Annotated in this window: 50 protein-coding genes (2 of these 50 cut by a window edge); 30 read left to right on the top strand and 20 right to left on the bottom strand. The window is 75.5% G+C overall.

All coding sequences use genetic code 11. The annotated features are described in order from the left end of the window. The 5 genes from OG335_RS02980 to OG335_RS02960 form a co-directional block, all read left to right on the top strand. Positions 1–998 carry the 3' portion of a hypothetical protein gene (locus OG335_RS02980; RefSeq protein WP_405009386.1) on the top strand. 70 nt of this gene lie to the left of the window's left edge, so 998 of the gene's 1,068 nt are visible here — the last part of the coding sequence; its start codon lies off the left edge, out of view; its stop codon occupies positions 996–998. Between the two features lie 294 nt (positions 999–1,292). Beyond that, positions 1,293–2,321: an L-threonine 3-dehydrogenase gene (gene tdh / locus OG335_RS02975; protein WP_405009385.1), complete on the top strand. Its 1,029-nt coding sequence runs from the start codon at positions 1,293–1,295 to the stop codon at positions 2,319–2,321. A gap of 21 nt (positions 2,322–2,342) precedes the next feature. Continuing rightward, entirely contained in the window at positions 2,343–3,536 is a 1,194-nt protein-coding gene (locus OG335_RS02970) for a glycine C-acetyltransferase (RefSeq protein WP_405009384.1), read from the top strand. 322 nt (positions 3,537–3,858) lie between these two features. Continuing rightward, positions 3,859–5,808, top strand: coding sequence for a phosphatase PAP2 family protein (locus OG335_RS02965; protein WP_405009383.1), 1,950 nt, complete (start codon positions 3,859–3,861; stop codon positions 5,806–5,808). A gap of 72 nt (positions 5,809–5,880) precedes the next feature. Continuing rightward, positions 5,881–6,798, top strand: coding sequence for a LysR family transcriptional regulator (locus OG335_RS02960; RefSeq protein WP_405009382.1), 918 nt, complete (start codon positions 5,881–5,883; stop codon positions 6,796–6,798). Between the two features lie 7 nt (positions 6,799–6,805). Here the strand turns inward: OG335_RS02960 and OG335_RS02955 are convergent, their stop codons facing one another. Further along, positions 6,806–7,090 carry a DUF427 domain-containing protein gene (locus OG335_RS02955; RefSeq protein ID WP_405009381.1) on the bottom strand — a complete coding sequence of 95 codons (285 nt, stop codon included), beginning with the start codon at positions 7,088–7,090 and terminating at the stop codon, positions 6,806–6,808. A 172-nt stretch (positions 7,091–7,262) separates the two neighbouring features. Beyond that, entirely contained in the window at positions 7,263–7,901 is a 639-nt protein-coding gene (locus OG335_RS02950) for a DedA family protein (protein WP_405009380.1), read from the bottom strand. 333 nt (positions 7,902–8,234) lie between these two features. On the opposite strand from OG335_RS02950, the gene OG335_RS02945 reads away from it, so the two are divergent. Continuing rightward, complete coding sequence (locus tag OG335_RS02945; protein WP_405009379.1) at positions 8,235–9,164, top strand: Gfo/Idh/MocA family protein; 930 nt, start codon at positions 8,235–8,237, stop codon at positions 9,162–9,164. 74 nt (positions 9,165–9,238) lie between these two features. On the opposite strand, the gene OG335_RS02940 is transcribed toward OG335_RS02945, so the two are convergent. Continuing rightward, positions 9,239–9,490, bottom strand: a complete 252-nt coding sequence (locus OG335_RS02940; RefSeq protein ID WP_405009378.1) for a chaplin — start codon at positions 9,488–9,490, stop codon at positions 9,239–9,241. A gap of 332 nt (positions 9,491–9,822) precedes the next feature. Further along, positions 9,823–10,854 carry a saccharopine dehydrogenase NADP-binding domain-containing protein gene (locus OG335_RS02935; protein ID WP_405009377.1) on the bottom strand — a complete coding sequence of 344 codons (1,032 nt, stop codon included), beginning with the start codon at positions 10,852–10,854 and terminating at the stop codon, positions 9,823–9,825. 102 nt (positions 10,855–10,956) lie between these two features. On the opposite strand from OG335_RS02935, the gene OG335_RS02930 reads away from it, so the two are divergent. After that, the gene (locus tag OG335_RS02930; protein WP_405009376.1) at positions 10,957–11,916 is read left to right on the top strand and encodes a helix-turn-helix domain-containing protein; all 960 of its coding nucleotides are present in this window, start codon (positions 10,957–10,959) and stop codon (positions 11,914–11,916) included. Between the two features lie 360 nt (positions 11,917–12,276). Beyond that, the gene (locus OG335_RS02925) at positions 12,277–12,711 is read left to right on the top strand and encodes a hypothetical protein (RefSeq protein ID WP_405009375.1); all 435 of its coding nucleotides are present in this window, start codon (positions 12,277–12,279) and stop codon (positions 12,709–12,711) included. A gap of 8 nt (positions 12,712–12,719) precedes the next feature. Here OG335_RS02925 and OG335_RS02920 read toward each other — a convergent pair whose 3' ends face one another. After that, positions 12,720–14,060, bottom strand: coding sequence for an MFS transporter (locus OG335_RS02920; protein ID WP_405009374.1), 1,341 nt, complete (start codon positions 14,058–14,060; stop codon positions 12,720–12,722). Positions 14,061–14,131: 71 nt separating this feature from the next. Here OG335_RS02920 and OG335_RS02915 point away from each other — a divergent pair, with 71 nt between their 5' ends. Then, entirely contained in the window at positions 14,132–15,133 is a 1,002-nt protein-coding gene (locus OG335_RS02915; protein WP_405009373.1) for a GlxA family transcriptional regulator, read from the top strand. A gap of 84 nt (positions 15,134–15,217) precedes the next feature. Here OG335_RS02915 and OG335_RS02910 read toward each other — a convergent pair whose 3' ends face one another. After that, positions 15,218–17,023: a family 2A encapsulin nanocompartment cargo protein cysteine desulfurase gene (locus OG335_RS02910; RefSeq protein ID WP_405009372.1), complete on the bottom strand. Its 1,806-nt coding sequence runs from the start codon at positions 17,021–17,023 to the stop codon at positions 15,218–15,220. After that, on the bottom strand, positions 16,998–17,936 hold the full coding sequence (locus tag OG335_RS02905) for a family 2A encapsulin nanocompartment shell protein (RefSeq protein WP_405009371.1): 939 nt from the start codon (positions 17,934–17,936) through the stop codon (positions 16,998–17,000). Before OG335_RS02905 ends, OG335_RS02910 begins: the two co-directional genes overlap by 26 nt. A gap of 178 nt (positions 17,937–18,114) precedes the next feature. On the opposite strand from OG335_RS02905, the gene OG335_RS02900 reads away from it, so the two are divergent. After that, positions 18,115–19,017: a LysR family transcriptional regulator gene (locus OG335_RS02900; protein WP_405009370.1), complete on the top strand. Its 903-nt coding sequence runs from the start codon at positions 18,115–18,117 to the stop codon at positions 19,015–19,017. 145 nt (positions 19,018–19,162) lie between these two features. On the opposite strand, the gene OG335_RS02895 is transcribed toward OG335_RS02900, so the two are convergent. Then, on the bottom strand, positions 19,163–19,894 hold the full coding sequence (locus OG335_RS02895; protein ID WP_405009369.1) for an SDR family NAD(P)-dependent oxidoreductase: 732 nt from the start codon (positions 19,892–19,894) through the stop codon (positions 19,163–19,165). Positions 19,895–19,987: 93 nt separating this feature from the next. Between OG335_RS02895 and OG335_RS02890 the strand changes: the two genes are divergently transcribed. The 8 genes from OG335_RS02890 (at position 19,988) to OG335_RS02855 (ending at position 32,748) form a co-directional block, all read left to right on the top strand. Beyond that, positions 19,988–20,839, top strand: coding sequence for a LysR family transcriptional regulator (locus tag OG335_RS02890; protein ID WP_405009368.1), 852 nt, complete (start codon positions 19,988–19,990; stop codon positions 20,837–20,839). Between the two features lie 169 nt (positions 20,840–21,008). Next, positions 21,009–22,769, top strand: coding sequence for an acyclic terpene utilization AtuA family protein (locus tag OG335_RS02885; RefSeq protein ID WP_405009367.1), 1,761 nt, complete (start codon positions 21,009–21,011; stop codon positions 22,767–22,769). Continuing rightward, on the top strand, positions 22,766–24,364 hold the full coding sequence (locus OG335_RS02880) for an acyl-CoA carboxylase subunit beta (RefSeq protein WP_405009366.1): 1,599 nt from the start codon (positions 22,766–22,768) through the stop codon (positions 24,362–24,364). The genes OG335_RS02885 and OG335_RS02880 overlap by 4 nt, the downstream gene beginning before the upstream one ends. A gap of 11 nt (positions 24,365–24,375) precedes the next feature. Further along, positions 24,376–26,316 (top strand): biotin carboxylase N-terminal domain-containing protein, encoded by a 1,941-nt coding sequence (locus tag OG335_RS02875; RefSeq protein WP_405009365.1) that lies wholly within the window; start codon positions 24,376–24,378, stop codon positions 26,314–26,316. A gap of 57 nt (positions 26,317–26,373) precedes the next feature. Beyond that, positions 26,374–27,555: an acyl-CoA dehydrogenase family protein gene (locus tag OG335_RS02870; RefSeq protein WP_405009364.1), complete on the top strand. Its 1,182-nt coding sequence runs from the start codon at positions 26,374–26,376 to the stop codon at positions 27,553–27,555. 292 nt (positions 27,556–27,847) lie between these two features. Next, complete coding sequence (locus OG335_RS02865; RefSeq protein ID WP_405015292.1) at positions 27,848–29,446, top strand: AMP-binding protein; 1,599 nt, start codon at positions 27,848–27,850, stop codon at positions 29,444–29,446. Positions 29,447–29,489: 43 nt separating this feature from the next. Next, on the top strand, positions 29,490–30,143 hold the full coding sequence (locus tag OG335_RS02860; RefSeq protein WP_405009363.1) for a TetR/AcrR family transcriptional regulator: 654 nt from the start codon (positions 29,490–29,492) through the stop codon (positions 30,141–30,143). A gap of 130 nt (positions 30,144–30,273) precedes the next feature. Further along, positions 30,274–32,748, top strand: coding sequence for a SpoIIE family protein phosphatase (locus tag OG335_RS02855; protein WP_405009362.1), 2,475 nt, complete (start codon positions 30,274–30,276; stop codon positions 32,746–32,748). A gap of 12 nt (positions 32,749–32,760) precedes the next feature. Here OG335_RS02855 and OG335_RS02850 read toward each other — a convergent pair whose 3' ends face one another. Then, a complete protein-coding gene (locus OG335_RS02850) occupies positions 32,761–33,261 on the bottom strand; it encodes a hypothetical protein (protein WP_405009361.1) in 501 nt (166 codons plus the stop codon). Positions 33,262–33,377: 116 nt separating this feature from the next. Here OG335_RS02850 and OG335_RS02845 point away from each other — a divergent pair, with 116 nt between their 5' ends. After that, the gene (locus OG335_RS02845; RefSeq protein ID WP_405009360.1) at positions 33,378–33,578 is read left to right on the top strand and encodes a hypothetical protein; all 201 of its coding nucleotides are present in this window, start codon (positions 33,378–33,380) and stop codon (positions 33,576–33,578) included. A gap of 113 nt (positions 33,579–33,691) precedes the next feature. Next, entirely contained in the window at positions 33,692–34,303 is a 612-nt protein-coding gene (locus tag OG335_RS02840; protein ID WP_405009359.1) for a DUF5994 family protein, read from the top strand. A 72-nt stretch (positions 34,304–34,375) separates the two neighbouring features. Here the strand turns inward: OG335_RS02840 and OG335_RS02835 are convergent, their stop codons facing one another. The 3 genes from OG335_RS02835 to OG335_RS02825 all read right to left on the bottom strand — a co-directional run bounded on the left by OG335_RS02835 (position 34,376) and on the right by OG335_RS02825 (position 37,281). Then, on the bottom strand, positions 34,376–34,627 hold the full coding sequence (locus OG335_RS02835; protein WP_405009358.1) for a hypothetical protein: 252 nt from the start codon (positions 34,625–34,627) through the stop codon (positions 34,376–34,378). A gap of 99 nt (positions 34,628–34,726) precedes the next feature. After that, positions 34,727–35,653, bottom strand: a complete 927-nt coding sequence (locus tag OG335_RS02830; RefSeq protein ID WP_405009357.1) for a diacylglycerol kinase — start codon at positions 35,651–35,653, stop codon at positions 34,727–34,729. After that, positions 35,650–37,281 (bottom strand): FAD-binding oxidoreductase, encoded by a 1,632-nt coding sequence (locus tag OG335_RS02825; protein WP_405009356.1) that lies wholly within the window; start codon positions 37,279–37,281, stop codon positions 35,650–35,652. Before OG335_RS02825 ends, OG335_RS02830 begins: the two co-directional genes overlap by 4 nt. A gap of 20 nt (positions 37,282–37,301) precedes the next feature. Here OG335_RS02825 and OG335_RS02820 point away from each other — a divergent pair, with 20 nt between their 5' ends. The 5 genes from OG335_RS02820 (at position 37,302) to OG335_RS02800 (ending at position 46,355) form a co-directional block, all read left to right on the top strand. Then, positions 37,302–37,886 carry a TetR/AcrR family transcriptional regulator gene (locus tag OG335_RS02820; RefSeq protein WP_405009355.1) on the top strand — a complete coding sequence of 195 codons (585 nt, stop codon included), beginning with the start codon at positions 37,302–37,304 and terminating at the stop codon, positions 37,884–37,886. Beyond that, positions 37,883–39,433 (top strand): glycerol-3-phosphate dehydrogenase/oxidase, encoded by a 1,551-nt coding sequence (locus tag OG335_RS02815; protein WP_405009354.1) that lies wholly within the window; start codon positions 37,883–37,885, stop codon positions 39,431–39,433. Before OG335_RS02820 ends, OG335_RS02815 begins: the two co-directional genes overlap by 4 nt. Before the next feature lie 115 nt (positions 39,434–39,548). Further along, a complete protein-coding gene (locus OG335_RS02810; RefSeq protein ID WP_405009353.1) occupies positions 39,549–39,890 on the top strand; it encodes a trypco2 family protein in 342 nt (113 codons plus the stop codon). Between the two features lie 71 nt (positions 39,891–39,961). Then, the gene (locus tag OG335_RS02805; RefSeq protein ID WP_405009352.1) at positions 39,962–44,749 is read left to right on the top strand and encodes a trypsin-like peptidase domain-containing protein; all 4,788 of its coding nucleotides are present in this window, start codon (positions 39,962–39,964) and stop codon (positions 44,747–44,749) included. Positions 44,750–44,897: 148 nt separating this feature from the next. Then, positions 44,898–46,355, top strand: a complete 1,458-nt coding sequence (locus tag OG335_RS02800; protein ID WP_405009351.1) for an oxidoreductase — start codon at positions 44,898–44,900, stop codon at positions 46,353–46,355. Positions 46,356–46,455: 100 nt separating this feature from the next. Here OG335_RS02800 and OG335_RS02795 read toward each other — a convergent pair whose 3' ends face one another. Next, the gene (locus OG335_RS02795) at positions 46,456–46,851 is read right to left on the bottom strand and encodes a hypothetical protein (protein ID WP_405009350.1); all 396 of its coding nucleotides are present in this window, start codon (positions 46,849–46,851) and stop codon (positions 46,456–46,458) included. A 270-nt stretch (positions 46,852–47,121) separates the two neighbouring features. Here OG335_RS02795 and OG335_RS02790 point away from each other — a divergent pair, with 270 nt between their 5' ends. Continuing rightward, a complete protein-coding gene (locus tag OG335_RS02790; protein WP_405009349.1) occupies positions 47,122–47,517 on the top strand; it encodes a hypothetical protein in 396 nt (131 codons plus the stop codon). Positions 47,518–47,534: 17 nt separating this feature from the next. Further along, the gene (locus OG335_RS02785; protein ID WP_405009348.1) at positions 47,535–48,128 is read left to right on the top strand and encodes a helix-turn-helix transcriptional regulator; all 594 of its coding nucleotides are present in this window, start codon (positions 47,535–47,537) and stop codon (positions 48,126–48,128) included. Between the two features lie 111 nt (positions 48,129–48,239). On the opposite strand, the gene OG335_RS02780 is transcribed toward OG335_RS02785, so the two are convergent. From OG335_RS02780 to OG335_RS02765, 4 genes are all read right to left on the bottom strand, one after another. After that, positions 48,240–49,835, bottom strand: coding sequence for an MFS transporter (locus tag OG335_RS02780; protein WP_405009347.1), 1,596 nt, complete (start codon positions 49,833–49,835; stop codon positions 48,240–48,242). Then, on the bottom strand, positions 49,832–50,386 hold the full coding sequence (locus tag OG335_RS02775; protein WP_405009346.1) for a TetR/AcrR family transcriptional regulator: 555 nt from the start codon (positions 50,384–50,386) through the stop codon (positions 49,832–49,834). Before OG335_RS02775 ends, OG335_RS02780 begins: the two co-directional genes overlap by 4 nt. A 400-nt stretch (positions 50,387–50,786) precedes the next feature. Beyond that, positions 50,787–51,182, bottom strand: a complete 396-nt coding sequence (locus OG335_RS02770; protein ID WP_405009345.1) for a cell division protein SepF — start codon at positions 51,180–51,182, stop codon at positions 50,787–50,789. A gap of 268 nt (positions 51,183–51,450) precedes the next feature. Next, a complete protein-coding gene (locus tag OG335_RS02765) occupies positions 51,451–51,963 on the bottom strand; it encodes a DinB family protein (RefSeq protein ID WP_405009344.1) in 513 nt (170 codons plus the stop codon). Positions 51,964–52,083: 120 nt separating this feature from the next. Between OG335_RS02765 and OG335_RS02760 the strand changes: the two genes are divergently transcribed. Continuing rightward, complete coding sequence (locus OG335_RS02760) at positions 52,084–52,428, top strand: DUF2568 domain-containing protein (protein ID WP_405009343.1); 345 nt, start codon at positions 52,084–52,086, stop codon at positions 52,426–52,428. Here the strand turns inward: OG335_RS02760 and OG335_RS02755 are convergent. The 3 genes from OG335_RS02755 to OG335_RS02745 form a co-directional block, all read right to left on the bottom strand. Then, positions 52,418–53,137 (bottom strand): TVP38/TMEM64 family protein, encoded by a 720-nt coding sequence (locus OG335_RS02755; RefSeq protein WP_405009342.1) that lies wholly within the window; start codon positions 53,135–53,137, stop codon positions 52,418–52,420. The genes OG335_RS02760 and OG335_RS02755 overlap by 11 nt on opposite strands. Continuing rightward, positions 53,134–54,102, bottom strand: coding sequence for a deoxyribonuclease IV (locus OG335_RS02750; protein ID WP_405009341.1), 969 nt, complete (start codon positions 54,100–54,102; stop codon positions 53,134–53,136). Before OG335_RS02750 ends, OG335_RS02755 begins: the two co-directional genes overlap by 4 nt. Before the next feature lie 148 nt (positions 54,103–54,250). Continuing rightward, positions 54,251–55,468 carry an MFS transporter gene (locus tag OG335_RS02745; protein ID WP_405009340.1) on the bottom strand — a complete coding sequence of 406 codons (1,218 nt, stop codon included), beginning with the start codon at positions 55,466–55,468 and terminating at the stop codon, positions 54,251–54,253. Positions 55,469–55,557: 89 nt separating this feature from the next. On the opposite strand from OG335_RS02745, the gene OG335_RS02740 reads away from it, so the two are divergent. Then, on the top strand, positions 55,558–56,769 hold the full coding sequence (locus tag OG335_RS02740; RefSeq protein ID WP_405009339.1) for an ROK family transcriptional regulator: 1,212 nt from the start codon (positions 55,558–55,560) through the stop codon (positions 56,767–56,769). A 181-nt stretch (positions 56,770–56,950) separates the two neighbouring features. Beyond that, positions 56,951–57,191, top strand: the 5' portion of a protein-coding gene (locus tag OG335_RS02735) for a molybdopterin-binding protein (protein ID WP_405009338.1). It continues 176 nt past the right edge of the window; 241 of the gene's 417 nt are visible here — the first part of the coding sequence; the start codon lies at positions 56,951–56,953; its stop codon lies off the right edge, out of view.

The raw sequence follows: 57,191 nt of genomic DNA, 5'->3' as shown, positions 1-57,191 counted from the left end.
CGCTGCTCGCCGGCCGGCTTCTGATCGCCGCCCCCCGTCACCGGCAACTGCTGGCGCGCGTCCGCAGCTGCCGGGCGCGGATCGCCGTGCTGGCCGCCGGATCAGGCGGTGATCCGCTCCGGGAAGCCGAACTGGCCGTCGTGACCGACCTGTTGAACGGTGCGGAGAGCCCGGTGGGCCGCGGAACGGCAGGCCGGGCGGTGCCGGGTGCCCCGGCGGTGACGATGTCGCTGGCGAAGCTCGCCGCGGCGTGGCGCTCGCTGCACGGTGCCGAGCGCCGGCTCCTGCTGCTGGAGGCGGGCGAGGAGACCGAGGCGCGGGTCCGCACCGTCCGGCTCCGGCTGGTGGCCACCGGTCTCCCCGCGGACGCGTCGCTGGCCGCCGAGCTGGCGGCCGCCTCGACCTCGCCGGGCGGCGCCGCCCGTCCGCTGCTGGTGGCCGCGACCGAGCTGCTCGACGACCGCGAGGACGGTGCGGCCGAGCGGGAGTACGAGCAGCAGCGGGCCGCTCTCTGGCTCGCCACGACCGGGCTCGGCGTCGTGCTCGTGGTCGGCCTGGTGTTCGGGAACGGGCCGGCACTGCTGGTCGGCGCCCTGGGCGGGTTCCTGTCGCCGCTCGTCGGTGCGGTGCGGTCGCAGCGGCCCTCGCCGCGGGGCGTGCCGGTGCTGGCCCCGGTGGGCGGCGCGCTCGCGGCGGTCGGCGGCCTGCTGCTCGTCCGGACGCTCGCGGATCCTCGGCTGGGCCTGCTGGGCGAGGTGTTCCTGGAGAACTCCTGGGGCGCCCCGGAGCGGCCGATCGCCCTGGCGATCGCCCTGCTCGCCGGGCTCTCCGGCGGCGCCTTCGCGCGGCTGGCCCTGGCCGCGGCCGGGCGGCCGGATGCCGCACGGGGTCGGGGCACGACGCCCGGCCCGGGTGCGGTGCCGGGCCGGGCCGCGGTGGTCGGCCGGGACGGCACGGCCGTGCGGAGCGGCGGACCGGGCGCCGGCCCGGTGCGGTAGCGGGGCAGGGGGTGCCCCGGGCGCGGATGGGCGCCGGGGCGGCGGCCGGGCAGGGGGCCGTACGGGCCCGTACGGGCCCGGGGCGGCGGTCGCTCACCCGTCCGGGTGTGCCTCGGCACGCCGTGGGCCTGTCTAGGGCGGGGCTCGGGGACGATCGTTCAGCCCAGCTGTGACCGCCCTTAAGAATTCCTCGATGGACCGGACGGGCTCCGACCGGGCAGATTGCACAGTGTCCGGTGGGGCGGTTCCTGCCTCGCCGGGCTTCCGTTCCATCGTGCGTCAGGAGCGCTCGCCGTGAAGGCACTCGTCAAGCAGAAGGCCGAGCCCGGGCTCTGGCTGGTGGACGTCCCGATGCCGGAGATCGGCCCCTCCGACGTGCTCATCAAGGTGCTCCGCACGGGCATCTGCGGAACGGACCTGCACATCCGCAACTGGGACGGCTGGGCGCAGCAGACCATCACGACGCCCCTGACGCTGGGCCACGAGTTCGTCGGCGAGGTCGCCGCGACCGGTGCGGCGGTGGCCGACATCGAGGTCGGCGACCTGGTGAGCGGCGAGGGCCACCTCGTCTGCGGCAAGTGCCGCAACTGTCTGGCCGGGCGCCGGCACCTGTGCCGCAACACGGTCGGCCTGGGCGTGGGCCGCGACGGCGCGTTCGCCGAGTTCGTGGCGCTGCCCGCCGCCAACGTCTGGGTGCACCGGGTGCCGGTGGAGCTCGACGTCGCGGCGATCTTCGACCCGTTCGGCAACGCCGTGCACACCGCGCTGTCGTTCCCGCTGGTCGGCGAGGACGTCCTGATCACCGGTGCCGGTCCGATCGGCATCATGGCGGCGGCGGTCGCCAAGCACGCCGGCGCCCGCAACGTCATGATCACGGACGTCTCCCCGTACCGGCTGGACCTCGCCCGCAAGGTCGGTGTGACGCTGGCCCTCGACGTCTCGCAGCAGACCATCGAGGAGGGCCAGCGGCAGCTCGGCCTGCGCGAGGGCTTCGACGTCGGCCTGGAGATGTCCGGCCGGCCGGAGGCCATGCAGTCGATGATCGCCAACATGACCCACGGCGGCCGCATCGCCATGCTGGGCCTGCCCGCGAACGACTTCCCCGTCGACTGGGCCCGCATCGTCACCTCGATGATCACCATCAAGGGCATCTACGGCCGCGAGATGTTCGAGACCTGGTACGCCATGTCCGTGCTGCTGGAGGGCGGCCTGGACCTCAGCCCCGTCATCACCGGCCGCTACGCCGCCGCCGACTTCCAGGCCGCCTTCGACGAGGCGTCCGGCGGCAACTGCGGCAAGGTCATCCTCGACTGGACCGTCTGACACCCTCAGGAGCAGCCGCACATGTTCGACAACGTCCGTGACGACCTCGCCGCGACCCTCGACGAGATCCGCGAGGCCGGCCTCTTCAAGCCCGAGCGGGTCATCGGCTCGCCGCAGAGCGCCGCCGTCACTGTGACCGGCGGCGGGCGCCCCGGCGAGGTGCTGAACTTCTGCGCCAACAACTACCTCGGCCTCGCCGACCACCCCGCCGTGGTCGCCGCCGCCAAGGAGGCGCTGGACCGCTGGGGCTACGGCATGGCCTCCGTCCGCTTCATCTGCGGCACCCAGGACGTGCACAAGCAGCTGGAGGAGCGCCTCTCGCAGTTCCTCGGCCAGGAGGACACGGTCCTCTACTCCTCCTGCTTCGACGCCAACGGCGGCGTCTTCGAGACCCTCCTCGACGACCGCGACGCCGTCATCTCCGACGCCCTCAACCACGCCTCCATCATCGACGGCATCCGCCTCTGCAAGGCCCGCCGGCACCGCTACGCCAACCGCGACATGGCCGACCTGGAGGCGCAGCTCAAGGCCAGCCAGGACGCCCGCCGCCGCCTGATCGTCACCGACGGCGTGTTCTCCATGGACGGCTACATCGCGCCGCTCCGCGAGATCTGCGACCTCGCCGACCGCTACGACGCCATGGTGATGGTCGACGACTCGCACGCCGTCGGCTTCGTCGGCCCGACCGGCCGCGGCACCCCCGAGCTGCACGGGGTCATGGACCGGGTCGACATCATCACCGGCACCCTCGGCAAGGCCCTCGGCGGGGCGTCCGGCGGCTACGTCGCCGCCCGCCGCGAGGTCGTCGCCCTGCTGCGCCAGCGCTCCCGCCCGTACCTCTTCTCCAACTCGCTGGCCCCGGTGATCGCGGCGGCCTCGCTGACCGTGCTCGACCTGCTGGAGCGCTCCGCGGACCTGCGGGAGCGGCTCGCCGCGAACACGAAGCTGTTCCGCAGCCGGATGACCGACGAGGGCTTCGACGTGCTGCCCGGCGAGCACGCCATCGCCCCGGTGATGATCGGCGACGCGGCGAAGGCGGGCCGCCTCGCCGAGCTGCTGCTGGAGCGCGGCGTGTACGTGATCGGCTTCTCGTACCCGGTCGTGCCGCACGGCCAGGCCCGGATCCGCGTCCAGCTCTCCGCCGCGCACTCCACCGCGGACGTGGAGCGGGCCGTCGCCGCCTTCGTCGACGCCCGCGCCGCCCTGGGGGAGTGACCGACCAGGCGCGGACCCACCCTCACCGCGCCCTCCCGCGGGGTACCCCCCGGCCCCGCACCCGCCGCCGGCCCGGCTTCCACCGGGCCGGCGGCGGCGGTCCTCCCCGCGTCGTCACCGAAGCCCCCGCGCCGCGCACCGTGCCGCACACGGCCCCGGCCCCCGTGCCGCACACGGCCCCGGCCCCCGTGCCGCACACGGCCCCCAGCCCCGGCGTCGCGCGGCGCCGTCCACCCGCCCGGCAGCCCACCGGATGCGACCGGGCCGCCGCCGTCCGAGAGTCGGCAGGGACGGCACGGACGGCAGCGGCGGGAGGAGCGAGGTGCGCCCCATCCTTCCGGCATCCGCGTCCCGGAACGGCGCCGCGCTCCCTGCCGCCCTGGTCGGGCTCGGCCTGGCGGCCGTCCTCGCGGTGGCCGCGGCGTTCACGTGGTCGGCGCTGACGCGTGGCGGCGGCACGACGGGCGGGCCCTGGTCCGGCCCGGTGGCCGGTCTCGCGGCGGGCGCGCTGGGCGGGGCCTCCGGCACCGCCGCACGGGCGGTGCTCACCGCGGCCGGCGTCGCCGCCGTGGCGGCGGTCGGGGCCCTGCTCGCGCGGGATCCGCCGCAGGGACTGCCGCTGCCGCGCGTGACGGGGACGCTCGCGGCCGGTGCCGTCCTGGTCGCCACCGGCCTGCGGGAACGTCCCGGCGCCGCGGTGGTCGGCCTGTGCTGCGTGGCGCTGGTGATGGCGGAGTTCCTCGCCCCCGCCCGCCGCCGGCCGCTGCCGGGCGGCGTGGCGCTCGGCCTGGCCGTCGCCCTGCAGCCGGCGCTGGTGCTGTTCGCGGTGCTGCTCGCCGTCGGGCGCGCCCGGCGCCGGGCCCTGCGGGCGGTGGCGCTGGCGCTCGCGCTGGACGCGGCGGCCTGGGCGGCCCGTCCCGCGGAGTCCGCCCGCGGCTGGCGGAGGGCCGCCGACTCCGTGGCCGCCGCAGGTCCGGACAACCGGTCCGTCCCGGGCCTGCTCGCCCAGCTGCACCTGCACGGCGTCCCGCTGCTGCTCCTCTGGGCGATGGCCGGCACGGCCGTCTGCGTCCTGGCGCTGCGGCGGGCGAGCCTCCTCGCCGCGGACCTCCAGCGGCCGCTCGCCCTGGGGGTGGCGGGCTGCGCGGTGGCGTTCGCGGCGCCGCGCGCCGGTGCGGACGGCTCGGCGTGGCTGCTGCTCGCCGCCGTCGGACGGGTCGGGCGGCGGCCGGAGGACCGTGCGCTGTGGCCGGTCGTCGCGGCGACCGTCGCGCTGCTGCCGCCGTCGCTCCTCGACCCGACCGTCGAACCCGTCTCCGGCCTGCTGCTGCGCAACGCCCCGGCGCTGACGGCCGCCGCCGCGGCGGCGGTGCTCCCGTTCCGGCGGACCGGCGACCCGCTCTGGTCGGTGCGGCGGCGGCCGGGGCCGACGCCGGCGCGCCCGTTCGGCCGGTCGTACCTGCCGCTGCTGCCCGGCGGGCTGCGCCCGGTGTCACGGCCGAACCCGCTGCTGGAGCTGCTGTTCGTCCAGGTCGGCTACGGCGTGTACTCGTGGATCCGCAACGCGGCCCCGGACCGCGCGGCGGTGGCCGTCGGCCACGCCCGGCAGGTGCTGCGGGCCGAGGAACTGCTGCACCTGGACGCCGAGCGGCTGCTCAACGGCTGGGCGCTGCGGGAGCCGGCGGTGCTGGACCTCTCGCTGTCCTTCTACAAGTCCTTCCACCTGATCGTGCCGATGGTGGTGCTGGTCTGGCTGTACCTGTGGCGGCCGGCCCGTTACCGGACCTCGCGGACGGTGCTCTTCACCGCCACCGGCCTCGCCCTGGCCGGGTTCTGGGCCTACCCGCTGGCGCCTCCCCGACTGACCCCCGGCCTCGGCCTGCGCGACAGCCCGGTCGGCACCGTCGCGACCGCCCCGCTCGGCGCGCTGACGGAGCTCACCAACCAGTACGCGGCGATGCCGTCGCTGCACATCGCCTGGGCGCTGTGGTGCGCGCTGTGCGTGTACGCCGCGACCCGCCGCCGGGGCCTCGGCGGGCTCGCCTGGCTGTACCCGGCGGCCACCCTCTTCGCCGTCGTCGCCTCGGCCAACCACTGGGTGCTCGACGCCGTCGGCGGCGCGGCGGTCGTGGCCGTCGGCTGCCTCGTGCAGTACGTGCTCACCGGGCGCAGGCTGCTCGACCGGTCTGCGGGCCTGCCGCCCGGCACGGTCCTGCCGCAGCAGCAGGTCGCCGGCGGAGCGGAACGCGGCAGCCCGCCCCGCGGCGCCTGAGCCCGGGCGCCCGGCGGCGTCTGAGCCCGGGCGCGTCCGGCGCGGCCCTCCGGCGCTGGCAGAATTGGCACCGTGATCGACGCACGACGGCTGCGGACCCTGCGGGCGGTGGCCGACCACCGGACCGTGACGGCCGCCGCGGCCGCGCTCTACCTCACGCCCTCCGCGGTGTCGCAGCAGCTCACCGCCCTGGAACAGGAGACCGGCCACGACCTGCTCGCCCGGGACGGCCGCGGCGTGCGCCTCACGGCCGCGGGCGAGATCCTGCTCGCCCACGCGGACGCCGTGCTCGCCCAGCTGGAACGGGCCGAGGCCGACCTCGCCGCGTACAGCGCCGGCATCGCGGGCGAGGTGACGGTCGCCGCGTTCGCGACCGGGATCACGCTGGTGCTGGCCCCGGCGATACGGGAGCTCGCCGTCACCGCCCCCGGCGTCCGGCTGAAGGTGCTGGACGCGGAGGGCGACGCCAGCCTGCCGATGCTCCTCGACGGCCAGGCCGACCTCGCCGTGGCCGTCGAGTACCGGGGGGCGCCGCGCGCCGGCGACGGGCGGCTCACCCGGGTGCCGCTGTACGCCGAGCCGTTCCGGGCGGTGCTGCCGCTCGGGCACCCGCTGGCGGCCGGGGAGGGCCCGATCGCGGTGGCCGACCTCGCCGCGGAGCCGTGGATCGGCCCCTACCCCGGCAACCCGTGCCACGACGTGGTGCTGCTCGCCTGCGAGCACGCCGGGTTCCAGCCGCGGCTGGTGCACTCCTCGGACGACTTCACCGCGGTCGTCGCGCTCGCCTCGGCCGGCGCGGGCGTGGCCCTGGTGCCGCGCTCGGCGCTGCGGGGCGCCGACCTGTCCGCCGTCGCGGTGCGGCCGGTGGACAGCGACCTCGCGACCCGCAAGGTGTTCGCGGCGGTGCGGGCCGGCGCGGAGCGCCACCCGCTGATCGCCCCGGTGCTCGCGGCGCTCACCGCCGTGGCCGAGCGGCCCCCCGGCGGCTGACGGCCGCTCAGTCCGTGATCTCCACGCCGCGCCAGAACGCCACCCGGCCCGCGATGTGCGCGGCCGCCTCGCTGGGCTCCGGGTAGTACCAGGCGGCGTCCGGGTTCTCCGAGCCGGCCACCCGCACCGTGTAGTACGAGGCGGTGCCCTTCCAGGGGCAGAACGTCGTGGTGGGGGAGTGGTCGAGGAGGTCCTCCCGCACCGAGTCGAGCGGGAAGTAGTGGTTGCCCTCGACGACCGTCGTCCGGTCGCTCTCGGCGATGATCTCGCCGTTCCATCGTGCAGTGGCCATGGCGGCCATTCTGCCCGGACACCGGCGGCGGGCGGCGGCACTTCGGCCGTCCTCGGCTTCCGTGTCCGTGTCCGTGTCCGGGGACCGGACAGGCCGCCCGCCGACCCTCGGGCCGGCGCCGGCTGCGCGACGGGCGGCCGCCGGACGGGCCGCCTGCCGCGGCGGCCGGCGGTCACCCGGGAGGGCTGTCCTTGCGGGACCGGAACAGCAGCGGCAGGAGCGACACCACCACGGCCGCCGCCACCAGCAGCCACAGGTAGCGCTCGATCCCCGGGACGGCCGCGCCCAGCCAGTACCCGGCCAGCACCATGCTCTGCGACCACAGCAGGCTGCCGACGATCTGCCAGACGGTGAAGGTGCGCGTGGGCACGTCCAGCATGCCCGCCAGCGGGCCGAGCACCGTCCGGACCACGGGCACGAAACGGCCCAGGACGATCGCCTTGCGGTAGCCGTAGCGGCGCAGCAGCGCCTCGCCCCGGGCCGCCGCCGATTTCAGGCGTCCGCTCCGGGTGCGGGCCAGCGCGGTGCGTCCGCCGTGGCGCCCGATCAGGAAGCCGACCTGCGCACCGGCCACCGACCCCACGGCGGCGCACAGCATCACCTGCCAGAGCTCCAGGTGGGGCCCGGAGCCGTCGCCGGTGGCGCAGAGCACCCCGGCGGGCAGCAGCAGCGTGTCGCCGGGGAGGAAGAAGCCCACCACCAGCAGCCCCGACTCGGCGAAGAGCACGACCAGTACGGCCAGGGCGCCGAAGGCGGCGAGCAGCGAGGACCCGCTCGTCGGGTCGACGGCCAGCAGCAGCGGCCCGCTCATCGGGGCCCGGCCGCGGCCGGGCGCCGGTGCGGGCGCCGGTCTGCCGGAGTACTGGACACGGTTCGAACCGTACGCGCACGGCTCCCCGCCCGGCCACAGCAGGAAGCCCGGGCGGCCTCCGTGCCGCGCGCCCCGGGCGGCCCCCGGGGGAGCCCGGCATCCGGCGGAGCCCGGCGGCCGCGCCCACCGCCGGACGTGGTGACAGCCGACCGGAACGGCCGGATCTTTTCGCGTTCCCGCTGCTCACCGGCGCTTCTGGCATATGCTGCTGGGCGGCCCGGCCCCCGTGGGTCCGCCACAGGGGGGCCACCGCACCCTCAGCAGGAGCGTTCCGTGAGTCAGGACCACGACCTCGACAGCACCGCCCTTCCGGTGGCGGTGATCGGCCTCGGCGACATCGCGCAGAAGGCCTACCTCCCGGTGCTCGCCGCCCAGCCCGGGCTGGACCTGCGCCTGATGACCCGGGACCGCGCCAAGCTCGACCGCATCGGCGACGCCCACCGCATCGCGCACCGCTTCACCGACCTCGGCGAGCTCATCGACAGCGGCGTGCGAGCCGCCTTCGTGCACGCCTCGACGGACCAGCACGTGCCGATCGTCGAGCGGCTGCTGACGGCCGGCGTCGACGTGTACGTCGACAAGCCGCTCGACCACACCCTGGAGGGCTCCCGGCACCTCGTCGAGCTGGCCGAGCGGGAGGAGCGCTCGCTCATGGTGGGCTTCAACCGCCGGCACGCCCCCGGCTACCTGCTCGCCCTGGAGCGCCCGCGCGACCTGATCGTCCTTCAGAAGCACCGGGAGGGGCTGCCGGAGGCCGCCCGGACCGTCGTGTACGACGACTTCATCCACGTCGTCGACACCCTGCGCTTCCTCGTGCCCGGGGAGGTCGAGCACGTCGACGTCCGTTCGCGCAGCCGCAACGGCCTGCTGGAGCACGTGGTGCTCACCCTCGCGGGCGCCGGCTTCACCGCGCTCGGCGTCATGAACCGCATGAGCGGCTCCACGGAGGAGGTGCTGGAGATCTCCGGCGGCGACTCCAAGCGTGAGGTGCACAACCTCGCCGAGGTCGTCGACCACCGCGGCCAGCCCACCGTCCGCCGCCGCGGCGACTGGGTGTCGGTCTCGCGCCAGCGCGGCATCGAGCAGGTCGTGCTCGCCTTCCTGGAGTCCGTCCGGGCCGGCAAGGTGCTCTCCGCGCGGGACGCCCTGGCCACCCACGAACTGTGCGAGCTCGTCGTCCGCGCGGTGGAGGAGCAGGCCTGACGGGTCCTCGCGTACCGGCGCCCCCGGCACAGCCCTCGTTCGGGCCGTGCGGGGGGCGCCGGGGCGCAGCGGGCTCAGCTGTTGGTGCAGACGTTCCCGGCGGTCGGGTTCAGCAGGCCGATCAGGTTGATGCTGTTCCCGCAGAGGTTGATCGGGATGTGGATCGGGACCTGGATGACGTTGCCGGAGAGGATGCCGGGCGAACCGGTGGCGGTGCCGGTGGCCGTGGCGTCGGCGTTCGCGACGCCGGCCGTGCCGAGCACGAGTACACCGGCCACGCCGGTCAGCGCGAGAGCCCTGCGGATGTCCTTCACGGTCTTCTCCAATTCGGGAGGGGACGTGCCTGAGATGGATCCTGGACGCCGGGCCGGAGTCGTGCCGGCCGGGCGGCGCCCGCGACCAAGTCTTGGCACGGGGAGGCGCAGCGGTCCTCCGGGCACGCGCGAGGTTCGGCCGGGCGGGTGGGAATCTCCGGATCCGCTGCGCCATCGGCGGTACCGCAGGCCACCATGACGATTACGGACAGTGAGCGGCGTGCGGCTTCGGCCACGGACGAGCCCGTCGCGGCAGGGTGCTTCGCCGTCGGAGCGGTCGCCGGGAGCGGGCCGGACGTCGCGCCGGGCCCCCGCCCCGGGTCCGCCGCCCGTCTCCCCGGCCGCTACCCGGGGAGGTCGACGGAGAGGTGCGCGGAGAGCGCGCGGAGGAAGTCGGCCGCGTCGAAGGCCGCCCCGGCGGAGACGACGCCGACCGCCCTGGTCCGCCCGGAGAGGATGCGCTCGACCGCCTCCACCGCGAGCGGCGCGGTGACGGCGTAGATGTCGCGGCCCCGGGCCGTCGCACGCCGCTCGGTGCCGCCGGAGCGCACGACGACGTCGACGAGGAAGGTCTGCGCGGACCGCCCGCGCCCGTCGACCGCGGTCGGCGCCGGAGTGTCCGGGCGCGACAGGTCGCCCGCGGCCTCGACCGTCATGTAGGTGCGCACCTCGGGGACGGACAGGTGGCTGGGCACGGTGACGACGTCGGCCATCGTGAACTCGCCGATGACGGCCCGGGTGCCCAGCGGCTCGGGGAAGTCCCAGTCGAGGGTGGGCGGGGCGTCATCGCGGTACTCCAGCCGCCCCTCCGAGAAGCGGATGCGCCGGCCGTTCCGCCGCTCCCGGGAGACCGCACCCGCCACCCGGGTGCCCTCGGTGGGGTGCCAGCCGTTCAGCCCGTACGCGATGTGCGCCTCGTCGGCCGTCGTCCGGTCGCCCATCGCCGCGGTGGCCAGCAGGTCGCCGAGACCGCCGTAGAACGCCATCGCGGGGACGACGACCGTCCCCGCGGCGCGGGCGCGCTCCGCGAAGTGCGTGAAGGTGTCGAGGTTGGCCTCGATCTCGGCCGCCACGTCGACGTACGGGATCCCGGCGCGCAGGGCCGCCTCGATCACGGGGGCGGCGGTGGTGGCGAACGGCCCGGCGCAGTTGATCACGGCCGCCGTGCCGGCCAGGGCGAGGTCGAGCGAGGCCGGGTCGTCGACCGAGGCCGTCCTGGTCTCCAGCCCGGCGGTGGCCGCCGCCAGCGCCTTCAGCTTCACGGCGTCGCGCCCGGACGCGACCGGGACGAACCCGCGCTCCCGCAGCTGCGCCACCACGAACCGCCCGGTGTGCCCGTACGCGCCGAACACCGCTACCTTCTGCGCCGATCCCATGGGGTCCCCCTCCGTGCCCGAATGTTCAACCGTGAACATTCTGGCGGGGGAGGGTGCCCGGTCGTGAGTGTCCGGAACGCCACGCTGCGTACAATTCCGGACATGGGTACTGTCGCACTGGCCGTCACCGACGGGATGCTGCACTTCGAACTCGCCGTGGCGTACGAGGTCTTCGGCCCCGCGCCGGCCGCCGTCACGGTCCCCTGGTACGACCTGGCCGTCTGCGGGCCGGACGCCGTGCGGGTCGGGCGGTTCCGGCTGGAGCCCGACGCCGGGCTCGACCGGCTCCGGCACGCCGACACCGTGATCGTCCCCGCCTGGGCCGACGTCGACGTGCCGCCGCCCGCCGACCTGGTCGAGGCGGTCCGCGCGGCCCACACGGCGGGCGCGCGCGTCGCCTCCCTCTGCACCGGCGCCTTCGTCCTGGCCGCTGCGGGCCTGCTCGACGGGCGCCGCGCGACCACCCACTGGGCGCACACCGCGGAGCTGGCCGCCCGTCACCCCCGCGTGGAGGTCGACCCGGACGTCCTCTACGTCGACAACGGCACCGTGCTCACCTCCGCCGGCAAGGCCGCCGCACTGGACCTCTGCCTGCACCTCGTCCGCCTCGACCACGGCTCGTCCGTCGCCAACGCCGTCGCCCGCCGCCTCGTCGTGCCGCCGCTCCGGGCCGGCGGCCAGGCGCAGTTCGTCACCACCCCGGTGCCCGCCCAGGACGACCACCCGCTCGCCGCCCTCCTCCCCTGGGTGCTCGAACGCCTCGACCGCCCGCTGACCGTGGACGACCTGGCACGCCGGGCCGGGACGAGCTCCCGCACCCTCGGCCGCCACTTCCGGGCCGCCACCGGCACCACCCCGCTGCAGTGGCTCCTCACCCAGCGGATCCGCCGCGCCCAGGAGTTGCTGGAGAACACCGACGACAGCGTCGAGACCGTCGCCGCCGCCACCGGCATGGGCACCGCCACCACCCTGCGCCGACACTTCAACCGGACCGTCGGCGTCCCCCCGGACACCTACCGCCGCACCTTCCGCGCACGATCCCGCCCCGCCCCGATGGCGTGAGGCCCGCGCGTCCGCCGTCCGCCGTCCGCCGTCCGCCGTCCGCCGTCCGCCGTCCGCCGTCCGCCGTCCGCCGTCGGCGGTCGGCGGTCGGGCGCGGTGAAGGGCACGCCGGTCGGTAGCGGCGGGCTTGTGCCGCGGTGGTGACGGCGTGTCCGGCGAGGGCCGAGACCGAGGCCGCAGCCTGGACCCCGTGCTGTCGGCGTGGTCGAATGGGCCGATCGGCGAGGGGGGAGTTGAGTGCGACGCAGAGGGTTCCTGCTGCCGGGTGCCGCAGTTGCGGTGTCACTGGTGGTTGGCGGGGTGTGGCTGAAGCGGGAGTCCGACGGGCTCGACGCGGCGGAGGCGGACAAGCCTCCAGAGGTGTCCACGGACCTCACGTGGGTGGGGCGGGCGCTCGTGCTGCTCGGGCCGGTCGTCTCCACCCACTGGCTGCGGACCTCATCCGCCGTGCCGGGGGACCGGCTTCCGATCGGGCCGACGGACTACTTCTACGACATCGTGGCGCACCTGGCTTCGGGACAGGTGGCGCGCCTGCTCGGCGAGCGGCCGATGACCCCGGAGCTGTCACCGCCGTTGCAGGGAGCCACGCCCGGACCGGGGTACGCCGGCTGGCAGGTCCCCGCGCCGCTCGCGCCGTTCCTGCCCCCCAGCGCGTCCTGGGTGCGGGACGGCGAGCTGGACACGTCGCTCGTCAGGGCGGACAGTGCGCAACTGCACTTCGACCGGGCGACCGACACGGTGTATGTCTCCGCGGCTAACCTCGGTGACCCCTCACCGGGTTCCGCGCGGCCCTGAGCGTCGGCTCATCCGCCGTCCGGGCCGTCCGGCGTCCCCGGCTCGTGGCCGCCCGTGGGGGCGGCGCGGCGCAGCGTGCGGATCGCCGGGGTCGCGAACAGGGCCACGCAGCCCGCCAGGCAGGCGCCTGCCGACACGAGCAGCAGCCGCTGCGGGGAGGCCAGCGCGGTGGCCGGCCCCGCCAGGATCTGGCCGAGCGCGATCCCGGACACCGAGCCGGCCAGCTCGTACGCGGTGACCCGGTTGAGGACCGCGGGCGGGGTGTGGGTCTGCACGCTGGTCGCCCACATCACCGACCAGAACGCCCAGGCGGCGCCGCCGAGGACGTGGCCCGCGAGCAGGACCGGCAGGCCGGTGTCCAGCGCTACGCAGAGCGGCAGCACGGTGTACAGCGCCATCGCCACCGCGCCGGCGGCCAGTGGCCGGGCGGGGCGCAGCCGGAGCGCCAGCAGACCGCCGAGCACCGTGCCGACGCCGAGGAAGGAGACCGCCAGGCCGTAGGCGTTCGGGCCGAGCCGTTCGCCGACCAGCGCCGAGGCGAGGGGCACGAGCGGGCCGAAGAGCAGGACGCCGTAGCCCACCCAGATCAGGATCACCGCCCACATCCAGGTGCGTGCGCGGAACTCGTGCCAGCCCTGGCGCAGATCGCGTCGGAGCGAGCCGCCCCGGCGGGCGGAGGAGGCGGCGTCGGCCGGGGTGAGCCGGATGAGAGCCAGGCACAGGGCGCTGAGCAGGAAGGTGCCGGCGTCGATCGCGTACACCGTCCCGGCGCCGGTCACGGCGATCAGCAGTCCCGCCAGGGCCGGGCCGAGCAGCTGGGCGAGCGCGTCGGCCACCTTGAGCGTGGCGTTGGCCCGCTGCGGATCGCGGGCGATCAGCGGGACCATCCCGTTGACGCCCGGCTGGAACATCGCGGTGGCCGCCCCGGCCAGGGCCGCCATGGTCACCAGCAGCCAGAGCGGCGGCGTCCCGGCGAAGAACGCGGCGGCCAGCGCGCCCTGGGTGAGCACCCGGGCGAGGTCCGCGCCGACCATCATCCGGCGCGCGCCGATGCGGTCGGCGAGCACCCCGCCGAACAGGACCAGGGCGACGACCGTCCCGGTCCAGGTGCCGAGGACGATGCCGACGCCGGAGATCCCGTACAGCGCGCCGACGGCGAGTGCGGCGGCCACCGGCATCATGGCGTCGCCGACCAGCGAGACCGTGCGGGCGGTGAAGTAGAGCGTGAAGCGGCGGTCCCACAGCGGGGGTCCGGCCGGGGGCCGGGGGGCCGGCGGATCGGTCGGGGTCGTCGGGGTGTGCTGTCGGGTCTGCTGCCGGAGCCGTGTCCGGGTCTGGTCGGTGGTCACAGCACCGATACTGGTCTGGACCAATCGGGTGCCCCAGTGTCCGGAACGACATGATGGGGTACTTTCGCGCCATGACGCTTCGTCCGCCGCCGAGGTCCCCTGCGCTGCACCGGGTCGTGGCCCTGCTGCAGCCCCCGCAGTCGACGTTCCTGCTGGCCTGCGCGACCGAGGTGTTCGGCGACCACGGTCCGGCGGTCCCCGACCGCTACACGTTCGAGGTCTGCACCGAGCACCCCGGTCCGGTGCGCACCCGGGTCGGTTACGACCTGCTGGTCACCGCGGGCCTGGACGCGCTGGAGCGCGCGGACACCGTGCTGGTGCCCGGCTGGCAGCAGCCGGCCGGAGCCGAGGTGCCGCCCGCGGTGGCCGAGGCGGTCCGCGGAGCGCACCGGCGCGGCGCGCGGATCGTCGGCATCTGCTCGGGCGCCTTCGTGCTCGCCGCCGCCGGACTGCTGGACGGCCGGCGGGCCGCCACCCACTGGGCCCGGGCCGCCGAGCTGGCCGCCCGGTACCCAAGGGTCCGGGTCGACCCCGCAGTGCTGTACGTGGACCACGGCGACGTCGCCACCAGCGCCGGATCCGCGGCCGGCGTGGACCTCTGCCTGCACCTGGTGCGCACCGACCAGGGCGCCGCGCACGCGCTGCGGATCGCCCGGCAGATGGTGATGCCGCCGCACCGGGAGGGCTGCCAGCTGCAGTACGCCGAACTGCCCACCTCCGGCCCGGTCGCCGACTCGCTGGCCCCGCTGCTGGAGTGGCTGGCCGGGCGGCTGGACCAGCCGGTCAGCGTCGCCGAGATGGCCGTCCACTCCCAGGTCTCGGCCCGCACGCTGACCAGACGCTTCACCGAGCAACTGGGCATCAGCCCCGGACGCTGGCTGCTGGACCGGCGGTTGGCCGCCACCCGGGCGCTGCTGGAGGAGACCGACCTGCCCGTGGAGACCATCGCGCGCCGGGTCGGCCTCTCCTCGGCCGTCAACCTGCGCCGGCGCTTCCACGAGGCCCTGCGCACCACACCCGCCGCCTACCGGCGCGCCTTCCGCGCGGGCGAGGCGGGGGTGAGGCGGGGGTGAGGTGGAGGTGAGGCCGGGTGAGCCGGGGCGGGATGTGACGACGGCCCGGACCGTGGTGCGGTCCGGGCCGTCGAGGGGCACGGGTCAGCGGCGCCGGTCGCGGCGCTCCGCGAGCCGGTGGACCACGGAGACCAGCGTGTCCACCTCCTCGTGCGTGTTGTAGAAGGCGAACGACGGCCGGACGGTGGCCTCCAGGCCGTAGCGGCGCAGGATCGGCTGCGCGCAGTGGTGGCCCGAACGCACCGCGATTCCCTCCTTGTTGAGCGCCGTGCCGACCTCGGTCGGCTCGTAGCCGTCCAGGACGAACGAGGCGATGCTCGCCTTGTGCCGGGCCGTGCCGACCAGCCGGAGCCCGGGCACGCCGCGCAGTCCTTCGGTGGCGTGTTCGAGCAGGGTGTGCTCGTAGGCGGCGATGTTCGGCAGGCCGATGCGCCCGACGTAGTCGATGGCCGCGGCCAGCCCCACCGCGTCGGCGATGTTGCCGGTGCCGGCCTCGAAACGACCCGGCGGCGGCTGGTAGGCGGACCGCTCGAAGGTGACGTCGGTGATCATGTTGCCGCCGCCCTCCCACGGAGGCATGTCCTCAAGGACCTCCCGCTTGGCGTAGAGCACCCCGATCCCCGTCGGCCCGAACAGCTTGTGCCCGGAGAAGACCAGGAAGTCCGCGTCCAGCGCCGTGACGTCGATCGGCAGGTGCGGAACCGACTGCGCCGCGTCGACCAGGACGCGTGCCCCGGCCCGGTGCCCGATCTCGATGACCTGCTCGACCGGCACGACGGTGCCGAGCGCGTTGGACATCTGGGTGACCGCGACGAGCCTGGTGCGGTCGGACAGCAGCGCGGCGTACTCGTCGAGCAGCAGCTGCCCGTCGTCGTCGACCGGGATCACCTTGATCACCGCACCGGTCTGCTCCGCCAGCATCTGCCAGGGCACGATGTTGGCGTGGTGCTCCAGGTGGGAGATGACGATCTCGTCCCCCGCCCGGATGTGCCGGGGCCCCCACGCCTTCGCCACCAGGTTGATCGCCTCGGTGGTGCCCCGGACGAACACGATCTCCTCGGCGGAACCCGCTCCGACGAACCGGGCGACGGTGTTCCTCGCGCCCTCGTAGGCGTCCGTCGCCCGGGCGGCCAACTCGTGGGCCGCCCGGTGGATGTTGGAGTTCTCCCGCGAGTAGAACTCGACCAGCCGGTCGATCACCGCGCGCGGCTTCTGCGTGGTCGCGGCGTTGTCCAGCCAGATCAGCGGGCGGCCGTTGACCAGTTCGGACAGGATCGGGAAGTCCCGGCGGACCGCCCGTACGTCGAAGGCCGGGTGCCGGTCGAACGGCAGCCCCACCGGTGCGGCGGCCGTGCCGGTGGCCTCGGGCTCCCGGACGAAGTAGTACGGCGAGGCCGTGGCCACCGGCGCCGCGGGCTCGACGAGGGGCGGCAGCCCCAGGTGCCCGAAGCCGGGAAGCGCCGGCGCCTTCGCGGGGTAGCCGGGTGCCTCGGTCAGGAAGTAGTACGGCCCGGTGGCCGAGGGCTGGGCCGGGGCCGGTGCGGGCAGCGCCGCGACCGGCGGCGGCGCGGGTGTCACCGGCAGCGCGGGCAGCTCCGGAGTGGGTCCGGCGGCACCGGGCGCACTCGCCGCGTAGGTGGCCGGGGCGCTGGTCGGTGGCGGCCCCGCCGGTCGGCTCATCCCGGCGGTCGGCGCCGGGGGCGGCGGGTCCGCGGCCGGGAGGCCGGTCGGCGTCGGCCACCCCGACCGGCCGTCGGGGGCCGGCGGCCCGGGTTCCGGGGACTGCCCGGGGAGTGCCCGGAAGAACTCCCCGGCCAGTCGGCTCAGTGTCGCCTCGTCCGGCAGCCACGCCGGGGCGGCTTCGTCACCGGTAAACGGGGGCGTAGTCATGGAACTTGTCCACCTCGACGTCGTCGAGCACCGCGAGCGCGTCCTCGGTCAGCACCGCGAGCGAGCAGTACAGGGAGATCAGGTAGGAGGCGATGGCACTCCGGTCGATCTGCATGAAGCGCACCGACAGGCCCATCCCCTGCTCGCCCGAGAGTCCGGGCTGGAACAGGCCGACCACGCCCTGGCGCGACTCACCGGTGCGCAGCAGCAGGAACTTCGTCCTGCCGTTCTCCAGCGGGACCTTGTCCGACGGGATGATCGGCAGGCCGCGCCAGGTCAGGAACTGCGAGCCGAACATGCTGACCGTCGCCGGCGGCACACCGCGCCGGGTGCATTCCCGGCCGAACGCGGCGACCCCCTCCGGGTGGGTGAGGAAGAAGGCCGGCTGCTTCCACACCTTCGTGATGAGGGCGTCCAGGTCGTCCGGCGTCGGCGGTCCCGTCAGCGTGGAGATCCGCTGCGTGTCGGCGACGCTGCTCAGCATCCCGTACTCCGGGCTGTTGATCAGCTCGCCCTCCTGGTGCTCCTTCACCGCCTCGATGGTCAGGCGCAGTTGCTGGGCGGTCTGGTCGTGCGGGCTCGAGTAGAGGTCGGCTATCCGGGTGTGGATGTCCAGGACGGTCTGGACGGCCTTGAGCCGGTACTCCCGGGGCTCCCGTGCGTAGTCGACGAAGGTGTCGGGCAGCGGCGACTCGTCGAAGTTGTCACATTCGATGCGCACCGACTCGGGGTGGACGACCTTGTTCACGCGGTAGATACCGGCTTCGACCGGCACCCAGGACATGAGGTGCACCAGCCAGCGGGGCGTGATGGAGGCCATCTGCGGAACGCTCTTGGTGGCGTTCGCCAGGGTCCGTGCCGCGGTGTCGCTCACCGACACCGGTCGCGACGGCGGATTCGCAGCCGTGGTCATGCAGCATCTCCTTTCCGTGCCCGAGGGGCGGGCACGCTGAGGGGGGGCGAGATCGTCGACGGCGGGGTCCGCGGTCGGGATCTCTCGCATCTGCGTCTCAACTCACCCTTCCAGCAGGCCCGGTGGCGGTCCAATGCGCTTTTTCGAGGCTTTCATCGACGCAGGCTATGATTTACACATGATCGACTTGAGTCGGCTCCGTGTGCTGGTGGCCGTCGCCCGTGAAGGTTCGATCACCGCGGCCGCCGAGGCCCTGCACTACGCCCAGCCGTCGGTGAGTCATCAACTCGCCAAACTCGAGGCCGAAGCGGGTGTGCCGCTGCTGCAGCGGATGGGTCGCGGCATCCGGCTCACCGAGGCCGGCCGGCTGCTGGTGGACCGCGCCGAGGCGATCCTCGCCCAGGTCGAATCGGTGCACGCCGAACTGGACGAGCTCGCCGGGCTGCGCGCCGGCCGGGTCCGCCTGGCCGCCTTCCCCTCGGCGCTGGCCACCCTGGTGCCACTCGCGGCTGCCCGCATCTCCGCCCAACACCCCGGCATCCAGCTGACGTTCGTCGAAGCCGAACCACCGGACGCGCTCAGCGCCCTGCGCAACAACGACGTCGACGTGGCGCTGATCTTCGAGCACGGCGATCAACCCCAGCGCGACCGGCGCGACACCACCATGACACCGCTGCTCGACGAACCGCTGTACATGGTCACCCCGGCCGACCGCTCCTGGGACGGACCCCGGGAGGAGCTGGCCACCTACGCCGAGACCCGCTGGATCGCCGGGTGCGAGCGCTGCCGCGAGAACCTCGTCGCGGCCTGCGGCCGGGCCGGGTTCTCGCCGGTCGTCGAGTTCGAGACGGACGACTACGTCGCCGTCCAGGCGCTCGTCGCGGCCGGGCTGGGCGTCAGCCTGCTGCCCGGGCTCACCCTCCTCGCCAACCGGCACCCCGGGGTCAGGCTCGAACGGATGCCCGGCATGCGCCGACGGGTCGTCGCCGCCGTGTACGGCAAGCCGCCCGCCTCCCAGCCCGCCCAGGTGCTCCTCGACGCGCTCGACGCGACCATCTGCGCACCGGAGTGGCCCTCCTGACCCCGGATCCGCACCGCCTCACCGGGAGGGTGCGGGTGACGGTCCGTGAAACGGCCGGAGCGGAACCGGCCCCGACCACGCCCGCGCCGGGTCGGGGCCGGTTCCGTCACCGGCTGTACAGGCCCGGCGATGCCGGTCCTGCGCATCACCAGGGAACGACGCCGGCGTCGTCGAAGAACTGCCCGGTCGGGCCGTCGTCGGGCAGGGTCGCGAGTTCGACGGCGATCGCCGCGCCCTGTGCGGGGGTGCGCACGCCGCGGAAGCCGTTGAGGTCGGTCGCGACGTAGCCGGGGCAGCCGAGGTTGATCAGGATGTTCGTGCCGCTCAGTTCCCGGGCGTACTGGAGGGTGACGGCGTTCAGGAACGCCTTCGACGGCGCGTAGGCCGCGGACACCGGACCCGCCGTCTGCTCGGCAGCGGGTCCCGACTGCCGGGCGAGGGATCCGACGGTGCTGGACATGTTCACGATCCGTGGTGAGGCGGAGCGGCGCAGCAGCGGCAGCATCGCGTTGGTGACGCGGACGACGCCGATCACGTTGGTCTCCACGGCCGTCCGGATGGTGGCGGGATCGACCCGGGTGGGCTCCTGCGGCATGCCGCCGGTGACGGCGGCGTTGTTGACGAGCACGTCGAGGCGTCCGGCCCGTTCCTCGATCAGCCGTGCGGCGGCGGTCGCGCTCGCGTCGTCGGTCACGTCCAGGGGCACGCCGAACGCCTCGACGCCGGCCGCGCGCAGTTTCTCCACCGCGGCGTCGCGGCGCTGTTCGTCGCGGGCGCCGACGCCGATGCTCCAGCCGAGTGCACCGAGGCCCGCGGCGATCTCGTAGCCGATTCCCTTGTTGGCGCCGGTGACCAGCGCAATCGTTCGTTCGCTCATGGGAACCATGCTGCCCTCGGACCTCGGCGGGGGTCCAAGACCGATCGGGTGGGCAACGATACCGCCCGGGTATCGATCCGGTACCGTGGCGGCATGGAGACCCGGGAACTGCGGTACTTCGTCGCCGTCGCCGAAGAGCTGCACTTCGGGCGTGCCGCACAGCGGCTCGGGATCGCGCAGCCGCCTCTGTCGCGGGCGATCCAGCAGCTCGAACGTCGGCTCGGGGCGGCGCTGCTGGACCGGACCAGTCGCACGGTCACGCTGACCGAGGCCGGCGGGGTGCTGCTGACCGAGGGCCGGGCGGCCCTCGACGCGGTCGACGCCGCCGAGCGGCGGACCCGCCGCGCCGCCCTGCCCGCGACCGGCCGTCCCGGCCTGGTCCTGGTCACGAAAGCCAGCGCGTCCAGCGAACTGCTGGCGAAGCTGCTCGACGCGTATGCCGCCGAACCCGGCGCGGTTCCCGTCGAGGTCATCCTGTGCGGCCCGGCCGAGCAGGCACGACTCCTGCGCGAGGGCCGGGCCGACGTGGCGCTGCTGCACCGGCCGTTCGACTCGACGGCCGGGTTCCACACCGAGGAGCTCAGCACGGAGGGCCAGGTCGTGGTCCTGCCGGCCGGGCATCCGCTCACCGCCCGGACCCATGTGCACATGGCCGACATCACCGGGCTGCCGGGTCTGCCCCTGCCGCGCTGGCCCGAGCCCGACGGCACCTACCGGCCCGGCCCCGGCCCGCAGGTCCGCGACCACGCGCAGTTGCTGCAGCTCGTCGCGCTCGGCCGGGCCTGCGCGGTCTCACCGCAGTCGTGTCGAGCCCAACTGCACGGCGACCTGGCCGCCGTGCCCGTGCTGGACGCGCCCCCGGTCACCACCGTGATCGCCTGGCCGCCGCACAGCCGGTCCAGAGCCGTCGCCGACCTCGTCCGGACCGCGACACGTCTCCGGTAGTTCCGACACGCCTGGCCGGGTTCCGCCCGTCGTGGCCCGGCTCGTCACTCGGCACTCGGCGTGGCGCGGCCGGCGATCCGCCGACCACGGCTTCCGATCGCCGACCATGACGTCCCGTCACGGCTCCTGGGCATCGCCCTCGCTGCTGTGCGCCTGAAAACAAGCATGCATGCTTGATTTATCCCGGGTCCGGTGCCACGCTGCTCCACGACCAGGGCAGGGGAGGCGGGCCGTGCTGCGGATCGGCAATGCGTCAGGGTTCTACGGCGACCGGTTCGCCGCGTTCGAGGAGATGCTCACCGGCGGGCCGCTGGACGTCCTCACCGGTGACTACCTCGCCGAACTCACCATGCTCATCCTCGCCCGCGACCGACTCAAGGACGCCGCCCTCGGCTACGCCAGGACGTTCCTGCGGCAGGCCGAGACCTGCCTCGCCCTCGCCGCCGAGCGAGGCGTCCGCCTCGTCGTCAACGCGGGCGGCCTCAACCCCGCCGGACTCGCCGAGGCGGTCGGCGCGCTCGCCGCCCGGCAGGGCCTCGACCTGAAGATCGGCCACGTGCTCGGCGACGACCTGCTCGACCGGGCCGCCGAGTTCGGCCCCCGGCCCGGCCTGCTCGCCGCCAACGCCTACCTCGGCGCCGCCGGGATCGCCGCCTGCCTGCGCGGCGGCGCCGACGTCGTCGTCACCGGCCGCGTCACCGATGCCGCCCTGGTCGCCGGGCCCGCCATGGCGCACTTCGGCTGGACCCCCGACGACCACGACGCGCTCGCCGGGGCCGTCGTCGCCGGGCACGTCCTGGAGTGCGGCGCCCAGGCCACCGGCGGCAACCACTCGGCGTTCCGCGAGCACCTCGGCGTGCAGGCCGACCCCCGCCCGGGCTTCCCGCTCGCCGAGATCCACGCCGACGGCAGCTGCGTCGTCACCAAGCACCCCGGCACGGGCGGCGCCGTCACCGTCGACACCGTCACCGCCCAGCTCCTCTACGAGACCGCCGGCCCCCGCTACGCCGGGCCGGACGTGACGGCGCGCCTCGACTCCGTACGGCTCACCCAGCAGGGCCCGGACCGGGTGCGGATCGAGGGCGTGCGCGGCGAGGCGCCGCCGCCCACCCTCAAGGTCGGGCTCAACCGGCTCGCCGGCTGGCGCAACGAGGTCGTGTTCGTGCTCACCGGCCTCGACATCGAGGCCAAGGCCGACCTGGTGCGCCGTCAGCTCGCCGCCGGCCTCGCGAAACCGCCCGCGGACCTCCGCTGGACCCTCGCCCGCACCGACCACGCCGACGCCGACACCGAGGAGACGGCGTCCGCACTGCTGCGGCTCACCGTCCGCGACGCCGACGAGCGCGCGGTCGGCCGCGCGGTCGGCGCCGCCGCCGTCGAGCTCGGCCTCGCCTCCTACCCGGGTTTCCACCTCACCGCGCCGCCCGGGCCGGGCACCCCGTACGGCGTCTTCGAGAGCGCGTACCTCGACGCCGGGAGCGTGCCGCACACCGCGGTGCTGCCCGACGGCCGCCGCCTCGCGATCGCCCCGCCCGCCCTCACCCGTGCACCGGTGCCGCTGCCCGCGCCGCCGCTGCCCGCCCCGCCGCCCGACGGACCCACCCGGCGCGCCCCGCTCGGCCTCGTCGCGGGCGCCCGCAGCGGCGACAAGGGCGGCGACGCCAACCTCGGCGTCTGGGTGCGCACCGAGGACGCCTGGCGGTGGCTGGCCCACACCCTCACCGAGGACGTGCTGCGCCGGCTGCTGCCCGAGACCGCGGGGCTCGCCGTCGAACGGCACCTGCTCCCGAACCTGCGCGCCGTCAACTTCACCCTGCCCGGCCTGCTCGGTGACGGCGTCGCCTCGCAGGCCCGCTTCGACCCGCAGGCCAAGGCGCTGGGGGAGTGGCTGCGCTCCCGGCACCTCGACATCCCGGAGGCCCTCCTGTGACCGTCCTCGCGAGCCGCCTCGACCCCGGCGGCCCCGACCACGCCGCGCACCGTGCCGCGATGCTGGAGAAGCTCGCCGCCCTCGACGCCGAACACGCCAAGGCCCTGGCCGGCGGTGGCCCGCGCTACGTCGAGCGGCACCGCACCCGCGGCAAGCTGCTCGCCCGCGAACGCATCGAACTGCTCGTCGACCCGGACTCGCCGTTCCTCGAACTCTCCCCGCTCGCCGCCTGGGGCAGCGAGTACCCGGTGGGCGCCGGCCTCGTCACCGGCATCGGCGTGATCGAGGGCACGACGTGCGTCGTCACCGCCAACGACCCCACGGTGCGCGGCGGCGCCAGCAACCCGTGGACGCTGCGCAAGGCCCTGCGGGCCAACGAGATCGCCCTGCAGAACCGCCTGCCCCTCGTGAACCTCGTCGAGTCCGGCGGCGCCGACCTGCCCAGCCAGAAGGAGATATTCATCCCCGGCGGGGCGCTCTTCCGCGACCTCACCCGGCTCTCCGCCACGGGCGTCCCGACCGTCGCGGTCGTCTTCGGCAACTCCACCGCCGGCGGCGCGTACGTGCCGGGCATGTCCGACCACACCGTGCTCGTCCGCGACCGGGCGAAGGTCTTCCTCGGCGGGCCGCCGCTGGTCAGGATGGCCACCGGCGAGGAGGCCGACGAGGAGCGCCTCGGCGGCGCCGACATGCACGCCCGCACCTCCGGCCTCGCCGACCACGTCGCCGAGGACGAGCCCGACGCGTGCCGCGTCGCCCGCCGCATCGTCAGGCGCCTGCACTGGCGCCGCCACGGCCCGCTGCCCGACACCGCCGCCGAGCCGCCGACCCACGACGAGGAGGAACTGCTCGGCATCGTCCCCGGCGACCTCCGGGTGCCCTTCGACCCGCGCGAGGTGATCGCCCGGATCGTCGACGGCTCGGACTTCGACGAGTTCAAGCCGCTCTACGGCACCAGCCTCGCCACCGGCTGGGCCACCCTGCACGGCTACCCCGTCGGCATCCTCGCCAACGCGCAGGGCGTGCTGTTCAGCGCCGAGTCGCAGAAGGCCGCGCAGTTCATCCAGCTCGCCAACCAGCGCGACATCCCGCTGGTCTTCCTCCACAACACCACCGGCTACATGGTCGGCGAGGCCTACGAGCAGGGCGGCATCATCAAGCACGGCGCCATGATGATCAACGCCGTCGCCAACTCCCGCGTGCCGCACCTGTCGGTGCTGATGGGTGCGTCGTACGGCGCCGGCCACTACGGCATGTGCGGGCGGGCCTACGAGCCGCGCTTCCTCTTCGCCTGGCCGAGCGCCAAGTCGGCCGTGATGGGCCCGCAGCAGCTCGCCGGAGTGCTCTCCATCGTCGCCCGCCAGTCCGCCGCCGCGAAGGGACGCCCCTACGACGAGGACGCCGACGCCGCGATCCGCGCCATGGTCGAGCAGCAGATCGAGGCCGAGTCGCTGCCCGCGTTCCTCTCCGGCCGCCTCTACGACGACGGCGTCGTCGACCCGCGCGACACCCGTACCGTGCTCGGCCTCTGCCTGTCCGCCGTGCACAGCGGCCCCGTCGAGGGCGCCCGCGGCTACGGCGTCTTCCGGATGTGAAAGGTGCAGTCGTGATCACCTCAGTGCTGGTCGCCAACCGCGGCGAGATCGCCCGCCGGATCTTCCGGACCTGCCGCGGCCTCGGCATCGCGACCGTCGCCGTCTACGCCGACCCGGACACCGACGCGCCGCACGTCCGGGAGGCCGACCACGCGGTCCGACTGCCCGGCGCGGCGCCCGCCGACACCTACCTGCGCCGCGACCTCCTCGTCGCCGCCGCCCGAACGGCCGGGGCCGACGCCGTCCACCCCGGCTACGGCTTCCTCTCCGAGAACGCCGCCTTCGCGCAGGACGTCCTCGACGCAGGACTGGCCTGGATCGGTCCGCCGCCCGCCGCGATCGCCGCGATGGGCTCCAAGACGGCGGCCAAACGGCTCATGGCCGACGCCGGGGTGCCCGTCCTCACCGTCGGCGACCGGCCCGGCGAGGCCGACCTGCCGCTGCTCGTCAAGGCCGCGGCCGGCGGCGGAGGCCGCGGCATGCGGGTCGTCCGCGACCTCGCCGACCTGCCCGCCGCACTCGCCGCGGCCCGCGCCGAGGCACTGGCCGCGTTCGGCTCCGACGAGGTCTTCTGCGAGCCGTACCTGCCCGACGGACGGCACGTCGAGGTGCAGCTGATGGCCGACACGCACGGCACCGTGTGGGCCGTCGGCGACCGTGACTGCTCGCTCCAGCGCCGCCACCAGAAGGTGATCGAGGAGGCCCCCGCCCCCGGCCTCCCCGCCGCCCTGCGGGAGCGGCTGCACCGCGCCGCCGCCGACGCCGCCCGGGCGATCGGCTACACCGGCGCGGGCACCGCGGAGTTCCTGCTCGCCCCCGACGGCCGGCTCGCCTTCCTGGAGATGAACACCCGCCTCCAGGTCGAACACCCCGTCACCGAGTGCACCACCGGCCTCGACCTCGTCGCCCTGCAGATCGCCGTCGCCGAGGGCGAGCCGCTGCCGCCCGGGCCGCCCGCCACCACCGGCCACGCCGTCGAGGCCCGGATCTACGCCGAGGACCCGGCCCGCGACTGGCAGCCGCAGACCGGCACCGTGCACCGCATCGACCTCCCAGGGGTGACGGCCGAGTTCGCCGCCGACCCGGCCGCCCCCACCGGGCTGCGCCTCGACTCCGGCGTCACCGACGGCTCCACCGTCACCGTGCACTACGACGCCATGCTCGCCAAGGCCGTCGCCTGGGCACCCACCCGGGCGGCCGCCGCCCGGCGCCTCGCCGCCGCCCTCGCCCGCGCCCGCCTGCACGGCCCCGCCACCAACCGCGACCTCCTCGTACGGGCCCTGCGCCACCCCGCCTTCCTCGACGGCCGCCTGCACACCGGATTCCTCACCGAACACGCCGCCGACCTCGCTCCGGACCCCGCCGCCGACGGCGAGCACACCCCGCTCGCGGCGCTCGCCGCCGCCCTCGCCGACGCGGCGGGCCGCCGCACCGCCCTGCCCCCGGGCTGGCGCAACCTGCCCTCCCAGCCGCAGGTCAAGCGCTACCGCACCGCCGACGGCACGGAGACCGAGGTGCGCTACCGGCAGACCCGCACCGGCCTGGACGCCGCGGACCACCCCGGCACCCGCCTCCTCACCGCCGCGCCCGACCGGGTCGTGCTGGAGACCGGCACCCTGCGGCAGGTCTTCGAGGTCGCCGTGCACGGTGCGCAGGTGTACGTCGACGGGCCGTCCGGCGCCACCGTCCTGACCGCCCTCGACCGCTTCCCCGACCCGGCCGCGCGCACCGACCCGGGAGCCCTGCTCGCCCCCATGCCGGGCACGGTCGTCCGCACGGCCGTCGCGGCCGGCGACACCGTGGCCGCCGGCCAGCCCCTGCTCTGGCTGGAGGCGATGAAGATGGAGCACCAGGTCGCCGCGCCCGCCGACGGCCTCCTCACCGAACTCCGCGTCGTGCCCGGCCAGCAGGTCGAGCCCGGCACCGTCCTCGCCGTCGTCCAGCCCGCCTGAACACGCCGTCCCGGTCACGAACCACCCCCGCCCTCCCCGCCCGGAAGGACAACCCGCATGTCCGCACCGCGCACCACCGCAGGCACCCTCGTCGAGACCCCCGAGCAGCAGGCCCTGCGCCGGGCCGTCGCCGCCCTCGCCGCCCGCTTCGGCCCGGCGTGGTTCCAGGAGAGGGCCCGCGCCGGCCGGTACGCCGACGAGTTGTGGGCGGAGGCCGGCAAGCTCGGCTACCTGGGCGTCAACCTGCCCGCGGAGTACGGCGGCGGCGGCGCCGGGATCACCGAACTGGCCATCGTGCTGGAGGAGCTCGGCGCGGGCGGCTGCCCGCTGCTGATGCTCGTCGTGTCGCCCGCGATCTGCGGCACCGTGATCGCCCGCTACGGCACCGGGGAGCAGCGCCGCCGCTGGCTGCCGGGGCTCGCCGACGGCACCCGCCGGATGGCGTTCGGCATCACCGAGCCCGACGCCGGCTCCAACTCCCACCGGATCTCCACGGTCGCCCGCCGCGACGGCGACGACTGGCTGCTGACCGGCCGCAAGGTGTTCATCTCGGGGGTCGACCACGCCGACGCGGTGCTCTTCGTGGCCCGTACCGAGGACGCCCGGACCGGCCGCCTCAAGCCCGCCCTGTTCGTGGTGCCGCGCGACACCCCCGGCTTCGAGTACCGGCCGATCCCGATGGACATCGTCGCCGCCGAGAAGCAGTTCCAGGTCTTCCTGGACGACGTCCGGCTGCCCGCCGACGCCCTGGTCGGCGACGAGGACGCGGGGCTGCTGCAGCTCTTCGCCGGGCTCAACCCGGAACGGATCATGACGGCGGCGTTCTCCATCGGCGCGGCCCGCCGGGCGCTCGACACCGCCGTCGACTACGCCCGCACCCGCACCGTCTGGGACACCCCGATCGGCGCCCACCAGGGCATCGCGCACCCGCTCGCGCAGTGCGCCGTCGAGGTCGAGCTGGCCCGGCTGATGATGCAGAAGGCCGCGCACCTCTACGACGCCGGTGACGACGCGGGGGCCGGCGAGGCCGCCAACATGGCCAAGTACGCGGCGGGGGAGGCCGCCTGCCGCACGGTCGACCAGGCGGTGCAGACCCTCGGCGGCAACGGCCTCACCCAGGAGTACGGGCTCGCCGCGCTGCTCACCGTCACCCGGGTCGGGCGGGTCGCGCCGGTGAGCCGGGAGATGGTGCTCAACTACGTCGCCCAGCACACCCTGGGCCTGCCCCGCTCGTACTGACCGCCCGCCGCTCCGCTCGTACTGACCGCCGCTCCCGGCCGCTCCTGCCCACCGCCCCGCTCGTCCTGACCACCCGCCGCTCCCGGCTGCTCACGGCTGCTCCCGGTCGCCGCAGAGCGACCTGTCCGGCATGTCCGGCCGTGCCGGGCACGGACGGTGGCGCGCGGGATCGCGGTGCACGGGATCGGCGGTGCACGCCCTCTGGGCCCCGGTGCGGAAACCGGGCACGCTGTCACCGAGCACCTCGGCCACCCCCGAGGACGAGCCCCCCCACCCGCCGGAGGCATGCATGGTGTTCCGCAGCGACCATCCCGACATCGAGCCGCTCGACCTGCCCATCCACGACGCCGTGCTCGGCGACCTGGACGGCCGGGCCGACCTGCCCGCCCTCGTCGACGGCGTCACCGGCCGCTCGCTCACCTACACCGAGCTCGACCGCGCGAGCCGCCGCACCGCCGCCGGGCTGGCCGAGGCCGGTGTGCGGCAGGGCGACGTCGTCGCGCTGTACAGCCCCAACACCATCGCCTACCCGGTGGCCTTCTACGCCGCCACCCGCACCGGCGCCACGGTCACCACCGTCAGCTCGCTCGCCACCGCGGGCGAGCTCGCCGGGCAGCTCCGCGACAGCCGGGCCCGCTGGATCATCACCATCGCCGCGTTCCTGCCGGTGGCCACCGCGGCCGCCGCCGCCGTCGCCGCGGACGGCAGCCCGATCGCGGAGATCTTCGTCTGCGACCCGGCTCCCGGCCACCGCTCCCTCGCGGAGCTCGCCGCCTCGACGGCGCCCGAGCCCGCCCCGCGGATCGACCCCGCCACGGACCTCGCCGTGCTGCCGTACTCCAGCGGCACGACCGGCCTGCCCAAGGGCGTCATGCTCACCCACCGCTCGGTCGCCTCCAACCTGGCGCAGACCGACGCGGTGCACGCCACCGCCCCCGGCGAGCGGATCATCGCCGTGCTCCCCTTCTTCCACATCTACGGCCTCACCGCACTGCTCAACCATCCGCTGCGCTGCGGCTCGACCGTCGTCGTGCTGCCCCGCTTCGACCTGGAGCAGTTCCTGCGGACCATCCAGGACCAGCGCATCGAGGGCGTCTTCGCCGCCCCGCCGATCGTGCTCGCCCTGGCCAAGCACCCGCTCGTCGACCGTTTCGACCTCTCCTCCGTGAAGTACGTGCTGAGCGCCGCCGCACCGCTCGACGCCGACCTCGCCGACGCGGCCGCGCGCCGTCTCGGCCTGCCCCGCATCCACCAGGGGTACGGCATGACCGAACTCTCCCCGGTGACGCACGTGGTGCCGCTGGACGACCCGGCGCCGCCGCCCGGCACGGTCGGCCGGATGGTCGCCTCCACCGAGCTGCGCGTCGCCGACCTCGACGACCCCGCCACCGACCTGCCCGCCGGGCAGCGCGGCGAGCTGCTCTTCCGCGGGCCGCAGGTGATGAAGGGCTACTTCGGCCGGCAGTCGGAGACCGACGCGATGATCGACGAGGACGGCTGGCTGCACACCGGAGACGTCGGCTACGTCGACGAGGCCGGCTACCTCTTCGTCGTCGACCGGGTGAAGGAGCTCATCAAGTACAAGGGCTACCAGGTCGCCCCCGCCGAGCTGGAGGCGCTGCTGCTCACCCACCCCGAGATCGCCGACGCCGCGGTGGTCGGCGTGACCGGTGAGGACGGCACCGAGCGTCCGAAGGCATATGTCGTGCGCGCGCCGGGCAGTGAACTGACCGGGGACCAGGTCGAGGCGTACGTCGCGGCACAGGTGGCCCCCTACAAGAAGGTGCGGGCGGTGGAGTTCCTCGACGCCGTTCCGAAGTCCGCGAGCGGCAAGATCCTGCGACGGGAGTTGCGGGCCCGCCCGCAGTCCAGCGGGGTGGGCCCGATCTGAGAGGATCGGCCCGTCCCGTCCGCCGCCATCGGAGAGCCACGCCATGAACGCCCACGCCGCCACGCTGCGCACCCCGCAGCAGGACCGCAGCCGCGCCACGCGCCGCCGCCTGCTGGAGGCCGCCGTGGAGTGCCTGGCGGAGGTCGGCTGGCAGGGGTCGACGGTCGCGGTCGTCGCCGAGCGGGCCGGGGTGACGCGGGGCGCGGCCCAGCACCACTTCCCGACCCGCGAGGACCTCTTCACGGCGGCCGTCGAGCACGTCGCCGACGAGCGGCTCGCCGCGGTGCGTGCCAGCGCGGAGCAGCTGCCGCCGGACGGCCCAGGCCGGACGGAGGCCGTCGTCTCCATGATCGTCCGGCTGTACACCGGCCCGCTGTTCCGCGCCGCCCTGCACCTGTGGGTGGCCGCCGCCACCGAGGACGCGCTGCGGGAGCGGATCGTCGCGCTGGAGCACCACGTCGGCCGGGAGTCGCACCGGGCGGCGGTGGAGTTCCTCGGCGCGGACGAGGGCGTGCCCGGGGTCCGCGAGACCGTCCAGGCCACCCTGGACATGGCCCGCGGCCTCGGCCTGGCCAACCTGCTCACCGACGACGGCCCGCGCCGCGCCGGCATCGTCCGCCAGTGGGCCGGCCTCCTGGACTCCGCGCTCGCCGGTCCGGCAGGCCCGGCCCCCGGCGCGGGGAGACCCGGGTGCTGAGCTCTCCGGCACCCCGCCCGGCCCGGCCGGCGACGCGCAGTCGCCGACCGGCCGGGCTTTGTGCAGTCTGGTGGGGACCGGATTGGCCGGCCTCCCGTAGGGAAGGTACCGGGCGGGTGAGTTCCTGATCATGCACGGATTCGACTGGATCGCCGAGGACGGCGCCGGCCGCGTGGAGGCGGGCGCCGCCTCCGCGCGCCTGGGCGGCCACCGGCTCGTACCGCTCGCCACCGCGCTGCTGGAGGCCGACGGCCGCATCCTGCACTGGAGCGCCGAGGCCGAGGAACTCACCGGACACCCCGCGGACCGCGCCGTCGGCGCGTACGCCGCCCGGCTGCTCGCCCCCGAGGGCATGCAGGCGAAGGTGCAGGAGCTGTTCCAGGAGGTCATGGCGGGCTCCGGCCGGTCCGGGGTCCACGCGGTCCGCCACAGCGACGGCAGCAGCGTCGAGCTGGAGTTCCACACCTACCCGATCGCCGGGCCCGGCGGGCAGCCGCTGCTGCTCGTCACCGCCTCCGACGTCCGCACGCTGCGCCAGGTCGAGGCCGACCTCGCCGTGCTGGACGGCCTCTTCAACCAGTCGCCGATCGGCATGGCCGTCTACGACACCGACCTGCGGTTCGTCCGCCTCAACCACGCCCTCGCGAAGATCAACGGCCTGACCGTCGACGAACACATCGGCCACCGCGTCTCCAGCCTGCTGCCGGGCCTCAACAGCGCCGAGATCGAGGCCGTCATGCGGCAGGTGCTCACCACCGGCCGCCCGGTGGTCGACGCCCGCTCGCACGGCCGCACCCCCGGCGACCCGCGCCGCGACCGCGCCTGGTCGGCGTCGTACTTCCGGCTGGAGGACTCCACCGGCCGGGTGCTCGGCGTGAGCTCCAACCTCATCGACGTCACCGAGCGCTTCCAGGCCGAGGCCCGCGCCGCCCGCGCACAGGAGCGCCTCGCCCTGCTCGCCGAGGCCACCGCCCGGATCGGCACCACCCTCGACCTGCAGCGCACCGCCGAGGAGCTGATCGAGGCCGTCATCCCGCGGTTCGCCGACTTCGCCACCGTCGACCTGCTGGAGCCCGTGCTCCGCGGCGAGGAGCCCGCCCCGATCCACCCCGAGCGGCCGGTCCTCGTCCGGGCCGTCGCCGTCGGCGAGGCGTACGAGGCCGGGCTGACGCGCGCCGCCGACGCCGTCGGCGCCACCACCGAGTACGACGCCCAGCGCGTCTACACGCAGTGCCTGCGCAGCGGCCGGCCGCTGCTGCGCTCCCACGTCGACGAGGAGGTGCTGCGCGGCCTGGTGCCGAACTCGGACCGCGTCGCGCCCGGCGTCGAGGCCGGCGTGCACTCCTACCTCATGGTGCCGGTGCTCGCCCGCGGCATGGTGCTCGGCGGGGCGGAGTTCGTCCGCACCCGCAACCCCGAGCCGTTCACCGCCGCGGACGTCGCCCTCGCCGAGGAGCTCGTCGCCCGCGCCGCCCTCGCCATCGACAACGCCCGGCTCTACCGCCGCGAGCGCGAGACCGCCCTCACCCTGCAGCGCAGCCTCCTGCCGCAGGAGATCCACCGCACGCTCGGCCTGGAGATCGCCCACCGCTACCTGCCGAGCAGCCTCGTCTCCGAGGTCGGCGGCGACTGGTTCGACGTGGTGCCGCTCTCCTGCGGGCGGGTCGCCCTCGTCGTCGGCGACGTCATGGGCCACGGCATCCGCGCCGCCGCCACCATGGGCCAGCTGCGGACCGTCGCCCGCACCCTCGCCACCCTCGACCTGCCGCCCGAGCAGGTGCTGACCCGGCTCGACGAGACGGCCAGCGCCATCGGCGAGGGACAGTTCGCGACCTGCGTCTGCCTCGTCTACGACCCCGTCGACCGCACCTGCCTGGTCGCCTCGGCCGGCCACCTGCCACCCGTGCGGGTCGGCGCGGACGGCTCGTCCAGCCCCGTCGACCTGCCGCCCGGCCTGCCGCTGGGCGTCGGCGGCGCGACCTTCGAGAGCATCGAGTTCACCCTGCCGGTCGGGGCGACGGTCGCCCTCTACACCGACGGCCTGGTCGAACGCCGCGGCCAGGACCTCGACGTGGGCATCGGCCTCCTCGCCCGTACGCTGTCGGGGCGCTCCCGCACGCTGGAGGAGAGCGCCGACGCGGTGCTCGCCACACTGGTCGCCGACGGCACCGACGACGACATCGCGATGATCCTCGCCCGCGCCCTCCCGGTGCCCGCCGAGCGGATCGCCACCCTGCACCTCACCGGGGAGGGCCCGCTCGCGTCGCAGGCCCGGCGCTTCGCCCGGTCCACCCTGCAGGCGTGGGGGCTCGCCGTGCACGCCGACTTCACCGAGCTCATGGTCAGCGAACTCGTCACCAACGCCCTCCTGCACGCCGACGCCCCCCGCCGACTGCGGCTCTACCGCGACGACCGCACCCTCACCGTCGAGGTCGCCGACGCGGGCGGCCACTCGCCGAGGCTGCGCTCCTCCGCCGAACAGGACGAGGGCGGCCGCGGCATGCACCTCGTCAGCGAACTCGCCCACCGCTGGGGCACCCGCCCGACGAAGGAGGGCAAGGTCGTCTGGGCGGAGATCGAACTCCCGCTCAGGGCGGGCGGCTGACGGCCGGTCCGGTCAGGGGCAGCGGATGCCGCTGCCGTCCAGCGCGCTCGTGGCGGTGAGGCCGTACGTCCGCGCGGTGGGGTCGTACCGCAGCTCGACCGTGACGGGGCTGCCGCCGACCGTCCGGGTCCAGCAGCGGTCGAAGGTCTCGACGGCGCCCGTGGCGGATTCAAATGGGTGCGCCACCCAGCCCGACCCGGCCGCCTCGGCGTCGTAGTGGGCGGCGAACTCCCGTTCGCCGGCGGTGTACGCGTAGACGGCGGAGGCCTCGGCGTACCCCGACTCGTCGCTGAACCGGCCGTCCTCGCAGGAGGACGCCACGGCACCGAGCGGGGTGGCGCCCGCCGGGTGCGAGGAGAGCAGCCGCAGGGTGTCCGGGTGTCCGGGGCCCCTCGCCGCCGGGACGGAGCACCCCGGGCGCAGCGCCTCCGGCAGGTACAGCAGCGCGAACGCGGCCGCCGCGACGGCCGTGAGCGCGGCGGCGGTCGCGATGCGGGCGGATCTCTTCTTCACACGGGGTCCTGGGGTCGGTGAGGGGTCGGGCGGCGACACGGGTCCTGAGACCGGTGGGACGGTCTCCCGGTGGCCGGCGGTTCCCGCAGGGACCCCGCCGGGCCCGCGTCGGGCAGGTGACGGTAGGCCCGTCGGCGACGGCGTCCTTCCCGGCCGTCCGGGCCGACCGGGGGAAGTCGCTGCGCCCGATGGTGCCCGACCGGGGGAAGTCGCTGCGCCCGATGGTGCCCGACCGGGGGAAGTCGCTGCGCCCGATGGTGCCCGACCGGGGAAGTCGCTGCGCCCGATGGCGCCCGGCCGGTGACGACCAGGAGTAACCTGGGCACTACCGAAGGCACCTCGCATGCCGGCACCGGACACTGGCGTCGTCTCCGGAGCACGGCAATTCCGGATCCGGCCCTCGGGCGGACCCGGAGACAGGTCGTCGACCATGTCCACCGTTCTCGATCCCGCAACCTCGCCCCTGGCCGCAGCAGCCGCCCCGATGCGGCTCTCGCTGGCGCCCGACGGCGTCCGGCCCGGCCGCCTCGACGGCGCCTGGTGGCCCCGGTCGCGTGATCTCCTCCTCGAAATCCCCGCCCTCGCCGCGGAGCTGGACGCTCGGTGGGGCCGGGTCACCCGGATCACCGTGAATCCGGCGCAGTGGCCGGTCATCCCGCGCCGCATCCCGGTCGCCGGGCGTTCGGTGCATGCCGGCTGGTTCACCGTCGAACAGGACGAGCACATGATCATGGTGTGCTCGTACACCCCCCGGCGGCTCGACCTGCTGGTCGTGCCGCCGTCGACGGACCCGGTCGAGGCCGCCCGGCTGATGGTCCGGGCCGCGGACCCGGCCAACACCTGCACGGCGAGCGCCCTGCTCGCGGAGGGCGCGGAGACCGCGTCAGCCCCCGCGGGGCCGGCCGGTCCCGCGGACGCGCCGGAGGTGCGGGGCTCGGGCTTCCTGCCGTCGGCCGCCGCGCCCGGCGACGTTTCCGGCGACGCCGAGCGGCGCGACGCCGTGGCCCGTACCCGTGCCGCGACGTGGCTGGCGCCCGCCTGACGGCCTGACGGCGCTCCGGCGCATCCCCCGCCCGGGACGGCCGCCCGGGTGAGCCGCCCGGGGCCGAGCGGTTCACCCGCGTGACCACTCCGTCCGGGCCAGGGGCTCGCCGACGGTCGCGTCGTCCTCCCAGACGCACACCCTGATCGCCCGGGGCCCCGGTGCGGGCCGGGACAGCGTGCGCACGAGGACGTCCCGCACGTGGTTGGCCGCCTTCTGGGGCGGCCCGTCGTACTCCAGAGGGTTCGGAACCGGCGAACCCTCCTGGCGGGACCAGTGCCCGTGGTCGTCCTGGGTCTCCAGGACCCATCGGTAGTGCCGCATGCCGGTCTCCTGGGTGCCGATCCGAACGCGAGCCCGCCCCGGACACGACCGTAGGTCCGGCACCGCCCCGCGGCGACCGGGGACGGGGCCGGGCCCGCGTCAGGCCGGGCGCGGCACCAGGAGCCGCAGTGCGCCCGGTGCCACCCGGACGTCGACGGGCAGCGGGCCGATGTACTCGCCGTCGGCGTACGCCGTGATGCCGGGTGAGTCGATGCGCAGCGAGGGCGTCCGGTGGGTCTCCACCTCCTCGTGGCGGACGTGGGTGCCGCTGAACACCGACGGGAAGAACCGGGCCACCCGGTGCCGCGGCATGGCCCGTACCACGGTGACGTCGAGGAGCCCGTCCGCCGGGTCGGCGTCGGGGCAGATCCGCATGCCGCCGCCGTAGCTGCGGGTGTTGCCGACGGCGGCGAGGGTGAGGTCGTGTTCGACGACGGTCCCGTCGGCGAGTTCGATCCGGAACGGCAGCGGCCGCAGGTTGGCGAACTCGACCAGGACGGCCAGGTTGTAGCGCATCCGGCCGCGCGGCCAGGTGAGCCGGTTGGTGCGGTCGCTGACGAGCGAGTCGAAGCCGGTGGCGAGCACCGAGCCGAACCAGCGCGCGGTGCCGTCGGCGGCGGTGGCGTGTCCGAGGTCGACGGTGACGGTGTGCCCGTCGGCGACGACGTCCGCCGCGGCCTCCGGGTCGCCGAGGGGGAGTCCGTGCGCGCGGGCGTGGTCGTTGCCGGTGCCGGCGGGTACGACGCCGAGGGGGACGCCGGTGCCGGCGAGGGCCTGCAGGGCGAGGCTGATCATGCCGTCGCCGCCGGCGACCGCGAGGGCGTCGACGCCGCGGCCGGCCGCCTCGCGGGCGAGCCGTACGGCGTCCTCGGGGTCGGCGCCGGCGGCGTTGACCACCTCGACGCCGCGGGCGCGCAGGCGGGCGGTGGCACGGACGGCGGCCTTCGCCGCGTGGCCGCCGCCGGCCGCGGGGTTGGTCAGCACCAGGACGCTGAGCGGCGGCCGTGCCGTGGTCGGGCCGGTCACGGGATCAGCTTGCCGGGGTTGAGGATGCCGGCCGGGTCGAGGGTGTCCTTGACGGCCCGCAGGATGCGGACGCCGAGGTCGCCGATCTCCCGGCCCATCCACGGGCGGTGGTCGGCGCCGACGGCGTGGTGGTGGCTGATGGTGCCGCCGTCGGCCATGATCGCGTCGCCGGCGGCCCGCTTGGCGGCGTCCCACTGGGTGAGCGGGTCGCCCTGCCGGGCGGCGAGCACGGTGAAGTACAGCGAGGCGCCGGTCGGGTAGACGTGCGAGATGTGGCAGAGCACCAGGGCGCCGGCCAGGTGTTCCCGGAGGGCGGCGGTGACGGAGGCCTTGAGCCGGTCGAGTCCGGCCCAGTCGGTGGCGGTCTCCAGGGTCTCGCAGAGGGCGCCGCAGTCGAGGAGGGCGTCGCGCAGGTACGGCGCCGAGAAGCGGCCGTGCTCCCAGGCGCGGGCGGGTCCGGCGCCGAGAGGGGTGCCGCCGGCGGCGCGCAGCACGGCGTGGGTGCGTTCGTGGCGGGCCGCGGTCTGTTCCTTCGTGCCCTCGAAGACGGTGACGGCGAGGCAGCCGCCGGTGACCCGGTCGCCGCCGATCCGGTCGGTCATGGCGAGGTTGACGGCGGTCTCGGACTCGTCGGAGAGGCGGATGACGGTGGGGCCGGTGCCCTGCTGCTCGACGGCGCGCAGCGCGGCGGCGCCGGTCGTGAAGTCGGGGAAGCTCCACGCCTCGTGGACCTTCTCCGCGGGCAGCGGGTGCACCCGCAGCCGGACCCGGGTGATCACGCCGAACACGCCCTCCGAGCCGAGGAAGAGCTCGCGCAGGTCGGGCCCGGCCGCGGAGGCGGGCGCCCGGCCGAGGTCGAGCACACCGGCGGGGGTGACGACGCGGAGCCCGCGGACCATCTCGTCGAACCGCCCGTACCCGGCGGAGTCCTGGCCGGAGGAGCGGGTGGCGGCGAAGCCGCCGATGGTGGCGTACCGGAAGCTCTGCGGGTAGTGGCCGAGCTCCCAGCCGCGTTCGGCGAGCAGTTCCTCGGCGCGGGGGCCGGTGAGGCCGGCGCCGAGGACGGCCTCGCCGGAGACCTCGTCGAGGACGTGCAGGGCGTCGAGGCGGCGCAGGTCGAGGGAGATGACGGCGGTGAGGCCGCCGCGCAGCGGGTCGACGCCGCCGACCACGCTGGTGCCGCCGCCGAACGGCACGACGGCGATGCGGCGTTCGGCGCAGAGTGCGAGGACGGCGGCGATCTCGTCCTCGCTGCCGGGCAGGACGACCGCGTCGGGGGCGTCCTGCGGGCCGCGGCTGCGGCGGCGCAGCAGGTCGGGGGTGGACTTGCCGCCGGCGCGGGGCAGCCGGTCGGCGTCGGCGGCGCTGACGTGGCCGGGGCCGACGAGGGCGGCGAGTGCCGCGAGGTCGGCGGCGGGGAGGGCGGAGGGGCGGAGCTCGACCTCCTCGGGGGCGAGCGGGGTGTCGGCCGCGTCCGCGGACACGCCGAGGGCGGCGGCCAGCAGGGCCTTGACGTCCTCGGACAGGGGCTTGGCGAGGGCCGGGTCGCCCCAGGCGTCCCACTTCATCGGGGGGAGCGGCAGGGCGGCCGGGCCGCGGTCCTGACCTGCTTGCGTATCGGATGCCATGCGTTACAGTATGACGCATTATGTCAAGTAGTAACGAGAGTGCCGGGGCCCGGACCCCCACCACCGACGACGCGATCCTCGACGCCGCCGCGCACCTGGTCGTCCACCTCGGCCCCCAGCGCACCCAACTGGCCGAGATCGCCCGCCGCGCCGGGGTCAGCAGGCCCACCGTCTACCGCCGCTGGCCCGACGTCCGGGCCGTCATCGGCGCCCTCCTCACCCGCGAGATCCGCCGCACCCAGGAGCAGGTCACCCTGGACGGCGACGACCGCGAGGCCTTCGTCGAGGGCGTCGTCGAGGTCGCCGTCCGCCTGCGCGACAACCCCGTCCTCGGCGCACTCCTGCACTCCGACACCCTCGTCGAGTACGTCGTCGAACGGCTCGGCACCAGCCAGCGCGGCCTCCTCGACGCCATCGGCGCCGCCGTCGTCCAGGGCCAGCGGCACGGCTCCGTCCGCGCCGGCGAGCCCACCGAACTCGCCGCCATGGTGCTGCTCATCGCCCAGTCCACCGTCCAGTCGCACCGCATGGTCGCGCACCTGCTGCCCGAGCAGGCCTGGCGCCGCGAACTGGCCCGCGCCCTGAACGGATACCTCGCGCCATGACCCCCACCGGCAGCACCGTGCTCGACGCCCGCCGCCGCACCGCCGCCCTCCGCGCCCTCGGCGACCGGCCCGCCGTCGACCTGCTCGTCGTCGGCGGCGGCGTCACCGGCGCCGGCATCGCCCTCGACGCCGCCGCCCGCGGCCTGCGGACCGTCCTCGTCGAATCGCGCGACCTCGCCTTCGGCACCAGCCGGTGGAGCTCCAAACTCGTCCACGGCGGCCTCCGCTACCTCGCCTCCGGACGGATCGGCGTCGCCCGCGAGAGCGCCGCCGAACGCGGCATCCTGATGACCCGCACGGCACCCCACCTCGTACGCGCCCTGCCCCAGCTCGTACCGCTGCTGCCCGGCGTCCCCCGGCGGCAGGCCGCCCTCGTGCACGCCGGCCTCCTCGCCGGCGACGCGCTGCGCCTCGCCGCGGGCACCCCCGCCGCCCTGCTGCCCCGCGTGCGGCGGATCGGCGCACCCGCGGCCGTCCGCCTCGCCCCGGCCGTCCGCACCGACGGCCTGCGCGGCGCCCTCGTCGCGCACGACGGCCAACTCGTCGACGACGCCCGCCTCGTGGTGGCCGTCGCCCGCACCGCCGCACAGCACGGCGCCACCGTGCTCACCCGGGTCCGCGCCGAGCAGGTCACCGGAACCTCCGCACGCCTCACCGACACCCTCACCGGCGAGAGCCTGACCGTCACCGCCCGCGCCGTGCTCAACGCCACCGGCGTGTGGGCCGGCGAGGTCGACCCGGCCGTCCGGCTGCGGCCCAGCCGCGGCACCCACCTCGTGCTCGACGCCGCGGCCCTCGGCCGCCCGCGTGCCGCGCTCACCGTGCCCGTACCCGGCTCCACCGGCCGCTTCGTCTTCGCGCTCCCGCAGCAGCTCGACCGGGTCGTCCTCGGCCTCACCGACGAGGACGCGCCCGGGCCGGTCCCCGACGAGCCGCAGCCGACGGACACCGAGATCACCTTCCTGCTCGACACCGTCAACACCGCGCTGCGCACCACGCTCACCCGGGCCGACGTCCGCGGCGCCTTCGCCGGGCTGCGCCCGCTGATCGACCGGGGCGGCGGCGCCACCGCCGACCTGTCGCGCCGGCACGCCGTACTGGAGTCGCCCACCGGAGTGATCACCGTGGTCGGCGGCAAACTCACCACCTACCGGCGGATGGCCGAGGACGCCGTCGACACCGCCGTCCGCCTCCGGGGCCTGCGCGCCGGGCCGTGCACCACGGCCCGCCTCCCGCTGGTCGGCGCCCCCGCCCACCGCGACTCCGGCCCGGCCGCGTCCTCCGGCGCCCCCACCTCGCTGACCCTGCGTCACGGGGCGGCCGCGGGAGCCGTCCTCGCCGCCGACGTGCCCCGGCCCTGCGACGCCGTCGCCGAGGGCATCGACGTCACCCGCGCCGAGATCGCGTACGCCGTCACCCACGAGGGCGCCCTCGACGCCGCCGACGTGCTGCACCGCCGCACCCGCATCGGCCTCGTCCCCGCCGACGCCGAACGCGCCCGGCCCGCCGTCGAGGAGATCATCGGACTCGTCCGCGGACGGGAGTGACACCGACGGCCTCACCGAGCCGACCTGGCGAAGTGTCAGGCGATCCGTCCGGCCGCCCGCTAGCCTGACCGCCAGGATGATCGGGGGGCCGGTCACGGTGATGGGCGGGGTGGGTATGAGGATCGGTCTGGCCGACGCGGTGGCCGCGGTGCGCGACGAACTGATGGAGGCGGCCACGCGGGGCGAGGGCCGGGCACTGGCCTTCGACGTCGGCCCGGTCGAGATGGAGTTCGAGATCGAACTCCGAGCGGAGGCCAAGGCCGGCGGCAAGTTCCGGGCCTGGGTCGTCTCCGGCGAGGCCGAGGCCGGAGTGTCCCGCGGCAGCACGCACCGGGTGTCCTTCACGCTCACCCCGCGCACCCGCGACGCCGTCCCCGCCCCGGGTTCCTTCAGCATCAACGACCGCCGCGACCACGACCTCGGGCACGAGGCCGTGGACGACGACGCCGAGGACTGACGGGGGCGCAGCACCGACCGGACCGCCGTACGCGGTCCCGGTGCGGGCGGACGGGAACGCGAGGGGGAGCAGTGGATCGCGAGCGGCTGGTCGGAGTCCTGGGCGAGGACACCAGAGGCAGCGGATACGTCGTCGGGCCGCGCCTGGTGCTGACCTCGGCGCACGTCGTCGGCGAGGCGGGGACGCCGGTCACCGTGCTGAGGCCCGGCCGGAGACGGCACGACCACGCCGTGGTGGTCTGGCGCGGCACGCCGCACGGACGCGACGACGCAGCCCTGGTGCGCGTCGAGGCCGCCGAGTGGCGGGAGCCGGCGGGCACGGCGGAACCCTGGGGCCGGATGGCCACCACGCGGACCGGCCAGCTGTGCGAGACCTGGGGGATCCCCGGGGTGATCCGGCGCGCCGGAACGGCCGAACGGCCGCACCCGCCCTCGGAGGCCATGCAGCTGACGGGAACGATCAACCCGGGCAGCGGCTACGTCGAGAAGCGCCACCTCCTCGCCCTCACCGAGCACTCGATGCGGGAGTGGCCGGCCGACGGGCCGGTGTGGGCGGGCCTGTCGGGTGCGGCCGTGGTCTGCGGCGGGCTCCTCGTCGGCGTCGTCAAGGCGGAGGTGCCGGGCTTCGGCCACGGCCTGCTGGAGGTGGTGCCGGCCTACCTCCTGCACACCGACGACGGCTTCCTGAAAGCCCTGAAGGACAACGCCGCCTCCTCGCTGACCCTGGGCCAGGTGGAGTTCGACGAACTCCACGCACGGGACACCCCGGCGCCGTCCGAGGGCCTGCTCCCACCGGGCAGCCTGCTCCAGGCCGGCCGGCAGGTCGTCGCCTTCTCCGGCCGCGAGGAGATCCTCACCCGGCTCAGGCGGTGGTGCGAACCCGCCGGGTTCGGCGTCCGGCTGCTCCACGGGCCCGGAGGCCAGGGCAAGACCCGCCTCGCCGCCCGGCTGGGGGAGGTGCTGCAGGCCGCCGACCGCCGGTGGACGGTGCTCTGGCCCGACCCCGGCGCCGGTCCGGCGGAGCTGACCCGGCTGCGGGACACCGCGGAGCCCCTGCTGGTGGTGCTCGACTACGCGGAGACCCGGCAGGACGAGCTCGCCGCACTGCTGCGGGCCGGCACGCTCCACCGCGGCGGCGTCCCGCTGAAGGTGCTCCTGCTCGCCCGCACCGCGGGCGAGTGGTGGGACAACGCCGGGTACGCGCCCGGCGGTGCCGTGCTGGGCGGCGCGCCGACGGACGAACTGCCGGTCCTCGCACCCGACCACGAGACCCGCGCGCTGCTCTACCGGCAGGCCGCGGCCTCCTTCGCCGAACGGCTGGCCGGCCCGGCGCACGCACCGGGCGGGAACGGCTGGGCCGCGCTCGCGAAGGACCTGCCCGACCCCGGGCCCCGGGCCCTGCCGTCCGGCAACGTCCTGACGCTCCACATGACGGCCCTGGCGGACCTCCTCGACGCCGCGCTCCGCAGTGCCCCCGGCCGCGCCGACGGGCCGACGCCCGCCGAGGCCACCGACCCGGACACCGACCCGTATGACCGGAAGGACGCCGAGGACCGCATCCTCGACCACGAACGGGCGTACTGGACCAAGGTCGCGGGGCAGCACCCCCTGCCGCACGGCCTCGTCCGCCGACGCTCCCTGGCCGACGCCCTCGCCACCGTGGTGCTGCTCGGCGGCGTGCCCCTGCAGGAGCACGAACGGGAGGACCTCCTCCGGCGCACGCCCGTCCTCTCCGGCCTGCACGACCACGAACTCCTGGTCGTCCGGGAGTGGATCGAGGCCGTCTACCCGTCCGCCGAGCGGGATCCCTGGGAGATCGTCCAACCGGACAGGCTGGCCGAGCGCTTCATCGGCAGGCACCTGCTGGAGAACCGCAGACTCGTGCACACCCTGCTGGCCCCGGCCGACACGCGCCGCCCGCCGGCGGGCCCGGTCGGCGCGGCGCAGTCGGCCCGGCTGCTCACCCTGCTCTCGCGGGCGGCCGCGCACCCGCCGCTGGCCGGCACGCTCGACGACCTGATCGTCGACGTCTGCACCCGCCACGCGGACCTTCTCGGGACGGTCACCATCGACGTCGCCACCCAGGTCGAACGGCCGCAGCCGCTCGTCGACGCCCTGACACGGCGCACCGAGGACCAGGAGGTGTCGATCCCGGCCCTCGCCGAGCTCGCCGACCACCTGCCCCGCACCTCGCACGCGCTGGCGGCGTGGGCGCTCCACCTGGTGGAGCGGCTGGTGGCACTGCGCCGGGCCGCCGGCACCGGCACCGTCGAGGACAGCGTCGCGCTCGGCGCCGAGCTGCGCCATCTCGCCAAACGGCTCCTCTGGACGGGCCGGACCGCCGAGGCCCTGACCGCCGCCGACGAGGCCGTCGACCTGTTGCAGCCGCTCCTGGCGACCCACCCGCAGAGCGCCAGGGTGCATCTGGCCGCCGCCCTGAACAACCGGTCGGTGTGCCTCGGCGTGCTGGGCCGGCGTACCGAGGCGCTCCCACCGGCCCTCGAAGCGGTCGCCCACTACCGCATCGTGGTCGGCACCGAACCCGTGCCCGAGGACGCCCGGGGCAACCTGGTCACCAGTCTCGGCGGCCTCGCCGCCACACAGAGCAGGCTCGGACGGAACCCGGAGGCCCTGGAGGCGATCCAGGAGGCGGTCGGCATCCAGCGCGGGCTGGTGCGGGCCGGCGCACCCGAGGCGGAGGCCGGCCTGGTGGCCCAGCTCAACAACCTCGCCATCCGCCACACCGACACCGGCCACCACCGCGAGGCCTTCGAGGCGGCCTCGGAGGCGGCGGAACGCTGCGAGCCACTGGCCGACCGGCACCCCGACGCCCACCTGCCCGAGCTGGCCATGGTGCTGGGCACGCTGTCCACCTGCCACGGTGACCTGGGCAACCCGGAGAAGGCGCTGGCGCTGGTGCGGCGGTCCGTCGACATCCGCGAGCGGCTCTTCCGGGAGCGCCCGGAGAGCTTCCGCCACCTCCTCGCCATGGCACTCAACTCGCTGGCCATCGACCTGGGCGAGCTGGGGCACGTCGCGGAGTCCGTCCGCACCGCCGAGCGGTCGGTCGGGCTCTACCGGGAACTCGTCGCACAGGAACCGGACGGCCACCGCCCCGAGCTGGCCATGGCACTGAACACCCTGGCCAACCAGTACAGCAGCGCCGACGACGGCGAGCCGGCCCTGGCGGCGGCCGAGGAGGCCGCCCGCATCTACGCCGAGCTCGACGAGGCGACCCCCGGGGTCTTCGCCGCAGACCTGGCCATGGGCATGTTCACCCGGGCCAACTGCGAGGCGGCCGCCGGACGGCCCGACGAGGCCATCGCGTCGCTCTTCGCGGTCGTGGCGGCCTGCCGTGAACTCGCTGCCTCGGAACCCCGCGCGAACGCCGGCAGCCTCGCCCGAGCGCTGCACAACCTCCGCATCTGCCTTGTGGCCGCCGACCGGACGTCCGAGGCGATGGACCTCGTCGACGAGGCCCTCGCGACCTACGCCGACCCCGACCGGGCCGGGGCCGACGACCTCCATCCCGTGATCGTGGAACTGCTGAACAGCCGCGCCACGTGCCTGGACACGCTCGGACGGACGGACGAGGGCCTGGCGCCCCTGCGCCTGGCGGTGGAGATCGCCCGCAGGCGGGCGGACGGCCCCGGGGGCGCGGGAACGGCCGCCCTGGTCGGCCAGCTGGGACTGCTCGCCGCCTTCGCGTTCCGCGTCAGGAGGCGCGCCGAGGCGGCCGGGACCGTGGCCGAGGCGATCGCGCTGCTGCGGAGCCGGGCACGGACCGAGCCGGAGCGGTACGAGGCCGACCTGGCCGGCACCCTGAGCCACCAGGTGAACCTCCTGGGGTCGATCGCGCGGTACGACGAGGCCGAGGCGGCGGCCCGCGAAGCGGTCGCCGTCCGGTGCCGGGTCGCCGACCGCGACGGGGCCGCCGCGCGGATCCACGTCGCCGCCGGACTCACCGGCCTCGCCGAACTCCTGATGATGCGGCTGAGCCCTCGGCAGGCGCTGGAGGCCCTCGACCTGGCGCGGGACCACGAACGGCGGATGACGCCCGAGGAGGCCGCCGCCCACGAGTCGGTTCTGGCCTTCGGCCAGCGCTTCCGCGGACTGCTCCTGTTCATGGTCGGGCGCCGCACGGAGGCCCTCTCGACCGTCCGGGAGGCCGTGGCCGCCGCCGACCGCTTCGCCGAAACCGCCCCGGGCCGGATGCCCGGACTGCCCGTGGTGCTGTTCGCGGCCGGATCGGTGCTGACCGACCTGGAACTCCGCGAGGAGGCCCTGCCCCACCTCGAACGTGCCGTCGCCCTGTGCCGGGCCCCCGTGGAGGCGGGAGAGGCCGGGTACGAGATCATCCTGGCCACCTGCCTCGGCACGCTGGCCGCCTGCCTGGCCCTGGAGCCCGCCCAGCCGGAGCGGGCCCTCGCGGCCACCACCGAGGCGCTGGAGATCTGCCGCCGGCTCGCTGCGGACGACCCGGAGGCCGGAGTGGGCCTCCTCGCCCGGGCCACCACGCAGCAGGGGCTGCGGCTCGCGGAGGCGGGCCGCAGCGAGGAGAGCCTCCGGCTCACGGCGGAGGCCGTGCGGCTGGGCCGCGCGCACCTGGCGGTCGATCGCGACGCGCACGTCCTCGAACCGGTCGACGCCCTCCACGCCTTCGCCGTGGCCCGCCGGCTCGCCGGCGTGGAGCACACGGAGGCACTGGCCGCGATCGACGAGGCCGTCGCCCTGCTGGAGGGCCTGGGGGAGCGGGAACCACACCTGGCCGGGCAGTTGACCGGCAAGGCCGCGGCCCTCCGCGCCCTGCTGCTCGGCGCGGTCGCCGAGGAGGCGGCAGCGCGGTCGCCGGAGCGATAGCCGACCGACCCGACGGGGTGCGCTCCCGACCGGAGCACACCCGGGACTCCCGGCCTCGCCGCCGGCCCGGGGCGCCACCGGACGGCCGTTCGACCCTGCACTACGCTGCTGACCCGGTGTCAACCGGCGGAGGGGGAGCACAGTGCCGGTGTACGGGGAACTCGGCGAGGCCGAACGGCGGCTGTGGGAGGCGTTCGAACGAGGGGAGCACCTCGACCTGGGCGGGTGCGAGGATCGCGACATCCGGGCGGACGTCCTTACGGCCCTGCTCCTCGGCGGTGGGCCCGCACCCGTCGACGGGCGGGTCGGCCGCCTGGAGCTCACCGGGGCCCGGATCACCGGCCGGCTCGACCTCGGCGGAGCCGCGGTCGACCTGCCCGTGCAGTTCACCGCGTGCGCGTTCGACGAGCAGGTCGTGCTCCGCGGGGCCGGCCTCCGCTCCACCACGTTCCTCCGCTGCAGCCTCCCCGGCCTCGACGGCTGGCTGCTCCGCGTCGACGGCAACTTCTTCCTGGAGGACTCCGTCATCGACGGGCGCCTCACCCTCACGCGCGCCCACATCGCGGGCGAACTCAGGCTCAGCGGCGTCCGGCTGACGGCGACCGAACGGCTCGGAGCCGACGCCGCGGCCGGGCCCGCCTGGGCGCTGTGGGCGGGCGGTCTGGTCATGGAGGGCGGCTGCTTCGCCCGCAAGGGCTTCCACGCCCGCGGCGGCCTGCGCCTGGTCGGCGCCGAGTTCGGCGGCGGGCTCTTCATGGAGGGTGCCGTGCTCGACAACCCCGGCGGCGACGCCCTCACCGGCGACGACCTCACCGCCTCCACGATGATCCTCGCCGACGGCTTCACCGCCCGCGGCGCGATACGGCTGCCCGGAGCGACCGTCCGCAGCAAGCTCTCCCTCGACGGTGCCGTGCTGCACGGCGACGGCACCACCGCCCTGGACGCCACCCGCCTCACCGCCGGCGACCTCCACCTCACCCCCGCCGCCCGCCCCGAAGGCAGCGTCGACCTGCGCGACGCGCAGGTCGCGGTCATCCACGACAACGCGCACGGCCGCGCCGCCAGCACCCGCCTCGACGGCCTCGCCTACACCTCGCTCCAGGGCGCCACCGGCCTCGCCGAACGGCTCGCCTGGCTCACCGGAACACCCGGCTACACGCCGCAGCCGTACGAACAGCTCGCCGCCTGGTACCGGCGGATCGGCCACGACGACGACGCCCGACGCGTGCTGCTCGCCAAACAGCGCCGCCGCCGGCGCACGCTGCACCCGCTCGGACGGGCCTGGGGCGGCATCCTCGACGTCACCGTCGGCTACGGCTACCGCCCCTGGCAGGCGGCCCTCTGGCTGCTCGCCCTCGTCGCCGCGGGCACCGTCGCCTTCGGCCACGGCGGCCGGCCCTCCGCCGCCCAGCCCGGTCAGGGCGCCCCCTTCAACCCGCTGATCTACACCGTCGACCTGCTGATCCCGATCGGAGGCTTCGGCCAGCGCACCGCCTGGTACTGGACCGACGCCCACCAGTGGCTCGGCTACGCCCTCGTCGCCGCCGGGTGGATCCTCACCACCGCGGCGGTCGCCGGTGTCACCCGCTCCCTCAACCGCACCTGAGCCCCCGCCGCGGCGGCGTGCACGCGCGGCGGGGGCGACCGGTCCCCGGCGGGCCGTCAGGAGGCGGCCCCGCCACCTCTCCCGGCGAGCCGCCGACCGACTACCAGACGGTGATGCCGCAGTTGGTGGCGCCGAGGCTGGCGTTGTTCAGGCAGACGCGCGAGGCCGCGTCGGTGCCGTTCCAGTGGTACGCGGTGGCCCGCTGGTTGTTGTACATGTCCAGGACCCCGGAGACGGTCGTCCACGGGTAGCCGCCGTCGCCGACCCGCTGCCGCTGGAGCCAGATCGAGCAGGAGTTGTTGTGCGAGCTGGTGCCGCGGGCCTGCACGTACCCGTCGTCACGCCTGTACATCTCCACCCAGCAGTCGGCGAAGCCCCACCGGGTGCCGGGGACGGGAGCCTCGGCCGCCGAGGCGGCAGGGGCGAGGACGACGGTGCCGGCGGCCAGCGCAACGGTCGCGACCGCGGAGGCGGTGAAACGGCGGAGGACGGTCATGGGTCTCCTCGAACTCTCGGACGGGCGGGGCGGTCCGGGGGCACCGACGGCCCCGGTCCGGCGTCACCGACCGAGGACCGGCCGGCACCGCCAGACACTTCCATCCCGTGACCGCCCGGCACAGGACGTCCCGGTGGAGACGGCACGCACGGCACAGTGCACGGCACGCAGCGCACATCCGTTCCCGGACGCCCCAGCGGCAACAACCCTGCCGGCGGCTTCGCCCGAAGGCCCCGACCCGGCATGTCGGCTCGGCTATGGTCGGGCCGTATGAGGACGATGGACCTGGTGTTCGACAGCGGCCGGCTGCCGCCCGCCGAGCGGATCGAGGCCTGGGAGGAGGTCACCGCACGGGCCATGACCCGCACCCGCTTCACCATCGGCGAGCCCGCCGCGTTCAGCGCCTCGATCCGTGCGATGAGCGTGGGCGCCGGCCTGCTCTGCGCACTGAGCTACACCGCCCTGCGCTCCACCCGCACCGCCGACATGATCCGCAAGGACGATCCGGAGCACTACGCCTCGCCCTCGTCCGCTCCGGCAACCAGGCCATCGACCAGCACGGCAGGTCGCACCGGCTCCGGCCCGGAGAGCTGGTCCTGTACGACAGCTCCCGCCCCTTCGACACCGACGTCCCGCCCGAGCCCCGCGCCACCAGCCTCGTCCTGAACTTCCCCAAGAACCTCGTGCCCCTCAGCGCGGACCGCCTCACACCGCTGCTCGCCACCCCGCTCGGCCGCACCGGCCTCAGCGCGATGGCCGGACGGTTCCTCACCTCCCTCGCCGCGGAGGCCGACCACCTCAGTGCGCCGGACCGCAGCCGGCTGCAGACGAGCACCCTGGACCTCGTCACGGCCCTGCTGGCAGCCCGCAGCGACCAGGCCGCCAAACTGCCGCCCGACACCCGCGCCCACGTCCTGAGCCTGCGCATCGACACCTTCATCGCGACCCGCCTCGGCTCACCGGACCTGACCCCCGCCACCATCGCCGCCGCCCACCACATCTCGCTGCGCACCCTGCACCGGGTGTTCCGGCAGCGCGGCACCACCGTCGCCGCCACCGTCCGCGCCCAACGCCTGGAACGCGCCCGGAACGACCTCGCCGACCCCCTGCTGCGCCACCTGGACATCGCCGCCATCGCCGCCCGCTGGGGCTTTTCCCGGCCCGGCGACTTCAGCCGGGCCTTCCGCGCGGCGTACGGGCGGCCACCCGGCGAGTACCGAACGCCCGGACGGCGGCCGACGGGGGCGGGGACGGGGGCGGGGGCGGGGGCGGGCTGATTCAGTCCCCGCATCCCCGGTGAGCGCAGGCGCCACCGCTCCGCGGGCGCCACTCGGGCGACGATCCCGCCGCCCCGGCCCGCGCGGGCCGGGGCGGGCCCGCGCTGCCCGTCAGCCCACCGGCTGGTGGGCCCGACCGGCCGTCGCGGGCCCGGCGGTCCCGGGGGCGGCGGCCGTGTGCGGGGCGGTCGCCGTGCCGGGGCGGTCGCGCAGGAGCCACCAGGCGAGACCGGCCGAGGCCAGCAGCAGGGCAGCGGCGAGCCAGGCCGCGACGTTGACACCGTGCAGGAAGGCCAGCCGGGCGTCGTCGACCAGCCGGGCGCCGACCGGCCCCGGCAGCGAGGCGGCGCTCTGCAGCGCACCGCCGATCGACTCGCGGGCCTGGCTCGCGGCGGACGCCCCGACGCCCGCGGGCACGCTGAGCGCGCCCGCGTAGATCGCGGTCACGACGGAGCCCACGAGGGCGATGCCGAGTGCGGTGCCCAGCTCGTACGCCGTCTCCGACACCGCCGAGGCGGCGCCGGCCTTCTCGGCGGGCGCGGCACCGAGCACGAGGTCGGAGGCGAGCGTGTAGACCACGCCCTCGGCGGTGCCGACGGCGAGGAACGCGGCGCCGAGCAGCAGGTACGTGCTGTCGCGGTGCAGCAGGCCGAGCAGGGCGATGCCCGCGCCCATGGCCAGGAGAGCGGCCGTCAGGGTGAAGCGGGCACCCGTACGGCGGGCCAGCCAGGCGGTGAGCAGCCCGCCGACGACGGCGCCGACGAAGGCCGGCATCTCGGCGACACCCGCTTCCAGCGGCGACATGCCCCGCACCAGCTGCAGATACTGCGACATGAAGAACACCACGCCGGAGAGCCCGATCAGCGAGGTCAGCGAGCCGACCACGGCGGCGGTGAACCGGCGGTCCGCGAACAGCCGGACGTCCAGCAGCGGCGACTCCAGGCGCAGCTGGCGGCGGACGAAGAGGGTGAGGGCGGTGGCGCCCGCGAGGAACGCGGCAGGCACCGCGGGCTCCGCGAACGGGCCGTGCGCGGCGGCCTCCTTCACCGCGTAGACGACGCCGATCACGCCGGCCATGGAGAGGACGACGCTGGGGGTGTCCCACCGGCCGGGCCGGGGGTTGCGGGACTCGGGCAGCAGCCAGGCGCCGAGCACCAGCAGCAGTGCCAGCACCGGCAGGTTGAGCAGGAAGACCGAGCCCCACCAGAAGTGCTCCAGCAGCAGGCCGCCGACGAGCGGCCCGAGGGCGGCGCCGGCCGTCGCGCCCGCGCCCCAGATGCCGATGGCGGTGGCGCGCTCCCGGGCGTCCGGGAAGAGGGCGCGGATCAGCGACAGCGTGGACGGCATGATGGTCGCGCCGGCGACGCCGAGCAGCGCCCGGGCGAGGATCAGCCAGCCGGGGCCGGGCGCGTACGCGGCGAGCACGGAGGCGGCGCCGAACGCGGTGGAGCCGAGCAGCAGCAGCCGCTTGCGGCCGATGCGGTCGCTGAGGGCGCCCATGCTGACGAGCAGCCCGGCGAGGACGAAGGAGTAGGCGTCGCCGATCCAGAGCAGCTGGGTGCCGCTGGGGCGGAGGGTCTCGCTGATGGAGGGGATGGCGAGGGAGAGCACGGTCGCGTCGACCGCGACCAGGGTGACGGCCAGGACGAGTACGCCCAGGCCGGCCCAGCGGTGCTGCGCGCGGGCCTGGACGTGGGTGCCGGTCATGAGGGTTCTGTTCTCCTGAGGGCTCCTCCGAGGAAGAGCTCGGTGAGCGAGTAGGCGCCGTCGCGGGGGGCCAGGCGTCCGTCCTGGACGGCCCAGCCGACGCCGGCGACGAGGTCGAAGAAGGCTTCGCTGAGCCAGCCGGCCGACAGTTCGATGCGGAAGACGCCCTGCTGCTGGCCGCGGAGGAAGAGCGCGCGGACGCGCTCGTCCTGGACGTCCCAGAGCGAGTTGATCTCGGGGTCGTCGTAGAGCTGGTTCTCGCCGGCGAGGAAGGCGCACAGGGCGGCGTCCGGGACGACGGCCTCGACGAGGCGGCGCAGCGCGTCGCGGGCGTCGCCGTCCTCGATGCGGGCGGTGTCGCAGGCCTCGGCGAACTTGCGGAGGCTGAGCATGCCGACCTCGCGGATCAGCGCCTCGCGCCCCGGGAAGATCCGGTGCAGCGTGGCCCGGCTGATGCCGGCCGCGCGGGCGATCTCGTCGAGGTGCGCGTTGGGGCGCCGGGAGAGCACGCCGACGGCGGCTTCGAGGACGGAGTCGCGATCGGTGGCCATGGATCGAGCTTAGCGCATGTGAGACATGGACGTCTCATGGGAGGGCTGGCTGTCTCGTTCGGTGGACCGGACGGTCATCATCCGGGACCACGTCCGACGTCCTGCCGAACCGGCCCGTCGAAACCCCCGTACGGTCGGCGCACCGGGAGGTGCGAGGGGGTTCACCCCGCCCACGGGGACGATCGCGTCGATTCCGGGCAGCGGCACCGAACTCCCGGCGGCGTACGCCCACCACTGCCGCGTCCGCGAACGCGAAGACGACGACCTGATGCGCCCCGGGGGCGGTCGCCCGGGCCGACGGCCCACCCGGCCGTGTCGGTCGGCCGGGCCGTCCGGAGAGCCGAAAAACCGGGGACGGCGGGTGCCGTCCCCGGTGGGGAGGGTGGGCCGGGCGGCCGGGTCAGCTCTGGTTGTAGAAGCCGGTGCCGTCCAGCGGGCGGTCGATCACGGTCACCTCGACCTCGGCCGGGGTGAGCAGGAAGACCCGGCGGGCGATCCGCTCGATGCCGCCACGGGTGCCGAACACCAGCCCGGAGGCGAAGTCGACCATGCGCTTGGCCTCGGGGTCGTCCATCTCGGTCAGGTCCATCACGACCGGGGTGCCGGCGCGCAGGTGCTCGCCGACGGTGCGCGCGGCCTCGAAGCCGGTCGGCCGCAGCGAGACGATCTTCGCCGCCGGGGCCGGCACGGAGGGCAGCGTCTCCTCGGTGTCCCACGGATCGTCGTAGACCGCAGCAGGGTAGTTTCCGGAGGGCATCAACCACCCGTTGTGGTGCTCGTCGCGAAGTGCTCCCATGCCGCGCCTCCCTCTCCGTCCCGTACGCGTCCCCCGGGTGAGCGTGTCTTTTTGACACGTCATCCACTTGTTGGAACTGTCCGAGTATCGCACTGATCACCGGTTCGGTGCCTGCACGCGACCGCAGTGCGGCTCGTGGCGTGGCCCCGGGTCGGGATGAACCCGACATTCGGTGCGACGCAGCAGGTGGCCGGACGGTTCCGTGGCTGGACCTTATCGGTGAACGGAGTCGGCAAGTTGACTATTCGTCAACGATCGTGTAACTCCGTCACTCTCCCGTGGCACCGTCGATCCGCTCGCGGAGGAGGTCGGCGTGGCCGTTGTGCCGCGCGTACTCCTCGATCATGTGGACGAGGATCCAGCGCAGCGTGACCTCCTCGCCCCGGCGCAGCCGCTTGCCCGGGGTCTCCGGCGGCAGCCCGGCGGCAGCCTCGCGCGCGAGCCCGACCTGCGTGCGGAAGGTCGCCAGGTCGGCCTCCGGGTCGGCGCCGTCGACCTGGTTGAAGTCGCCGTCCTCGTCCTCGGAGGTCCAGTAGATGCCCTCCTCGAACTCCTGGCCCTGGAGGATGCCGAGGAACCAGTGCCGTTCCACCTCGGCCATGTGGCGCACCAGGCCCAGCAGGGACAGCGACGACGGCGGCACCGAGCGCTCGCGGAGCTGCTCCGGGGTCAGGCCCTCCGTCTTCAGCAGCAGCGTGGCGCGGTGGTAGTCGAGCCACGCGGTGAGCATGGCGGTCTCGTCGGCGGCGAAAGGCGGATCGATGCGTTCGGTCGTGGTCATGCCGCATATCCTGATGCAGCGTCGGGAGGGGCTGCCACCCAATAACGCGACCGCCCGGGCCGTCCGCACAGGACCCCGGGAGCCGGGACGGACAAGGGGGGAACCGTGAGGGCCGGTCTGATGGGGGTCAATCTGCTGGTCCGCTTCCTGCTGGAGCTCTGCGCCCTCGCCGCGCTCGCCGTCGGCGGCTGGGCCGCGCCGGGCCCGGTCGTGGTGCGCGCCCTGCTCGCCGTCGTCCTGCCACTGGCCGCCGCCCTGCTGTGGGGCCGCTACGCCGCCCCGAACGCGCCGGTGAAGTCGCCCGCCGCCTGGCTGCTGACCCAGCTGCTCGTACTCGGCGGCGCGGTGCTCGCCCTGGCGCTCGCCGGCCACCCGCTCGCCGCCGCGCTGCTGGCCGGTGCGGCGGCCGTCAACACCGCTCTGCTGGTGGCCCTGGGCCGGCTGCGGCCGCCGGTCAGGCCGTAGGCCCGACGGCGACCGGTACGGGGTCGGGTGCCGGCGCCGCGGTCCCGGCGGTGACTGCGCCCGCGGCTGCCGTCGCGGCCGCGGCCGCGCGGCGGGACCGCCACAGCGAGTACCCGCTCGCGGCGCTCAGCAGCACGATCAGCCCCGTCGGGACGAGGAAGGCCGCCGACGTCGGCGAGGACGCACCGGCCCCGGCCGCGACGTACGCGGCGGTGCCGGGCAGCACGCCGAGCGCGGTCGCCCCGAGGTACGGGCCGGGGCGCACCCCGGAGACCGCGCAGGCGTAGTTCGCCGCCTGGAACGGCACGCCCGGGACCAGCCGCAGCATCAGCACGCTGCGGAAGCCCCGGTCGGTGAGGCGGCGGTCCAGCGCGGCCGCGGCGCGGGTGCGGAGCAGCGGGCGCAGCGCGTCCCGGCCGAGGGTGCGGCCGAGCACGAAGGCCGCGGCGGCGCCGAGGGTGGTGCCGGCCACGGCCAGCGGCAGGCCCTGGGCGACGCCCAGCAGCAGCCCGGCCGCCGCGTTGAGCGCGGGCTTGGGCACGAAGGCGAGCGTGCCGAGGGCGTACACGGCGAGGGCGAGCGGTAGCTGCCACGGGCCGTCGGCGCTGCGCAGGGCGTCGGCCGGGCTCCAGAGCAGCAGCGACCCGGCGGCCGCGGCGAGCAGCACGACGAGCAGGGCGAGGCGCAGCCGGGCCCGGCCGGCGCTCACCCGGGCAGCCCGGCGGGAACGGCGGGCCCGGCGCTGCCTGCGGGGCGTGCCGCGGCGGGCCTGCCCGGGGGGAGGCGGAGCTCCTTGAGACGGGTGATGTCGAGGGCGTGCCGGGCGCCCTCGACCCGCTGCGGGTCGTGGCGGCCGTCCGGTGTCTCGATGATCAGCGGCACGCCGGCGGTGGCCGGGTGGGCGAGGAGTTCGGCGAAGGCGGCGGTGCCGATGTGGCCGGCGCCGATGTTGGCGTGCCGGTCCTTGCGGGCGCCGACGACGTCCTCCGAGTCGTTGGCGTGGATCAGCCCGAGGCGGCCGGGGCCCACGGCGTCGGCGAGTTCCTCCAGCATCCGTGCGGTGCCGCCGGGCGCGGCGAGGTCGTGCCCGGCGGCGAAGGCGTGGCAGGTGTCGAGGCAGACGCCGAGCCGGGGGTGGTGGTCGAGGGCGGCGGCGTAGTCGGCGAGGTCGGCCATGCGTCCGCAGAGCGAGCTGCCCTGGCCGGCGGTGGGCTCCAGCAGCAGGCGCGGTGAGTCGTCGCCGTGTGCGTCCGACTCGTCGAGCAGCGGCAGCACCTGCGCGCGGAGGTGCGCGAGGGCGGCCTCGCGCGGGCCGCAGAGCGCGGAGCCGGTGTGCACGACCACGCCGAGGGCGCCGATGGCGCGGGCCCGGTGCAGCGAGTGGCGCAGCGACTCGGCGGAGCGCTCGCGGGTGGCGTCCGACCCGGAGCCGAAGTTGATCAGGTAGGGCGCGTGCACGTACGCCGGGATACCGGCCTCGGCGCAGGCCTCGCGGAACGCCTCGTCCTGTCGTGGGTCGCCGGGCGGGGTCGCCCAGCCGCGCGGGTTGGCGACGAAGACCTGCACGGCCTCGGCGCCCACCCGGCGCGCGTACGCCAGCCCGGTGCCGACCAGCCCGCGGCCCGCGACGGGCACGTGGGCGCCGACGGGGTTGCGCCGTGCGGGGAGGTCCATGGCGGCGAGCATGCCCGATGGGGTGCCGCGGGTGGAAATCGGGTGCCGGTGCCGGTGCGCTGCGGGTGCCGGTGCGTCGCGGGCCCGTGCCGCGGCCCGGGGCGTCGAGGCCGGCTGACGTCCCGGGCCGGGTGGGCGGTGCTGCGGGTCAGTCGGCGCGGGTGCCGGCGGGTCGGCGGGTCGTGCTGCCGGCCGGGGCGCCGGCGGTGGGTGCGGTGCGCCGCCGCCGTCCGAGGACGCCCGCCGACGGCACGAGGGCGGCGGCCATCAGCGTGACCACGGCGAAGGAGACGGTGAGCGAGCTGATCTGGGCGATGCCGCCGACGATCGCGGGGGCGACCAGGCCCGAGGTGTAGGTGACGGTGGCGACGCCGGCGATGGCCTGGCTGGCGTTGCCGCCCGCGCGGCCGGCGGCGGCGAACGCCAGCGGGACGACGACGGCGACGCCGAGGCCGATCAGGGCGAAGCCCGGGATGGCCAGGTACGGCGTGCGGGCGAACACGACGAGGAGGCCGCCGGCGGTGGCGACGGTGCCGCCCAGCCGTACCGTGCGGACCGGCCCGAGGCGGTCGACGACGTGGTCGCCGGCCAGCCGTACGACGGCCATGGTGGCGGCGAAGACGGCGTAGCAGGCGGCGGCGGTGCCCGCGGAGGAGCCGGTGACGGCCTTGATGTAGACGCCGCTCCAGTCGACGCTGGCGCCCTCGGCGAAGACGCCGCAGAAGCCGACCAGTCCGATGAGCAGGGCGGCGCGCGGGGGCAGGGCGAAGCGGGGCGGGGCCTCCTCCCCGGCCGCCGGGCGGACGTCCAGCAGGAGACCGGAGACGCCGTACCCGAGGCAGGTGAGGATCAGGGCGACCACCGCGTAGTGCAGCCGGGGGTCGACGCCGAGGTGGGCGGCGAGCACGCCGAATCCCGAGGCGGCCAGCCCGCCGACGTACCACAGGCCGTGCAGGCCGGACATGATGGAGCGGTCGAGCCGGGACTCGACCTCGACGCCCTGCGCGTTCATCGCGACGTCGGACATGCCGGCGCTGGCGCCGTACACGAACAGCGAGAGCCAGAGCAGTCCGAGGTTCGGGGCGAGGGCGGGCAGCGCCAGCGACATCGTCCAGAGCATCAGCAGGCCCCGGACGGCGGCCCGGGCGCCGAAGCGGTGCACGATCCGCCCGGCGAGCGGCATCGCGAGGAACGAGCCGACCGCCGGTGCGAGCAGGGCGAGGCCGAGCTGTCCCGGGCCGACGCCGGTGTGGTCCTGGATCCAGGGGATGCGGGTGGCGAAGGTGCCCGTCACCGCCCCGTGCACGGCGAAGACGAGGCTCACCCCCACCCTGGCGCGCCGTGCGGCGTGCAGATCGTCTGCCATGCGTCGGTCCTCTCCGGTCTGCTCCAGCATGCCTCCGGTAAACTATCAGGAAGGGACCCTGATAGAAACCTCTGGAAGGATGCGTTGCCATGACCACCGCGCGTACGGCGACGCCCAGCACCGCCCGGGCCATCAACGACCGGCTGGCGCTCGACCTCCTCCTGGAGAGCGGACCGCTGACCGCCACCGAGCTGCGCGTCCTCACCGGCCTCTCCCGCCCCACCGTCGCCGACCTCCTCGACCGCCTCCAGCGGTCCGGCCTCGTCGCCGTCGTGGGGGAGAGCGGCGAGCAGCGCCGCGGACCCAACGCGCGCCTCTACGCCCTGGTCGCCGACCGGGCCCACCTCGCCGGCCTCGACGTCCGCTCCACCGGCGTCAGCCTCGTCGTCGCCGACCTGACCGGCCGCACCCGCGCCACCGCCGACGTGCCCGCGGGAGATCTCGGCACCCTCGTCACCCGCACCGTCGGCGCCCTCGCCGCGGCCGCCGCCGAGGCCGGCGCCACGAGCCTGCACACCGTCGCCGTCGGCGCACCCGGCCTCTTCGACCCCGCCACCGGCGAGCACCACAACTCCGGCGCCCTGCCCGGCTGGCACACCGACCTCATCGCCGCACTCCACGACGGCACCGCCGCCGACGTGATCGCCCACACCGACGTCGTCGTCGACAACGAGGTCAACCTCGCGGGCATCGCCGAGCACCGCCTCGGCGCCGCCCGCGACCGCGACACCTTCGTCCTCATCTGGCTCAGCCACGGCGTCGGCGCCTCCGTCGTCCTCGACGGCCGGCTGCGGCGCGGCGCCACCGGCGGCACCGGCGAGATCGGCTACCTCCCCGTGCACGGCGCCGACCTTCCCGACAACGTCACCGGCTGCGCGGGCGGCGGCTACCACACGCTCGTCTCCTCCGCGGCCGTCCGCGCGCTCGCCCGCGACCACGGACTGCCCGACCCCGCCCGCCCCGGCGAGCGCACCAGCGCCCCGCCCGGCGAGGCCGAGGTCCGCGCCGCCGTCGCCGCGGGCCCCGCCGGGCACGGCTTCCTCGACGCCTACGCCCGCCGGGTCGCACTCGGCGCCGCCGCCGTCTGCGCGGTGCTCGACCCCGGCTGCATCGTCCTCGGCGGCGAGATCGGCCGCGCCGGCGGCCCCACCCTCGCCCGGCGCGTCGAACAGCGGCTCGCCGAACTGCTGCCGCTGCGCACCGAGGTGCGGGCCGGCACCGCCGGCGGCGGCGCGGTGCTCGCCGGTGCCGTGCTCACCGCGGGCGACGCGGCCCGCCGCGACCTCTTCGGCGGGGCCTGAGCGCCGCCGACCGGCCGGCGGCGCACGGAGCGCGGGGGTGGTGACCGCCTCGGCAGGGCCGGGCAACCCGGCCTCCCGGGCAGCGCCCCGGTTTTCGCCCGCGCACGGCCCGGTAGGGCAGGATGGCCGCGGGCACCCGGAACCGCCCGGACCGCCCCGCACCCCACGCCAGGAGACCCCCATGGCCCAGCCCGACCGGCCGGTCCACCCGTACCGCATCGGCGAGGCCGCCGCCCTGCTGGGTGTCAGCGCCGACACCATGCGCCGCTGGGTCGACGCGGGCCGGCTCGACGCCGCCCGGGACGAGCACGGTCACCGCATCATCCCCGGTGACCGCCTCGCCGCGTTCGCCCGCGAACTCGCGCGCCAGGACAGCACCGAGGCCGAGGGCCGGCCGTCCTCCGCCCGCAACCGCTTCCCCG

Source organism: Kitasatospora sp. NBC_01539 (genome assembly GCF_045040525.1).
In the GTDB taxonomy this organism is placed as follows: Bacteria; Actinomycetota; Actinomycetes; order Streptomycetales; family Streptomycetaceae; genus Kitasatospora.
This window is presented reverse-complemented; position numbering and strand designations above follow the sequence as displayed.

Excerpts from the sequence above, each read along its gene's own strand:
- OG335_RS02970 (WP_405009384.1), top strand. The coding sequence starts at position 2,343 with ATGTTCGACAACGTCCGTGACGACCTCGCCGCGACCCTCGACGAGATC.
- OG335_RS02955 (WP_405009381.1), bottom strand. The coding sequence starts at position 7,090 with ATGGCCACTGCACGATGGAACGGCGAGATCATCGCCGAGAGCGACCGG.
- OG335_RS02950 (WP_405009380.1), bottom strand. The coding sequence starts at position 7,901 with ATGAGCGGGCCGCTGCTGCTGGCCGTCGACCCGACGAGCGGGTCCTCG.
- OG335_RS02935 (WP_405009377.1), bottom strand. The coding sequence starts at position 10,854 with ATGGGATCGGCGCAGAAGGTAGCGGTGTTCGGCGCGTACGGGCACACC.
- OG335_RS02930 (WP_405009376.1), top strand. The coding sequence starts at position 10,957 with ATGGGTACTGTCGCACTGGCCGTCACCGACGGGATGCTGCACTTCGAA.
- OG335_RS02915 (WP_405009373.1), top strand. The coding sequence starts at position 14,132 with ATGACGCTTCGTCCGCCGCCGAGGTCCCCTGCGCTGCACCGGGTCGTG.
- OG335_RS02910 (WP_405009372.1), bottom strand. The coding sequence starts at position 17,023 with ATGACTACGCCCCCGTTTACCGGTGACGAAGCCGCCCCGGCGTGGCTG.
- OG335_RS02905 (WP_405009371.1), bottom strand. The coding sequence starts at position 17,936 with ATGACCACGGCTGCGAATCCGCCGTCGCGACCGGTGTCGGTGAGCGAC.
- OG335_RS02900 (WP_405009370.1), top strand. The coding sequence starts at position 18,115 with ATGATCGACTTGAGTCGGCTCCGTGTGCTGGTGGCCGTCGCCCGTGAA.
- OG335_RS02895 (WP_405009369.1), bottom strand. The coding sequence starts at position 19,894 with ATGAGCGAACGAACGATTGCGCTGGTCACCGGCGCCAACAAGGGAATC.
- OG335_RS02890 (WP_405009368.1), top strand. The coding sequence starts at position 19,988 with ATGGAGACCCGGGAACTGCGGTACTTCGTCGCCGTCGCCGAAGAGCTG.
- OG335_RS02885 (WP_405009367.1), top strand. The coding sequence starts at position 21,009 with ATGCTTGATTTATCCCGGGTCCGGTGCCACGCTGCTCCACGACCAGGG.
- OG335_RS02870 (WP_405009364.1), top strand. The coding sequence starts at position 26,374 with ATGTCCGCACCGCGCACCACCGCAGGCACCCTCGTCGAGACCCCCGAG.
- OG335_RS02860 (WP_405009363.1), top strand. The coding sequence starts at position 29,490 with ATGAACGCCCACGCCGCCACGCTGCGCACCCCGCAGCAGGACCGCAGC.
- OG335_RS02855 (WP_405009362.1), top strand. The coding sequence starts at position 30,274 with ATGCACGGATTCGACTGGATCGCCGAGGACGGCGCCGGCCGCGTGGAG.
- OG335_RS02840 (WP_405009359.1), top strand. The coding sequence starts at position 33,692 with ATGTCCACCGTTCTCGATCCCGCAACCTCGCCCCTGGCCGCAGCAGCC.
- OG335_RS02835 (WP_405009358.1), bottom strand. The coding sequence starts at position 34,627 with ATGCGGCACTACCGATGGGTCCTGGAGACCCAGGACGACCACGGGCAC.
- OG335_RS02825 (WP_405009356.1), bottom strand. The coding sequence starts at position 37,281 with ATGGCATCCGATACGCAAGCAGGTCAGGACCGCGGCCCGGCCGCCCTG.
- OG335_RS02820 (WP_405009355.1), top strand. The coding sequence starts at position 37,302 with ATGTCAAGTAGTAACGAGAGTGCCGGGGCCCGGACCCCCACCACCGAC.
- OG335_RS02815 (WP_405009354.1), top strand. The coding sequence starts at position 37,883 with ATGACCCCCACCGGCAGCACCGTGCTCGACGCCCGCCGCCGCACCGCC.
- OG335_RS02810 (WP_405009353.1), top strand. The coding sequence starts at position 39,549 with ATGAGGATCGGTCTGGCCGACGCGGTGGCCGCGGTGCGCGACGAACTG.
- OG335_RS02795 (WP_405009350.1), bottom strand. The coding sequence starts at position 46,851 with ATGACCGTCCTCCGCCGTTTCACCGCCTCCGCGGTCGCGACCGTTGCG.
- OG335_RS02790 (WP_405009349.1), top strand. The coding sequence starts at position 47,122 with ATGAGGACGATGGACCTGGTGTTCGACAGCGGCCGGCTGCCGCCCGCC.
- OG335_RS02780 (WP_405009347.1), bottom strand. The coding sequence starts at position 49,835 with ATGACCGGCACCCACGTCCAGGCCCGCGCGCAGCACCGCTGGGCCGGC.
- OG335_RS02775 (WP_405009346.1), bottom strand. The coding sequence starts at position 50,386 with ATGGCCACCGATCGCGACTCCGTCCTCGAAGCCGCCGTCGGCGTGCTC.
- OG335_RS02770 (WP_405009345.1), bottom strand. The coding sequence starts at position 51,182 with ATGGGAGCACTTCGCGACGAGCACCACAACGGGTGGTTGATGCCCTCC.
- OG335_RS02765 (WP_405009344.1), bottom strand. The coding sequence starts at position 51,963 with ATGACCACGACCGAACGCATCGATCCGCCTTTCGCCGCCGACGAGACC.
- OG335_RS02760 (WP_405009343.1), top strand. The coding sequence starts at position 52,084 with ATGGGGGTCAATCTGCTGGTCCGCTTCCTGCTGGAGCTCTGCGCCCTC.
- OG335_RS02750 (WP_405009341.1), bottom strand. The coding sequence starts at position 54,102 with ATGGACCTCCCCGCACGGCGCAACCCCGTCGGCGCCCACGTGCCCGTC.
- OG335_RS02745 (WP_405009340.1), bottom strand. The coding sequence starts at position 55,468 with ATGGCAGACGATCTGCACGCCGCACGGCGCGCCAGGGTGGGGGTGAGC.
- OG335_RS02740 (WP_405009339.1), top strand. The coding sequence starts at position 55,558 with ATGACCACCGCGCGTACGGCGACGCCCAGCACCGCCCGGGCCATCAAC.